This is a genomic window from Pseudomonas sp. SDO5215_S409 (assembly GCF_054071325.1).
In genome coordinates this window covers 1-45,924 of record NZ_JBSVWN010000054.1, presented here as the reverse complement: position 1 = coordinate 45,924, position 45,924 = coordinate 1, and the positions used below count along the sequence as shown (strand labels likewise).

The following is a 45,924-nucleotide window of genomic DNA, read 5'->3' as shown; positions in this document are numbered from 1 at the left end:
CCTGCCTGACGGCAGGCCGTTACCGGCCCGCACACAAAAAATCTGACAGTCCCTGGACCGGTGGGCGGGACCAATCTCCTGGTTTGTTCTGCTCTTCAGACAAAACATCCGACCCCTACTAATCACCGCCGACATTGACTAGAGCTTTTCTTCTGCCACTGCTGGTGGCTCCTGCATTAAACTAGGGCATCCTGATCCAGCTGCAATGTGGCCATCGCCACTGCCAGTAACTCTGCTGTCGCCATATGCGATACCCCCTCGCTTGAGGGCGGTCAGAGGTATCATGACCAAACTGTAGCCGGCATGAAGGCAGACGCTCTTAGTGGTCTAGCCACAACCCACAAAATTGACGGCTAAAGTCGCCGCACTCGCTCATTAGTGATCTGGACAGTGGTAAACCATGAATGCAGTAGAAATTGAGTCCGCAATATCGGAGCTGGCCCTCCAGCCCTTCGACGCGGCGGAGTTCCCGTTCGCCTTCCTGGCCGCTTTTGGCAGTAAGGATACGGCTCTCAGGCGCTTGCGAGCAGGAAACAATAACGCTTCAGATGTACCCGGTGGCGTGCTACTGCGCAGTAACATCCATATCGCCGTATGCAAAGCTGGCGCCGTAGGCGAAACCCTCAAGGCATTACGTGCCAGCCCGGCAACCGCAAAATCCAAAGCCAAGTTCATCCTCGCCACCGATGGCCAGACTCTTGAGGCCGAACAATTAGCCAGCGGCGAAACCATCACCTGTGCTTATCTGGACTTCCCCAACCGTTTCGGCTTCTTTTTGCCCTTGGCCGGTATCTCCACCGTCAAGGAGATCAAGGACAATCCCATCGATGTGCGTGCGACGGGCCGTCTGAACAAGCTGTATGTTGAGCTGCTGAGCGAAAATCCAGACTGGGCGAAGGCCGAGCGCCGCCATGATATGAACCATTTCATGGCGCGCCTGATCTTCTGTTTTTTCGCCGAAGACACCGACATCTTCGATGGCGAGGGTTTGTTCACCCAGACTGTGGAGCAAATGAGCGAGCGCGACGGCTCTAATACCCATGAGGTGTTGGAAGCGGTCTTCCGTTCTATGAACATCAAGGTTGTCGAGCGCGCCAATGCTGAACCTCGTTTGCCGAACTGGATCACGGGCTTCCCTTATGTGAATGGCGGCCTGTTCTCTGGCAGTACTGACGTGCCACGCTTCACGCGCATGGCACGCACCTACCTTATGCACGCTGGCAATTTGAACTGGAAACAGATCAACCCGGATATCTTCGGCAGCATGATTCAGGCCGTGGCCGATGATGAAGAACGCAGCGCATTGGGCATGCACTACACGAGCGTGCCCAACATCCTAAAGGTGTTGAACCCGTTGTTTCTGGATGACCTGCGTGCACAGTTGAATGAGGCAGGTGATAACGATCGCAAGTTGTTGAACCTGCGCAAGCGCATGGCGCGTATCCGTGTGTTTGACCCGGCCTGCGGCTCAGGCAATTTTCTAGTAATTGCCTACAAGCAGATGCGCGAGATTGAGGCGGAAGTTAACCGCCGTAGGGGAGAACCACATCTGGGCAGCGAGATCCCGCTGACCAACTTCCGAGGTATCGAGCTGCGCGACTTCCCAGCAGAGATTGCGCGCTTGGCGCTGATCATTGCCGAGTTCCAATGCGATGTACTGTATCGCGGACAGAAGGACGCGCTGGCCGAGTTTCTGCCATTGGATGCGCAGAACTGGATTGTTTGTCACAACGCTTTGCAATTGGATTGGCTAAGTGTGTGCCCACCCACGGGGACTGGCGTAAAGCTGGTGGCAGATGACTTGTTCGGCGCGCCGCTCAATCAGGCGGAAATCGACTTCGAGAACGAAGGTGGTGAGACCTACATCTGCGGGAATCCACCCTATGCTGGATTGAGCTCTCAAACGAACGAGCAAAAGGATGATTTGCAGAGTCTTTTTGATGGAAAGACCACATACTGGAAGTCGTTTGATTATGTGATGGCCTGGTTTTGGAAGGCAAATGAATTCATGCGTGGGCAGACGGCCAAGGCTGCATTCGTGTCAACGAATTCAATTTGCCAAGGGCAACTTGTTTCAATGTTCTGGCCCATAATTCTTAGAGATGGATTACGAATATTTTTTGCTCATACATCATTTAAATGGAATAATTTAGCCGCAAATAACGCTGGTGTTACCGTGGCAATTATTGGTTTGTCAAACTCCGAAGAAAAAATGATTCGCCTGTTTTCAACGCAAAATTCTGGAGAGGTAAGCCAAAAAGTTGTCCCTAATGTAAATGCTTATCTTGTTGCTGGTCCAGATATATACGTTGATGCTGAATCGAAACCTTTATTTGATCTTCCCGTGATGTTTTGGGGTAATAAGCCAGTTGACGGTGGCCATCTTTTGATGACCAAGGATGAAGCTCGTGATTTGATAAGGGCTGAGCCAGAAGCATTACCCTACTTACGCCCGTTTTACGGCTCGGTGGAGTTTATCAGCGGGAAGTCGCGCACGTGCCTGTGGGTTGATGATTCTGAAGTGGAGCAGGCAAATCAACTCGCGAGTCTGCGCGCTAGATTTGAGCAAGTCAGGGAATTTCGATTGTCGAGCAAGGCAAAGGAAACCCGCCCATCAAGCAAATATCCGCACAGGTTTCGGCAGATACAGGGTTCGCCTGGCAATGAGTCCATTGTTGTCCCCATTCATTCCAGCGAATCTCGCCAGTATCTTCCTGTTGGGTTGCTGCCGAAGGGGGCGATAGTCTCCAATGCTGCTTTTGCAATTTACGATGTCTCACAGGTTTGCTTGGCCCTGCTTGCCTCACGCCTACATCTTGTCTGGATAGCTACGGTCTGCGGCAAAATTAAAACGGATTACCGTTACTCTAATACGCTTGGCTGGAACACCTTTCCTGTGCCGCTGCTCACGGAGCAAAACAAGGCCGACCTGACCGCCTGCGCCGAGGGCATTCTGCTTGCGCGAGAAGCGCATTTCCCCGCCACCATTGCCGACCTATAAGACCCGGACAACATGCCGGATAACTTGCGCCGAGCCCACGAACGCAACGACGAAGTACTGGAGCGCATCTATATTGGTCGTCGCTTCAAGAACGACACCGAGCGGCTGGAAAAGCTGTTTGACCTCTACACCAAGATGGCGGCAAACGCAGCGAAGGCCGCGCCGAAAAAGTCACGAGGGATAAAGGCATGAGCGACACCCCTGTTAGCCTGGGCATGCCGCCCGAGGGCTACGGCGATTGGCTGACCGACCTCAAAGGCCGCATCCATAATGCTCAGCAGCGCGCCACGCTGGCGGTGAACCGCGAACTGGTGCTGCTCTACTGGCAGATCGGTCACGATATTTTGACCCGGCAAGCACAACAGGGCTGGGGTGCCAAGGTAATTGAGCGCTTGGCGCAGGATTTGCACGCAGCCTTTCCCGATATGAAAGGGTTTTCACCACGCAACCTCAAGTACATGCGCGCCTTTGCCGAGGCGTGGCCGGACGCGGAATTTGTGCAGCAGGCTGCTGCACAATTGCCTTGGGGTCACAATCTGGTGCTGCTGGACAAGCTGCCCGGTCCCGAAACCCGCCGCTGGTATGCCGCCAAGGCAATCGAGCACAACTGGTCGCGCAACATTCTGGTGATGCAGATCGAGACCCGTCTGTTGGAGCGCAGTGGCAAGGCAGTCAGTAACTTCGAGAGCCACCTACCCAAACCGCAGTCCGACCTGGCCCGCGAGTCGCTGAAAGATCCTTACCGCTTCGACTTCCTCGGCCTGACTTTTGATGCGCAGGAGCGTGAGATCGAAAACGCGCTGGTCAAGCATGTCACCGAGTTCCTGCTGGAACTGGGCGCAGGCTTTGCCTTCGTTGGCCAGCAAGTGCTGCTGGATGTGGGCGGTGACGAGTTCTTCATCGATCTACTGTTCTATCACCTCAAGCTGCGCTGCTATGTGGTGATCGAGCTCAAGGCCGGTAAGTTCAAGCCTGAGCACCTTGGCCAGTTGAGTTTTTACCTCACCGCAGTGGATGCCCAGCTCAAGCACCCACAGGACGGCCCCACCATTGGCCTGCTGCTGTGCAAGAGCAAGAACAAAGTAGTGGCCGAATACGCACTGCGTGATAACGCCCGCCCCATCGGTGTGGCCGAATACCAATTGGTGGAGTCCCTGCCGGCAGAGCTGCAAACCAGCCTGCCCAGCATCGAACAGATCGAGCGCGAACTGGCAAGTGATGACGCATCCATGGACGACGATTCGCAATGACCGAACAGAACCACAACCCAACCAACACTTACACGGTGCCGTCGGTATCCATCACCACAGCACACACTGGGGCTTCTAGCAAAGCCAATGAGTTGGGCATGCGTACCATGCAGGAGCGCGCCTATACCAAGCGCGGTGAACAGTACCTGCTGATCAAGTCGCCCCCTGCATCAGGTAAGTCCCGCGCCCTGATGTTTATCGCGCTGGATAAGCTGCATAACCAGGGCTTGCAACAGGCAATTGTCGTGGTGCCGGAGCGCTCCATTGGCGGCAGCTTCGCCGATGAGCCGCTGAGCAAGTTTGGTTTTTACTGGGACTGGCAAGTGGCTCCGCAGTGGAACCTATGCAATGCTCTTGGCATTGATGAGCCGGGTGTGGCCAAATCCAAGGTAGAAGCCGTATGCGCTTTCCTGAAAAGCACCGACAAGACACTGGTTTGCACCCATGCCACCTTCCGCTTTGCCGTGGAAGAGCTAGGTATCGAAGCCTTCGACAACCGTTTGATCGCCATCGACGAATTCCACCACGTTTCCGCCAACCCGGACAACAAGTTGGGCCGCCAGCTAAGCGCGTTTATCGGCCGCGATAAAGTGCATTTGGTGGCCATGACTGGCTCTTATTTCCGTGGCGACAGCGAGGCCGTGCTGGCCCCGGCGGAAGAAGCCAGGTTTGAGACGGTGACTTACACCTACTACGAGCAGCTCAACGGCTACCGCTGGCTCAAGTCGCTGGACATCGGCTACTTCTTCTATACCGGCAAGTATGTGGATGCCGTCGCCAAGGTGCTGGACCCAGCACTGAAAACCATCATCCATATCCCCAATGTGAATGCCCGCGAAAGCCTCAAAGACAAGGAGCGCGAGGTCAACGAAATCATGAGTGCGCTGGGCGATTGGCTGGGTGTCGACCCGGCCACCGGCTTCCACCTCATCAAAGCTAAGGACGGTCGCACGCTGAAAGTGGCAGACCTGGTGGATGACAGCGAAGCAACCAGACGCTCCAAAGTGCTCGGCGCGCTGAAAGACCCGGAGCAGAAGAACAACCGAGACAACGTGGATGTGATCATTGCGCTGGGCATGGCGAAGGAAGGGTTTGACTGGATCTGGTGTGAACATGCACTGACCATTGGCTATCGCAGCAGCCTGACTGAAATCGTGCAGATCATTGGCCGCGCAACGCGTGATGCCGAGGGTAAGGAGCGCTCACGCTTCACCAACCTGATCGCTGAACCCGCTGCGGATCAAGCCGCTGTTGCTGAGGCGGTGAACGATATGCTCAAGGCCATTTCTGCCAGCTTGTTGATGGAGCAGGTGCTGGCCCCGCGTTATGAGTTCACTCCGAAAGATACAGGGCCGAAAGAGGGTTTCACTTATGGGCCTGATGGTTATCAACCAGGTGGCACCAACTTGGGCGTGAATGAAACCACAGGCCAGTACCATGTCGAAATCAAGGGCCTGACCACGCCACAAAGCGCAGAAGCTACGCGTATCTGCAAGGAAGACTTGAATGAAGTGGTGACCAACTTCTTGCAGGACAAAACTGTGCTGGAGCGCGGTTTGTTCGACAAGGAAAACACTCTGCCCGAAGAGCTGACCCAGCTGCGCATGGGTAAGATCGTACGCGAGCGTTACCCAGACTTGAGCGACGTCGATCAGGAAGCCATCCGCCAGCACGCCATCGCGGCCATGAACATTACCCAACAGGCCAAGTTGGCCTTGGGGCAGCCCGATGTTAACGGTGGCGACGCAGTGCAGGGCAGTACGGCGCTGTTGGATGGTGTGCGTAAGTTCGTTAACGTGCGCGAGCTGGACATTGATTTAATCGATCGCATCAATCCCTTCGATGCCGCCTATGCCGTGCTGGCGAAAGCGATGGATGAAAGGTCCCTGCGTCAAGTCCAAGCCAGCATTTCTGCCAAGAAGGTTAGCATCCCCGAAGACGAAGCACGTGATCTGGCAAAGCGTGCGTTGCAGTTCAAGAACGAGCGTGGTCGCTTGCCAGACATTAATTCCGCTGACGGCTGGGAAAAGCGCATGGCCGAAGGTGTAGCTGCTTTTGCTCGTTATCGTGCCCAGGCATTAGCAGGTCAAAAGGGGCTACCAATACCTAAAGAAACACCACCTATGCCAAAAGTAGCAGCACCTAAAAAGGCGGAAAAATAGCCGAGCAGAAAAACTTTATTAGCGACTTGTCCAGTTTGATTGATTTGATTAATGCCGGTGTCGGGGATGTAAAGAATGGCGCAAGAGCGATTTTGGAAAGAGCTTCACGAATTGAAGTTCAATATTGGTTTCGTTCAGCGGCTCTTGCTTGAGGCTGAGGGAAAAGAGCGCGTCATTAAAGCAGTCATAGCAATAACCTCTAGCGCAAGTATCGGTGCCTGGGTTGTCTGGAAAGAGCTGGCTGTGCTCTGGGGTGCGATTATCGCAGGCTCACAGGTGCTCTCAGTCATTTACCCTCTACTCCCCTACGCGGATCGTCTAAAAACGTTTTCGTTAATGCTTAAAGATCTTGAGCTTTTGTTTATTGAGGCCGAGCATAAGTGGCAATCTGTTGCGGACGGAAGTATGTACGCTCAGAAAATAGATAGTGAGCGCACACTGCTGCACAAACAGAAGAGCAAAATTTTAAATAAGTATATGCCTACCAGCATTTTTCCGGAGAACACTAGGTTTGCTGACAGGGCTGAGCAGGATGCGGCAAACTACTTCTCTCGCTACTACCCTAAAGAGTATGAACCCTCCAAATCGTTCGGCACCAAAAAAGAAGCCGCCAAAGATGGAGCGCTAACATGAATGACGACGACCTACTGGATGCTTTAGGCGTAGAGGTTCCCTCTCTCAAGACAGTCACTCGAACCCCTCGTGAAGAACGCATCATCGCTGGCTTCGAGGATATTCTGCGCTTTTATCAGGCTCACGGTCGCACGCCATTGCATGGCGAAGACCGTGATGTTTTCGAGCGATTGTACGCCGTACGCCTGGATCAGCTGCGCAAATTGCCGGAAGCGCTAACACTACTTGCTGAGCTGGATGGCCCTGATCTGCTGTCCGGAACCGTAGCGGTGGATGTGAATGACCTAGACGAGGACGCCTTGCTGGCCGAACTGGGCGTTGGCGGTGAACCCGCAGACCAGAACGACATCACCGTGCTTCGTCATGTGCGCTCCAGCACTGAAAAACGTGCAGCTGAGGAAATAGCCGACCGTACGCCCTGTGTGGATTTTGACAGGTTCCAACCACTGTTCGAGCTGATTGAAAGGGATCTGAAGTCTGAAGCTCGCAAAACCCTGCGCTTTGGTCGCGATGCCAGCATTGAATCGGGGAACTACTTCATCGTCGGCGGGCAGTTGGCCTACGTGGCGGAAATCGGCGAAACCATCAAAGCGCCCAATGGCGAAAGCGATGCACGCCTGCGTGTCATCTACGCCAACGGAACGGAAAGTAACTTGTTGCGTCGTTCGCTCCAACGGGCGCTTTACAAAGATGAAACCGGTCGGCGAGTTACCGACCCGGACATGGGGCCGTTGTTTGGCAATGCTTCAGAGCCAGACGACATTGAAAGCGGGACAATTTATGTGCTGCGGAGCCTGTCTAGCCACCCATTCGTCGCCGAGCACCGCGAGCTGGTCCACAAGATCGGCGTGACCAACGGCAAAGTGGAGACGCGCATTGCTAACGCGGAAAAGGATGCGACCTATCTGCTGGCCGACGTGGAGGTTGTCGCCACCTACAAGCTGCATAATCTGAACCGCACTAGGCTAGAAAACATCTTCCACCGTCTGTTCGGTGGGGCTCAACTCGACTTGACCATCGAAGATCGCTTCGGCCATCTGGTCAAACCAAGGGAGTGGTTTTTAGTACCCCTCCATGTAATTGACGAAGCGGTTGAGCGCATTCGGGATGGATCGGTTACCGATGTGGTCTACGATCCTCAGTCGGCTCGTCTGGTCAGCTAAAGACACTGATGAGGTATAGCGATGACTAGATCGATGCCGCGCGCAAACGCGCGATATCGATCTAGTCTGATCCCGAAACTCCTCTGGGCGTTAGCTAAATTGTGACTCACAGCTGAAGCCCGTCACCATCGGTGAGGACGTAGTCCTTGTCTTTGGGTGTGACAGTCTTGAGCTGACGGTCCGAGAGGCGGGCGGTTTGAGCGCACATGAGAAGTGCTCCATGTCACCTTTTGGTATTCCCAAAATTAGGGCTGGGTAGCGGGGAATACCAAATCGGCTGGAACTCAAAAACGTTCTATGGAGCCCAGTAGCGCTCAATTCCTTGATTTCACTGGATTTTAGGCACAAAAAAAGACGTCCATGGACGTCTTTGATTGATCATTTGGTGGAGCCGGGGGGATTTGAACCCCCGTCCGCCAGTACTCCGCTGTCGGTACTACATGCGTAGCCGTGTCTATTAAGTTAACCCTCAGCGACCCGACGGGCAGGGTGCTTTGGGCGAGTTGTGTAAGTTTTAGCCGCTTCGTCCACAACGTACTGCACGGCGATTCTGTTCTATATGACAATCATTTTGGGTTTACAGACATCCCCTGATGATTGCTGGACCCGAAGGTACCAGGAGGGAAGAGCTAAGGCTGCTTACGCAGCGAGAGCGTATTCCCCGTAGGTTTCGTCATTGGCAACTATAAGAAGTTGCAACAGTGGATTTACGAGTTCTGTTACCAACTCGGCATGCACCTAAAGTTTCGCAACCGGCGTCGAATCCTAAACGGCCCCGAACCTGTAACTCGTTGTTTCTTGGTGAGTGACAGGCTCGTGTAGTGTACGTCAAACCGTCACTGAAGGCCAACCCGAAGGTTGGCATTGAGCCGCAGGCCGGTTATTTGCCGCCTTTGTCGAGGTCTTGCAGGTCCTGGACGGCTTTTGCGGTGATCTCGATGCATTTTTTGTCGTCACCGGCGGCGTGCGCGGCTTTGGCCTGGGAGACGGCGGTGTCGATTTCGCCGCTTTTGCCGCTGGTGTCGGTGGCGAGCAGCGCTTTCCCGTTGTTGATTTTGTCCAGGTTGATCTGGCACAGGTCCTTGTCATTGCCTGCTGCGAACACGGGGGACGCCAGCAGTGCAGCGGTAACGAACAAACCAGCAAGTGCGGAACGCTTCATGGGTATCTCCTTGTGTAAAAAAGGCTCGAAGCTGCCGGTGGGCCGTGCAGCCAGCGAGGTCACTGAAGGGCCTCGTTTGCCGGGGCCTATGCAGATGACTGCGCCAGCGCGCAGGGGTTCGGTTTTATTGTGGCAGGGGCGTGCGCGCACGGGTCACGCGGTCCACCAGGTAGACCAGGCTGTGATAGTCGATGCCACCATGCTGGCTCAGCCCGATCTCGCAGGTGCGGCTGGTGGAGAGACCTTCGCTGCAATGTTGCACGGTGTTTCTGAGGTTGCGCAGTGAGTGGGCGTTGAGTTGCGGTGTGGTGAAGCCTTTGTCGCCCGCGAACCCGCAGCAGTGAATGCCTTCGGGGACGATGACGTTGTGGCTGCAGCGCCGGGCGAGGTCGATGAGGGCCTGGCTTTCGCCCAAGTGTTGGGTGCTGCAGGTGACGTGTACGGCGATGGGTGCTTGCTGGGGCGTGAAGTCGAGGCGGTCCATTAGATGGGTGCGGATGAAGCGCACGGGGTCGTAAAGGTCCAGGCGGGTTTCGTTCAGGTCTTGTACCAGGCGCAGGGTACAGGGGCTGGTGTCGCAATAGATCGGGTCGAGTCCGCCCCGGCTGGCGTGCAGCAAGGCGCCGAGCAGTTCCTGGCGCTTGAGTTCGGCCTGTTCGGCGTAGCCTTTGGAGGCGAACGGTTGGCCGCAGCACAGGTTGTCCTGGTTGTCGGGGAAGACGACTTGGTAGCCAGCCTTTTCCAGCAGGCCGCAGGTTTTTTCGTACAGTGACATTTGCTCTTTATCACCCGCTGCCGGGCCCATTGCCCGGGAGACGCAGGCCGCCAGGTACACCACCCGAGGGCGGCCGTCGCTCACGGTGGGGTTTACGCGAATGGCTTTTTCCGGCTGTGGCAGGGCGTTTGTCCATTGGGGGATTTGCCCCTTGGACAGGCGTGTCACGCTGGCCGACAGCTTGGCCAGTCGCGGCGCACCGAGCAGCATGCGGGCGCCGTTGGCCACGTGCAGGGTGAAGCGCACGCCTTGTAATGCGCTAGAAAAATGCGTGGCCAGCCAATCGGCCGTTTTCTTACGATCAGCGTCGCGGCCGCGCAGCTTTTTCACCAGGTCGCCAGTGTTAATGCCTACAGGGCAGCGTTGCGCGCAAAGCCCGGTGGCGGCGCAGGTGTCGATGCCTTGATATTGGTAGGCGGCCTCCAGTTCGCGGGTGTCGATGCCGGCGCGTTTTCGCGCCTGGATATCGCGCCAGATCACGATGCGTTGGCGTGGGCTCAGGGTCAGTCCTTTGGACGGGCACACCGGTTCGCAAAGGCCGCATTCGATGCACTTGTCCACCAACTCGTCTGCCGCGGGCAGGGGTTTGAGGTATTTGAGGTGGATCTGCGGGTCTGCGCTGAGCACGACGTCCGGGTTGAGAATGCCGTTAGGGTCCAGCAGGCGCTTGAGCTGCCACATCAACTGGTACGCGTCGCTGCCCCATTCCAGCTCGACGAAGGGCGCCATGTTGCGACCGGTGCCGTGTTCGGCCTTTAGCGAGCCGCCAAATTCCACCGCGACCAGTTGGGCGACGTCGTCCATGAACGCTTGATAGCGTGCGACTTCTTCGGCGCTGTTGAAGCCTTGGGTGAACACGAAGTGCAGATTGCCTTCCAGGGCGTGTCCGAAAAGGATCGCTTCGTCGTAGTGATGTTTGTCGAACAGGGCGATCAGGCGGTTCACGCCGAGGGCCAATTGTTCCACCGGGAAGGTCACGTCTTCGATGATGACGGTGGTGCCGGTTTTGCGCACGGCGCCGACGGCGGGGAAGGTGTCTTTGCGGATCGCCCACAGGCGGGCGTTTTCCAGTGGGTCTTCGGTGAAGTCGACCTGTTTTTCTACAGGGAACACGACCAGGGAGGCCATGATTTGTACGATCTGCTCACGCAGTAACGGGGTCGAGGCTGCACGGGTTTCGATCAATAGCGCGCAGGCATTTTCCGATAGCTGTTGTACGAACGCGGGCATACCGGGTTTGTTCTGTACGGAGCGCATGCTGCGCCGGTCCAGCAATTCCACCGCCGAGACAGGCTGGGTGTTGAGCACGGTCACGGCGGTGCAACAGGTTTCCACGTCGGGAAATACGATCAGGGCCGAGGCTTTATGCGGGTGGTCGAGCACCGTGTTGTAGGTCACCGCGCTGATGAATCCCAACGTGCCTTCAGACCCCACCAGCAGGTGGCTGAGGATATCCAGCGGTTCGTCAAAATCCACCAGGGCGTTGAGAGACAGGCCGGTGGTGTTTTTCAGACGATATTTGTGGCGGATTTTTGCAGCCAGCTCGATGTTTGCGCGTGTATCACGCCCCAATGTGGCCAATTGTTCGAGCAAGTGGCCGTGCTGCTGACGAAACGCTGCAACGCTGTCGGCATTTTCGGTATCAAGGCAGGTGCCGTCCGCCAGCACTAGCCGGATGCCGGCCAAGGTGTGGTAGGAATTTTGTGCGGTGCCACAGCACATGCCGCTGGAATTGTTGGCGACGATCCCGCCGATCTTGCAGGCGTTGATCGAGGCCGGGTCCGGGCCGATTTTGCGGCCAAAGGGCGCGAGCCAGGCGTTGGCCTGGGCGCCGATGACGCCGGGTTGCAGGCGGATTTGTGCGCCCTGGTCGCGAATGTCGCGACCGTTCCAGTTGTCGCCCAGCACGATCAGCACCGAATCGCTGATGGCTTGCCCGGAGAGGCTGGTGCCGGCGGCTCGGAAGGTCACAGGCACATGATCACGCTGAGCGAGTTGCAGCAGGGTGATTACCTCGTCTTCTGACTCGACGCGAACCACCAGTTGTGGGATCAGTCGGTAAAAGCTGGCGTCGGTGCCGAAGGCGAGGGTGGAAAGTGGGTCGTCGAAGCGCCGATCTCTAGGGATCAGTTGTGCGACATCGGTCAAAAAGGCAGCAGGCAGACTCATGGGAGCTCCGGTATCAGGGCCCCGGGCCGTTCGGCCCGGGGCGCCAGCAAATCAGTCTCAGTGCACCAGCATACCGGTGAACCAGTAGGCCTGAGCCAGGGTAATCAACCCGACGAGGGTCGCGAAGAACAGGCTGTGCTTGAGGGTGAAGCGGAACAGGTCGGACTCTTTGCCCACCAGCCCGGTCGCCGCGCAGGCCACGGCGATCGATTGCGGGGAAATCATTTTGCCGGTAACCCCGCCGCTGGTGTTCGCCGCCACCAGCAAGGTGTCGTTGACGCCGAGTTGGTGGGCGGTGGTGGCTTGCAATGAGCTGAACAAGGCGTTGGAGGATGTGTCGGAGCCTGTCAGAAAAACACCCAGCCAACCCAGGAATGGGGAGAAAAACGGGAAGGCCGCGCCGGTGGCCGCGAGGACCAACGCCATGGTCGACGACATGCCGGAGTAGTTGGTGACGAATGCAAAGGCCAGCACCATGCCAATCGACAGGATTGGCCAGCGCAGTTCGTAAAAGGTTTCTTTTAAAGTGGTAAGACCGGTTTTAAAGTCGATTTTCAGGATCAGCATTGAGATCAGCGCCGAGAAGAAAATCGCCGTGCCGGTCGCAGAAATCGGGTCCAGCTTGAACACGGCCGGTATCGCCGTAGGGGTGGTCACGATGGGCGCGACCTTGATGACCAGTTGGTCCAGGTGCGGGATCGCAAAGTTGAAGACGGTGCTGTACATCGAGCCGCCAGCGGCGAACAGGGCTTTGAATGGCTTCAGGGTCCAGACAGTGACCAGCACGGTGAGGATCAGGAACGGCGACCAGGCCTTGAAAATTTTCCCGAGGCTGTAGGGCGAAGCCAGGTTTCTGCGCGGTTGGCCGAAACCACCGACACGGGCTGTGGCGACTGCGTCGCAGGTGACGCCCGCAATCTGCGCGCCGGCGCTGCGCTTGGGTTGCCACACGTTCAGGAACAGGGTCAGTGCAACCAGGCTTGCCAGTGCCGAGGTGATGTCCGGCAGTTCCGGCCCAATGAAGTTGGACGTGAAGTACTGGGTGACGGCGAAGCTCAGGCCTGCGACGAGCGCGGCTGGCCACGTTTCTTTGACACCGCGCAGGCCGTCCATCATGAACACCAGCCAGAACGGCACGAACAGCGACAGCAGCGGCAATTGCCGACCGGCCATGGCGCCGATCTTGAACGCATCGATCCCCGTTACTTGCCCCGCGACGATGATCGGGATGCCCAGTGCGCCAAACGCGACGGGCGCGGTGTTGGCGATCAGGCACAGGCCCGCGGCGTACAAAGGGTTGAAACCCAGCCCTACAAGCAGCGCAGCGGTAATCGCCACAGGCGCGCCGAAACCGGCTGCACCTTCCAGGAAGGCGCCAAAGCAAAAACCAATCAGCAGCACTTGCAGGCGTTGGTCGTCGGTGATCGACAGCACCGAGCTGCGGATGATTTCAAACTGCCCGCTCTTGACCGTCAATTTGTACAGAAATACGGCGGCGACGATGATCCAGGCAATCGGCCAAAGGCCGTAGGCAAAACCATAACCGGCGGCGGCGAGTGCCATGTCTGCTGGCATGTTGAAGGCAACGATCGCCACCAGAATCGACAGCGCCAGTGTGATGCTGCCAGCCACGTGGCCTTTGAGGCGAAAGACCGCCAGGGCCAGGAAGAAAAATACGATGGGAATGACGGCCGCGAGTGCGGACAAGCCAAGGCTGCCGAGCGGGCTGTAAAGCTGTTGCCAGGTGTGCATATGGGGTGGCCCCTAATTGTTGTTGGTCAGGCACTGTTTAGTTGCTTGGGTAGTTGGTAATACCAATTTACAATCGCCGTCGGCTAGGTTAAAAGCCTCGAGGGGGATGTGTCAATTTGTCGCTTGAGAAAACGTGGGGCGTGCGGCGCGAGTAAAGCGTCTGCTCGGGTAAAACCTGCGTGTTCTAGCAGGTGCTGGATACGCGCCAATGGGCCAGAATAGGGGCCCGGCGCGTGGTCGGAGTTGTGGAGAGTGAGTTATGGGGTTTGATCAGGTGCGTCAGCGCCGTTTGTCTGACGATATTGTCGAGCAGCTTGAGGGAATGATCCTTGAGGGCACGCTGAAATCAGGCGAGCGTTTGCCGGCCGAGCGCGCGTTGGCTGAACAGTTTGGGGTGTCGCGCCCGTCGTTGCGTGAGGCGATCCAGAAACTGGCAGCCAAAGGTTTATTGGTGAGCCGCCAGGGGGGCGGCAATTACGTCGCTGACTCCCTCGGCTCGACCTTTAGCGATCCGCTGCTGCACCTGCTGGAAAACAACCCCGAGGCGCAGCGCGATCTCTTGGAGTTCCGTCAGACCCTCGAGGCCTCGTGTGCCTATTACGCGGCGCAGCGGGCGACCGAGGTGGATCGCGAGCGGCTGACCGAAGCGTTTAATGCCTTGCAAGATTGCTATGCACGCACCGACGAGGTGAGCCGGATCGAGGAGGGGGCGGCAGACGCTCGCTTTCATTTGGCCATCGCCGAGGCGAGTCATAACGCGGTGTTGCTGCACACCATTCGCGGGTTGTTTGACCTGCTCAAGCGTAACGTGGTGATCAACATTGGCGGCATGTATCAGCAGCGCACGGAAACCCGCGACATGCTGATCAGTCAGCATCGAGACTTGTACTTGGCGATCATCGAAGGGCGAGCCGAGCGGGCGCGGGAGGTTTCAACACGCCATCTGCTGTATGTGCAGGAGGTGTTGGAGGAAGTGCGTCAAGAGGTTCAGCGGGTGGCTCGGGCAGAGCGACGCAAGGGGCTTTAGCCTCTTATGTGAAACAGGGGTGGCCCTGTTTCACATCGGGTCACAAGAGCGTCAGTCTTCCTTGCCCTTGTTACGCACGGCGCGTTGCAATTCGCGGTTCGAGTCGCGCTCGCGCTCGGTGTCGCGCTTGTCGTATTCCTTTTTGCCCTTGCCCAGCGCGATCTCGCACTTGACCATGTGCTTGCTCCAATACCATGACAGGCAAACGCAGGCGTAGCCCTTCTGCTGCACGGACGCGGCGAGCTTTTCCAGTTCGCGGGCGTTGAGCAGCAGCTTACGCGTGCGCACCGGGTCGGCAATCACGTGGGTGCTCGCGGTCATCAGCGGGGTGATATGGCTGCCCAGCAGCCACGCCTCGCCATCCTTGAGCAGCACATAACTGTCGACCAACTGCAGCTTGTTGGCTCGCAGACTTTTTACTTCCCAACCGGCCAGGACCAGACCAGCCTCGAAACGGTGTTCGATGAAGTAATCGTGACGCGCCTTTTTATTCTGCGCGATGGTCCCTGTGGGGTGTTTCTTTTGTTTAGCCATAGGGGCGGCATTATAGGCAGTTGCGAGCGTGTCGGCTACGGTCATCCTGCGTGCTTGAGCGTGTTGAATGAATCCCGGACAATGTAGGCTGTTTTCTGGTTTCTTTCTGTCGCGAATCTGTTTACTCGTTCGCGATGTTTGCTGCTCAGCTGTGGAAATAACGCTCACATGACGACGCATATTCAACGTTCGGCCCTCCTGCCTTATCCGGCGCAGGCGCTTTATGACCTGGTCAACGACGTGGCGCGTTACCCGGAGTTTCTGCCGTGGTGCTCGTCTGCCGAGATTCTGGAGAGCAGTGACGTGAACATGCGGGCCCGTCTAGGGGTGGCCAAGGGTGGGCTTAGTCAGCATTTTGTGACGAGTAATACGTTGGTGCCGGGGCAGTCCATCGAGATGAATCTTGAGGAAGGGCCCTTCACTCAGTTGCACGGCGTTTGGGTATTCAAGGTGTTGAATGACAAGGCCTGCAAGATCAGCCTGGACCTGTCGTTCGATTACGCGGGCCCTATCGTGCGGGCCACATTGGGCCCTTTGTTCAATCAGGCGGCCAATACCTTGGTGGATGCATTTTGCCAACGGGCCAAGCAGTTGCATGGTTGAGGTCGAGGTGGTGTACGCCGCCGTTGATCGCCAGGTCTTGAGGGTCGTGGCGGTTGAGCCTGGCTCCAGCGTAAGGGCGGCGGTGTTGAGTTCGGGGATTGCGCTGCAATTTGCGCAGTTGGACCTGGCGAGTTGCCCCCTGGGGATTTTTGGCAAGGTGGTGCCAGACACTCGCGTCGTACAGGCTGGCGATCGAATCGAGATTTATCGACCGCTGTTGGCCGACCCCATGGAAATACGACGCCTGCGCGCAGCGAAGGCTGCGAAGACTCGTGCGCAGTCTTCATAGATGGAGATAACAGGCAACAAAAAGCCCGGCATGCCGGGCTTTTTGTTGGGTGCTGTCAAACGATTACTGCTGGGTGTCCAGCGGTTCTGGAGCGGGCACCGGGACCGTTTGAACGCCGTCGACGCCTTTCTGGATCTGGTCCAGCAAGGAGCCTGGTTTGGCCGGTACGTCAGACTTGGGTTGCTCGGTATTCTGCGCAGGGGCGGTCACGTTGGTGCCGGTGTCTTTGCCCAGCAGTGCGTCGTCACGGCTTACGCCGGGTTTGAAGTCGCCCGACAGGCTGACGAGTTGGTCATTGCCATTGAAGATGACGCTGACGCGTTCCTGCTGGCGCTCACCGCCGCCTGGCTGGATGCTATAGAGATAATCCCAGCGATCGGCATGGAACGTGTCGGTCAGCAGAGGGTTGCCCATGATAAACCGCACTTGTCGTCGGGTCATTCCCGGGCGCAACTGGTCTATCATGTCCTGCGTCACGACATTGCCCTGCTGGATGTCGATTTTGTAAACCCCGGGGAATGAACAACCGGCGAGTGCGAGCAGTCCCACAAAGGTGAAACTGGTTAGCAAGAGCTTGGTGTTTTGCATCGGTGGGCGACTTCCACTATCTTGGCTGGGACAACGTAAACGCCGATCATACCCGTATTAAGAGAAGCTGCGAAGCAGCATCCGCGAGAAAGCTAACCATGGTTGAAAATAGCGAACTGCGTAAAGCTGGCCTTAAGGTGACTCTGCCACGGGTCAAAATTCTACAAATGCTCGATTCCGCCGAGCAACGCCACATGAGTGCCGAGGATGTTTACAAGGCACTCATGGAGTCTAACGAGGACGTCGGCCTGGCCACGGTTTACCGTGTACTGACCCAGTTTGAAGCCGCAGGGCTGGTGGCTCGTCATAATTTCGACGGCGGTCATGCTGTGTTCGAATTGGCTGACAGCGGCCACCACGACCACATGGTCGATGTGGAAACTGGCGAGGTGGTTGAGTTCGTCAGCCCGGAAATCGAGAAGCTCCAGAAGGCGATCGCCGAGGAGCACGGCGTCGAATTGGTGGATCACAATTTGGTGCTGTATATCCGTAAGAAAAAGTAAAAATCCACGCAGATCCGTTCTGCGAAACGATCGAAGGCGACCTCAGGGTCGCCTTCGTGCTTTCTAGAATGGAGAAAACGTCCTCTACGTCAACGCTCACGCTTTTGCCGCGACGACCATTTTCTTCGCGTGGGCCAACGACTCTTTTGTCAGGTCGATACCGCCCAGCATCCTCGCCACTTCCTCGACTCTTTCGGTCTTGTTCAGCTTGGCGACGGCAGTGTGGGTTGCATCGCTGCCGCGCACTTTATGGACGAACAAATGCTGATGCCCCTGGGCCGCCACTTGCGGCAAGTGAGTGACCGTCAGTACCTGGCCCCGATCTCCCAGGCGGCGCAGCAGTTGGCCGACAATTTCTGCGGTCGGGCCGCCGATGCCAACGTCCACTTCGTCGAATACCAGTGTTGGGACTCGAGAGGTTTGGGCCGTAATGACCTGAATCGCCAGGCTGATCCGCGATAGCTCACCGCCAGAGGCAACTTTGGCCAGCGCCTTGAGGGGTTGCCCGGGGTTGGCGCTGACCAGCAGTTCGACTTGCTCAAGGCCATGGGGTTGCAGTTCGTTGTTGGTGTTGGAGCGCAGCTCAATGGTGAAGCGCCCGCCGGGCATGCCCAACCGCTGGATTTCTTGCTCCACTGCGCAGGCCAGGCCGGTGGCTGCCTGATGGCGCAGGTCGCTCAGCTCGCGGGCTTTTTCATGGTAATGGCGGGCAAAAGAAGCCAGTTCTTCTCCCAGTCGTTCAATGGATTCGTCATTGGCGTTCAGCGTTTCAATTTCATCCAGCAGCTTTTGTTGCATCGTAGCCACTTCGGTTGGCTGGATCCGATGCTTGCGCGCCAGGGTGTAAATGGTGTCCAGGCGTTCTTCTATTTCTTGCAGGCGCGCAGGGTCGGCGTCGAAGTGGTCGAGAAAGCGATTCAATTCCCCTACGGCTTCCTCGACCTGGATTTGTGCGCTGGTCAGCAGGGTGGTGGCTTCACTCAGTGAGCCTGCGGCATTGTTGACGCTGGACAGGCGGTTGAGGCTGGCGGTGAGGGCGTTGAGTACGTTGCCCGAATCGCTCTCGCTGCATTGCTCCACCACTTGGCGGCAGATGCCCAATAGGGTTTCGGCGTTGGTCAGGTTCTTGTGCTCCTGCTCCAGTTGCTCAAGTTCTGTCTCGCCAAGCCCCAGGCTTTCGAGTTCTTCCAGTTGATAGCTGAGCAATTGGTGGCGGGCGCGTTGCTCGTCGCCGGAATTGGACAGGCGCTCCAGTTCCTGGCGAGTCTGGCGCCAGCGCTGCGCGGCCAATTGCACTTGGCGTGCAAGGTCGGTAGCCCCGGCGTATTCATCGAGCAGGCGGCGGTGGGTGTCGGTTTTCAGCAGGGATTGGTGTTCGTGCTGGCTGTGGATGTCAATCAGCAGTTCGCCCAGCGCCTTCAGGTCGCCCAAGGGGCAGGGCGTGCCGTTGATGTAGCCGCGCGAACGCCCTTCGGCAGTAATGATGCGGCGCAGGATGCACGGCCCTTCATTATTCAGGTCGCGCTCGGCAAGCCAGGCTTCGGCTTCGGGGATGTCTGCCAGGTCGAAGGTGGCGAGGATATCGGCTTTGTCCGCACCGGGGCGGACCACGCCGCTGTCGGCGCGGTCGCCCAGGGTCAGGCCCAGGGCGTCGAGCATGATCGACTTGCCGGCGCCGGTTTCGCCTGTGATTACGCTCATCCCGCGATCCAGTTCAAGATCCAGGTGTTCAACGATGGCGTAGTTGTGTACAGACAGGTGCACCAGCATGACGGCAGCTCCCAAGCTTAATGTCTGGTTATTTATACAGTGTTTTGTTCAAGGCTGACAATCCTGGCGCTTAGCTCTATTTGCTTGAAGCAGGCATGTTCATAGTGCCAGGAGGAATGAAAGCCTTGGCGTTGAGCGAACGCAATTGAAAGACTTTTGGTAACGCCTGCGCCCTTGAACCTGAAAATTGTGGCCCCATATACCGGTGCAGAAGCGCGAGTCGAGTTCGCGCATGATTTTGAAAGGAGAGAACAATGGCTGACGAACAGACTCAGGATACGCAAAATCCAGAAGCCAACCAGGCGGCCGGCGAAGACCTGGCAGCTCGCGTACAGGTGCTTGAAGAGCAACTGGCGGCTGCACAGGATCAATCTTTGCGTGTGGCTGCTGATCTGCAGAACGTCCGCCGTCGTGCCGAGCAGGATGTCGAGAAAGCCCACAAGTTCGCGCTGGAAAAATTTGCCGGTGATCTGTTGCCGATCATCGACAGCCTGGAGCGTGGCCTGGATTTGTCCAACCCGGACGATGAAAACATCCGCGCGATGCGTGAAGGGATCGAGCTGACCCTGAAAATGTTCCAGGACACCCTCAAGCGCTATCAGCTGGAAGCCATCGATCCGCACGGCGGTGAGCCGTTCAACGCCGAGCATCACCAGGCAATGGCGATGCAGGAAAGTGCTGATCTTGAGCCGAACAGCGTGTTGAAGACATTCCAGAAGGGCTACCTGCTCAACGGCCGCCTGTTGCGCCCTGCGATGGTGGTGGTGAGCAAGGCTCCGGCACCGGTTGCACCTTCTATTGATGAGCAGGCTTGAAATAAGTCGTAACGGCCCCATCTATAAGTCAAGCGTTTAAGTGCTACCGCAGTTGGCCCCAACCGCTGCGGCAACCAAATCCAAAGTTTCGGGAGAGTCAAAATGGGCAAAATTATCGGTATCGACCTGGGGACCACCAACTCCTGCGTCTCCGTGCTGGAAAACGGCGTAGCCAAGGTTATCGAGAACGCCGAAGGCGCGCGTACCACCCCTTCGATCATTGCGTATGCCAATGATGGCGAAATCCTGGTGGGCCAGTCCGCCAAGCGTCAGGCCGTCACCAACCCGCACAACACGTTGTACGCGGTAAAGCGTCTGATCGGTCGTAAGTTCGACGAAGAAGTCGTGCAAAAAGACATCAAGATGGTGCCGTACAAAATCGCCAAGGCTGACAACGGTGACGCCTGGGTTGAAGTGAACGGCAAGTCGATGTCTGCACCGCAGATTTCTGCTGAAGTCTTGAAAAAGATGAAGAAAACCGCTGAGGACTACCTCGGCGAAGCGGTGACCGAGGCGGTCATCACGGTTCCTGCCTACTTCAACGACAGCCAGCGCCAGGCGACCAAAGACGCCGGCCGCATTGCGGGCCTGGACGTAAAACGCATCATCAACGAGCCGACTGCAGCCGCTCTGGCCTACGGTATGGACAAGGCGCGCGGCGACCACACCGTCATCGTTTATGACCTGGGTGGTGGTACTTTCGACGTTTCCGTCATCGAAATCGCTGAAGTTGACGGCGAGCACCAGTTTGAAGTGTTGGCCACCAACGGTGACACCTTCCTGGGCGGTGAAGACTTCGACATCCGCTTGATCGACTACCTCGTTGACGAGTTCAAGAAAGACAGCGGCATGAACCTCAAGGGCGACCCGCTGGCGATGCAGCGCCTGAAAGAAGCCGCTGAAAAAGCCAAGATCGAGCTGTCTTCGAGCAATTCGACCGAAGTGAACCTGCCGTACATCACCGCAGACGCAACAGGTCCGAAGCACCTGAACGTGAAAATTTCCCGCGCCAAGCTTGAAGCGCTGGTTGAAGACCTGGTTCAGCGCACTATCGAGCCTTGCCGTATTGCCCTTAAAGATGCCGGTATTGACGTTGGTTCCATCAACGACGTGATCCTGGTGGGCGGCCAGACCCGTATGCCGCTGGTGCAGCAGAAAGTGACCGAGTTCTTCGGTAAAGAAGCCCGTAAGGACGTTAACCCGGACGAAGCCGTTGCAATGGGTGCTGCCATCCAGGGTGCGGTACTGGCCGGTGACGTGAAAGACGTGCTGCTGCTGGACGTCAGCCCGCTGACCCTGGGTATCGAAACCATGGGCGGTGTGATGACTGCGCTGATCGAGAAAAACACCACGATTCCTACCAAGAAATCCCAAGTGTTCTCGACTGCCGACGACAACCAGGGCGCGGTGACCATTCACGTGCTGCAAGGTGAGCGTAAGCAGGCGACTCAGAACAAGTCCCTGGGCAAGTTCGACCTGTCCGAGATCCCACCTGCGCCGCGCGGTGTGCCGCAAATCGAAGTGACCTTCGACATCGATGCCAACGGCATCCTGCACGTTGGCGCGAAAGACAAGGCGACCGGCAAAGAGCAGAAGATCACCATCAAGGCCAACTCCGGTCTGTCTGATGAAGAAATTCAACAGATGATTCGTGATGCTGAAGCCAACGCTGATGCCGACAAGCGTTTTGAAGAGCTGGCCGCTGCCCGTAACCAGGGTGATGCACTGGTTCACTCGACTCGCAAGATGATCGCTGACGCGGGCGACAAAGTGACTGCGGAAGAGAAGACCGCAATCGAAGCTGCCGTGGTTGCCCTGGAAGCTGCCGTCAAGGGTGACGACAAGGCTGCCATCGACGCCAAGGTTGAAGAACTGTCGAAAGTTTCCGCGCCAGTCGCTCAGAAAATGTACGCCGAACAAGGCCAGCCGGCTGACGGTGCTGCGCATCAGGCCGAGCCTGAAGCCAAGCACGATGACGTGGTTGATGCCGAGTTCGAAGAAGTCAAAGACCAGAAGTAAGTGGGTTTGCCGGTTGACCGCTAACAAGCGGTGACTGGTAGGATGTCGCCGCGCGGGAGCTTGCTCCCGCGTTGGCGTGTCTGGGGTATACGAATTTTTACAGCATGCGACAACGCTCGGGTGCTGGCGGTGTGATCGGAAATGCTCCTGCTTTTCGAGCCATGAACACCGCAGTTTTGATGCAGTAACGACCAGGATCGTTGAATTGACGTGAGTTGGGTCCGGGCCTGTATTGGGGCTCAGCGAGTTTGGCAAGGCTCAGGAGGGTTTTGCCGGACGTCCTTAAGAGTGCAAAGACTTATGGCAAAGCGTGACTATTACGAAGTGTTGGGTGTGGAGCGCGGCTCCAGCGAGGCGGACCTGAAAAAGGCCTACCGCCGCCTGGCAATGAAGCACCACCCGGACCGTAATCCGGACAGCAAAGAATCCGAAGACTTGTTCAAAGAGGCCAACGAGGCCTATGAATGCCTGAGCGATCCAAACAAGCGCGCGGCCTATGACCAATATGGTCATGCCGGCGTCGACCCGAGCATGGGTGGCGGTGGCGCAGGTTTTGGCGGGCAGAACTTCTCCGATATTTTCGGCGACGTGTTCAGTGACTTCTTTGGCGGCGGCCGCGGTGGTCAGCGTGGCGGTGCCCAGCGTGGCAGCGACTTGCGTTACACCTTGGAGCTGAACCTGGAAGAGGCGGTGCGTGGCACCACCGTCAATATTCGTGTGCCGACACTGGTCAATTGCAAGCCGTGCGACGGTTCGGGCGCCAAGAAAGGCTCCTCGCCGATTACCTGCCCGACCTGCGGCGGTATTGGCCAGGTCCGTATGCAGCAAGGCTTCTTCTCGGTGCAGCAAACCTGCCCGCGCTGCCATGGCCAGGGCAAGATCATTTCCGATCCGTGCGACTCCTGCCATGGCGAAGGCCGCGTCGAAGAGTACAAGACCCTGTCGGTGAAAGTGCCGGCGGGTGTGGATACGGGCGACCGCATCCGTCTTTCCGGCGAAGGCGAGGCGGGGGCTCAGGGTGGCCCGACAGGCGACCTGTACGTGGTGATCAATGTGCGCGAGCACTCGATTTTCCAGCGTGACGGCAAGCACCTGTTCTGCGAAGTGCCGATCAGCTTTGTCGATGCGGCCCTGGGTGGCGAGCTTGAAATCCCGACGCTGGACGGTCGAGTCAAGCTGAAGATCCCTGAAGGTACGCAGACCGGCAAGCAGTTCCGCATTCGTGGCAAGGGCGTGGCGCCGGTGCGCGGTGGCGGAGCGGGTGACCTGATGTGCCGGGTGGCGGTAGAAACCCCGGTCAACCTGGGTCGTCGTCAGCGCGAGCTGCTTGAAGAGTTGCGCGGCTCCTTGGGCGTTGACGGTTCCCATTCGCCCAAGACCACTGGCTGGTTCGAAGGCGTGAAGCGCTTCTTCGGCGACCTGTAAGGACGTGAATATGCGACGTATCGCGGTGATGGGCGCTGCCGGGCGCATGGGCAAGAACCTGGTGGAGGCGGTGCAGCAGCGCTCGCCGGCCTCCGGGCTGACGGCGGCAATTGTGCGGCCGGGCAGCACGTTGATCGGCGCGGACGCCGGTGAACTGGCCTCTATCGGGCGCATCGGTGTTTCGTTGTCCGGCAGCCTGGATCAAGTGGCTGACGAGTTCGATGTATTGATCGACTTCACCTTGCCGGAAGTGATGCTGAAAAACCTGGCGTTCTGTCGTAAGGCGGGCAAGGCCATGGTCATCGGCACGACCGGTTTGAACGCCGAGCAAAAGCAGCTGCTGGTGGAGGCGGGCAAGGATATCCCTATCGTGTTTGCCGCCAACTTCAGCGTGGGTGTGAACCTGTCGCTGAAATTGCTGGACATGGCCGCGCGCGTGCTAGGGGATGAGGCGGACATCGAGATCATCGAAACGCATCACCGGCACAAGATCGATGCACCTTCGGGTACGGCGTTGCGCATGGGTGAGGCGGTGGCCGAGGCGCTCGGGCGTGACCTGTCAAAAGTGGCCGTGTATGGGCGCGAAGGTCATACCGGCGCTCGCGCTCGCGACACCATCGGCTTTGCGACGGTTCGTGGTGGGGATGTAGTGGGTGATCATACGGTGCTGTTCGCCACCGAAGGTGAGCGCCTGGAAATTACCCATAAAGCCTCCAGCCGCATGACGTTCGCCAAGGGCGCCGTGCGTGCGGCGCTGTGGCTGGATGGCCGTGACGCCGGCCTGTACGACATGCGTGACGTGCTGGATCTGCATTAAAGAGTAGATAAAACGGGGTCTAAACCTTAAGATTAGGCCCCGTTTTTACCCGCTAAGCGATGTTCTGTCGCATTCTCCTGCCTTTAAGGCTCTTTAGCGGTGGACCAAAAAAGCCTTTTTCTGTAAGCTACAGCTTTAGTGTGTCCACTAAAAGCGCGCAGAATAATTCGGTGAAGAAGCGGGGTGACGTGTCCATACGTCACTCCGCTTTTTTACAACCTGCGATCGCCCTTTCAGGCTTTATTTACGGGAGGTCTTCTTGACTAAGCCAGCCATACTCGCCCTTGCTGATGGCAGCATTTTTCGCGGCGAAGCCATTGGAGCCGACGGTCAAACCGTTGGAGAGGTGGTGTTTAACACCGCAATGACCGGCTATCAGGAAATCCTTACCGATCCTTCCTACGCCCAACAGATCGTTACCCTGACCTACCCGCACATCGGCAACACCGGCACCACGCAGCAAGACGCCGAGTCCGACCGTGTCTGGTCCGCTGGCCTGGTGATTCGTGACCTGCCACTGGTTGCGAGCAACTGGCGCAACACGATGTCCCTGTCCGATTACCTGAAAGCCAACAACGTTGTGGCAATCGCCGGTATCGACACGCGCCGCCTGACCCGCATCCTGCGCGAAAAAGGCTCGCAAAACGGCTGCATCCTGGCCGGTGACAACATCACTGAAGAAGCCGCCATTGCCGCGGCCCAAGGGTTCCCTGGCCTCAAGGGCATGGACCTGGCCAAAGTCGTCAGCACCCAGGAAAAGTACGAATGGCGCTCCACTGTCTGGGACTTGAAAACCGACAGCCACGCGACTCTCGAGGCCTCTGAACTGCCTTATCACGTTGTTGCGTTTGACTACGGCATCAAGCACAACATCCTGCGCATGCTGGTCGAGCGCGGCTGCCGCGTGACCGTGGTGCCTGCGCAAACCCCGGCCAGTGACGTGTTGGCCTTGCAGCCGGACGGCGTGTTCCTGTCCAACGGCCCGGGTGACCCCGAGCCTTGCGACTACGCAATCCAGGCTATTAAAGACGTGCTGGAAACCGAGATTCCGGTCTTCGGTATTTGCCTGGGCCACCAGCTGTTGGCCCTGGCCTCCGGCGCCAAGACCCTGAAAATGGGCCACGGCCACCACGGTGCCAACCACCCGGTGCAAGACCTGGATACCGGCGTTGTGATGATCACCAGCCAGAACCACGGTTTTGCGGTGGATGAAGCCACCTTGCCGAGCAACGTGCGCGCCATTCACAAATCGCTGTTCGACGGTTCCCTGCAGGGTATCGAGCGTACCGACAAGAGCGCGTTCAGCTTCCAGGGCCACCCTGAAGCCAGCCCGGGCCCGAACGACGTCGCGCCGCTGTTCGACCGTTTCATCAATGAGATGGCCAAGCGCCGCTAAGCGAGTGGCCTGAGGGCGGCCCCGCACGGCGGCGGCCCCTTCAGGCGCTTCAACGATTGTTCAAGACGGCTTGCCGACTGACCTGCGGATTTGAGTGACAAACCCATGCCAAAACGTACAGACATAAAAAGCATCCTGATTCTCGGCGCTGGCCCGATCGTGATCGGCCAGGCCTGCGAATTCGACTACTCCGGCGCCCAGGCCTGCAAAGCCCTGCGCGAAGAGGGCTACCGCGTCATCCTGGTGAACTCCAACCCAGCCACCATCATGACCGACCCGGCCATGGCCGACGCGACCTACATCGAGCCGATCAAGTGGCAGACCGTTGCCAAGATCATCGAAAAAGAGCGCCCGGACGCGCTGCTGCCAACCATGGGCGGCCAGACTGCACTGAACTGCGCCCTGGACCTGGAGCGTGAAGGCGTTCTGGAAAAATTCGGCGTAGAGATGATCGGTGCAAATGCTGACACCATCGACAAGGCCGAAGACCGTTCGCGTTTCGACAAAGCCATGAAGTCCATCGGCCTTGCCTGCCCGCGTTCCGGTATCGCCCACAGCATGGAAGAGGCCAATGCGGTCCTTGAGACGCTAGGCTTTCCGTGCATCATCCGTCCGTCCTTCACCATGGGCGGCACGGGCGGCGGTATCGCGTACAACCGTGAAGAATTCGAAGAAATCTGCGCCCGCGGTCTGGACCTGTCGCCGACCAAAGAGCTGCTGATCGACGAGTCCCTGATCGGCTGGAAAGAATATGAGATGGAAGTTGTCCGTGACAAAAAGGACAACTGCATCATTGTTTGCTCCATCGAAAACTTCGACCCGATGGGCGTGCACACCGGCGACTCGATCACCGTTGCGCCTGCACAAACCCTGACCGACAAGGAATACCAGATCCTGCGCAACGCCTCCCTGGCGGTACTGCGCGAGATCGGCGTGGAAACCGGCGGTTCCAACGTTCAGTTCGGTATCTGCCCGGACACCGGCCGTATGGTCGTGATCGAAATGAACCCGCGTGTTTCGCGCTCCTCGGCGCTGGCGTCCAAGGCCACCGGTTTCCCGATCGCCAAGGTCGCGGCCAAGCTGGCGGTGGGTTACACCCTGGACGAGCTGTCGAACGACATCACCGGCGGCAAGACCCCGGCGTCTTTCGAGCCGTCCATCGACTACGTCGTGACCAAGCTGCCACGGTTTGCCTTCGAGAAATTCGCTCAGGCCGATGCACGCTTGACCACCCAGATGAAGTCGGTCGGTGAAGTCATGGCCATTGGCCGGACCTTCCAGGAGTCCCTGCAGAAAGCCCTGCGCGGCCTGGAAGTGGGCGTGTGCGGCCTGGACGAGAAGCTCGACCTGAGCAACCCGGACAGCATGAGCGTGCTCAAGCGCGAATTGACCGTGCCGGGCGCCGAGCGTATCTGGTACGTGGCGGACGCGTTCCGCGCGGGCCTGAGCGTCGAAGACATCTTTGGCATGAACATGATCGATCCGTGGTTCCTGGTGCAGATCGAAGACCTGATCAAGGACGAAGAGAAGGTCAAGACCCTGGGTCTGGCCAGCATCGACCGCGACATGATGTTCCGCCTCAAGCGCAAAGGCTTCTCCGACCAGCGCCTGGCCAAGCTGCTGGGTGTGACCGAGAAAAACCTTCGGACTCATCGCCACAAGCTGGAAGTTTTCCCGGTCTACAAGCGCGTGGACACCTGCGCGGCCGAGTTCGCTACCGACACGGCCTACCTGTACTCCACCTATGAGGAGGAGTGCGAGGCGGCGCCGTCGGGTCGCGACAAAATCATCATTCTGGGTGGTGGCCCGAACCGTATCGGCCAAGGTATCGAGTTCGACTACTGCTGCGTGCACGCGGCTCTCGCCCTGCGCGACGACGGGTACGAGACCATCATGGTCAACTGCAACCCGGAAACCGTTTCCACCGACTACGACACCTCTGATCGCCTGTACTTCGAGCCAGTGACCCTGGAAGACGTGCTGGAAATCGTGCGCGTCGAGAAGCCAAAAGGCGTGATCGTCCAGTACGGCGGCCAGACGCCGCTGAAACTGGCCCGTGCGCTTGAAGCGGCTGGCGTGCCGATCATCGGCACCAGCCCGGACGCGATCGACCGCGCTGAAGACCGTGAGCGCTTCCAGCAAATGGTTGAGCGCCTGAACCTGCGTCAACCGCCAAACGCCACCGTGCGCAGCGAAGACGAAGCCATCCGCGCGGCCAGCAAAATCGGCTACCCGCTGGTGGTGCGCCCGTCCTACGTGCTGGGCGGCCGGGCGATGGAAATCGTCTACCAGGAAGAAGAGCTCAAGCGCTACCTGCGTGATGCGGTGAAGGTGTCCAACGACAGCCCGGTGCTGCTGGACCACTTCCTGAACTGCGCCATCGAAATGGACGTGGATGCAGTGTGCGACGGCACCGATGTGGTGATCGGCGCGATCATGCAGCACATCGAGCAGGCCGGCGTTCACTCCGGCGACTCCGCTTGCTCGCTGCCGCCTTACTCGCTGCCCGCCCACATCCAGGACGAAATGCGCGAGCAGGTCAAGAAAATGGCCCTGGAACTGGGCGTGATTGGCCTGATGAACGTGCAGTTGGCGCTGCAAGGCGAAGACATTTATGTCATCGAAGTCAACCCGCGCGCGTCGCGTACCGTGCCATTTGTTTCCAAGTGCATCGGTGTCTCCCTGGCGATGATCGCTGCGCGTGTGATGGCCGGTAAGACCTTGAAGGAAATCGGCTTCACCAAGGAAATCATTCCGAACTTCTACAGCGTGAAAGAGGCGGTGTTCCCCTTCGCCAAATTCCCGGGTGTAGACCCGATCCTCGGCCCAGAGATGAAGTCGACCGGCGAAGTGATGGGCGTGGGCGACACCTTCGGTGAGGCCTTTGCCAAGGCGCAGATGGGTGCCAGCGAAGTGTTGCCAACCGGCGGTACTGCGTTTATCAGCGTGCGTGATGACGACAAGCCACTGGTTGCGGGCGTGGCCCGTGATCTGATCAACTTGGGCTTTGAAGTCGTGGCCACCGCCGGGACCGCCAAGCTGATCGAGGCTGCCGGCCTGAAAGTGCGTCGCGTAAACAAGGTGACGGAAGGCCGTCCACACGTGGTCGACATGATCAAGAATGACGAAGTCACCCTGATCATCAACACCACCGAAGGTCGCCAGTCGATCGCGGACTCCTACTCCATTCGTCGTAACGCCTTGCAGCACAAGATCTACTGCACCACCACCATTGCTGCTGGCGAAGCCATCTGTGAAGCGCTCAAGTTCGGTCCGGAAAAGACCGTGCGTCGCTTGCAGGATCTACACGCAGGATTGAAGGCATGACCAAATACCCAATGACCGTCCAGGGCTTCAAGGCCCTGGAAGAGGAGCACGCCCATCTGACTAAGGTCGTCCGTCCGAAGCTGAGCCAGGATATCGGCACGGCCCGGGAGTTGGGCGACCTGAAGGAAAACGCCGAATACCACGCTGCCCGTGAGCAGCAGGGTATGGTCGAGGCCCGTATTCGTGACATCGAAGGCCGCCTGCAGAACTCGGTGGTCATCGACGTGACGACCATTGCGAAGACCGGCAAGGTGATTTTCGGTACGACGGTGGAAATCGCCAACGTCGAAACGGATGAAAGCGTGACTTACCACATCGTGGGTGAAGACGAAGCTGACATCAAACAAGGCAAGATCTCTGTAGGTTCTCCCATTGCTCGCGCCTTGATCGCCAAGGAAGAGGGTGATGTGGTTGCTGTGAAGACGCCAAGTGGCGTGATCGAGTACGAGATTGTCGAAGTTCGTCACATCTGAAAAATGGCGCCCGTTGCAGGCGGGCGCCATGCTTTGGCAGTTTGTCCAGATGCTTTGGGTGGGCGGCCTATGGCTGTTGCATATTGGCGTATTACCGGCGTTGGGCCTGATTGGCCTGGCGCCGTTGCTGATCGATGAGGTTGGCGGATTATTGAGTGCGTTGCTGGTGGGATTTGCGGCGGCGTGTGTGACGATTCAGGTGCTGGTGCTGATCAAGGCGCAGGGCCTGGAGAGTGTGTGGCGGGATATCCGCGGGCAACTGCTGCTGATGGCGTTGTATGCGTGCGCGATGTATTGCGCGGTGCGTATCTGTTTGCCGCAAGCCTTGCGCTGGCAGCTGTTCAGCTATCTGGTGCTGGGGCTTTCCGGGTTGGTGCTGGTGTTGCAACCTGCGCCGGGATGGAGTGGCAGGGCGCGCGAAGCACGCCCGTGACCCTTGTTATCACTTGAAGCGATGAACGTTCGACAGTTGCTTGTTAACGTCGAAATTGCGGCGATACAGCAGTGCCATCTTGCCGATGATCTGAACCAGGTCGGCCTTGCCAACCTTGCCCAGTTGCGCAATGGCGGCCAGGCGAGCTTCACGGTCAAGGATGTTGACCTTGATCTTGATCAGTTCATGATCATTCAGCGCGCGTTCAAATTCGGCTAAAACACCTTCAGTCAGACCATTATCAGCCACAATCAGAACTGGTTTCAGATGGTGGCCAATGGATTTGTACTGTTTCTTCTGCTCTTGAGTGAGCGGCATAATCTGACCCCTGCGTCTGATCTTGTAAAAAGCGGCGGCCAGTTTACCCGAGCGAGTCCGGGACCGCCCACTTAATCACGACAGGTTTTATTTTCGAGGTGGCCCGTGGCCCGTTCCAAAACCAGCCTTAATTGGCTCAAAGAACATTTCAACGACCCTTATGTCAAAAAGGCGCAAAAGGACGGCTATCGTTCTCGCGCCAGCTACAAGCTGCTTGAACTGCAGGAAAAGGACAAATTGTTCCGTCCAGGCATGAGTGTAATCGACCTGGGCGCCGCGCCGGGCGGTTGGTCGCAGGTTGCCAGCCGCCTGATCGGCGGGCAGGGCCGGTTGATCGCGTCTGACATTCTGGAAATGGACAGCATCCCCGATGTGACCTTTGTTCATGGCGACTTTACCGAAGACGCTGTCTTGGCCCAGATCCTGGAGGCTGTCGGAAATTCTCAGGTAGACCTTGTGATTTCCGATATGGCCCCCAATATGAGTGGATTACCGGCCGTTGATATGCCACGAGCGATGTTCCTCTGCGAACTGGCACTGGATCTGGCGGGTAGGGTCTTGCGGCCCGGTGGTGATTTTCTGGTCAAGGTCTTCCAGGGGGAAGGCTTCGACGAGTACCACAAAAACATTCGCAAGCTGTTCGACAAGGTGCAGATGCGCAAGCCGGATTCTTCCCGGGACAGGTCCCGCGAGCAGTATTTGCTGGCGCGAGGCTTTCGCGGGGTTGAAGGCGCGGCCAGTGAGGAGCGTCTTTGAACGTTTTGAGTGAGTCGATAGGTTTTTTTATATCGCTTTCGTCATGAAGCTTTACGAATATTGTGTAGTCAAAGTTTCACAAAGGGTTACAGACGGCGCCTGCCAGCGGTGTAGGTAATGTAGTAAGTTAGGCCGGTGAATATCATGCGAAGCGCGCGCCAGCAGCGGAGCTTGCTTCAGAGGGTAGTTAATTGAACGATATGGCAAAGAATCTTATCCTGTGGTTGATCATCGCGGCGGTCCTGGTGACGGTGATGAACAACTTCTCCAGCCCTAACGAGCCGCAGACCCTCAACTATTCCGACTTCATCCAGCAAGTTAAGGATGGCAAGGTCGAGCGCGTAGCGGTAGACGGCTACGTGATTACCGGTAAGCGTAACGACGGCGACAGCTTCAAGACCATTCGTCCTGCGATTCAGGACAACGGCCTGATCGGCGATCTGGTGGACAACCATGTGGTCGTCGAAGGCAAACAGCCTGAGCAGCAGAGCATCTGGACCCAGCTTCTGGTGGCCAGCTTCCCGATCCTGGTGATTATCGCCGTGTTCATGTTCTTCATGCGCCAGATGCAAGGTGGCGCAGGGGGCAAGGGCGGGCCGATGAGCTTTGGCAAGAGCAAGGCGCGCCTGCTCTCCGAAGATCAGGTAAAAACCACCTTGGCTGACGTCGCAGGTTGTGATGAAGCCAAGGAAGAAGTCGGTGAGCTGGTCGAGTTCCTGCGTGATCCCGGCAAATTCCAGCGCCTGGGTGGTCGCATTCCTCGTGGCGTGCTGATGGTAGGCCCGCCCGGTACAGGTAAAACCTTGTTGGCCAAGGCCATCGCTGGTGAAGCCAAGGTTCCGTTCTTCACCATTTCCGGCTCTGACTTCGTCGAAATGTTCGTGGGTGTCGGCGCCAGCCGTGTTCGCGACATGTTCGAGCAGGCCAAGAAACACGCGCCGTGCATCATCTTCATCGACGAAATCGACGCCGTGGGTCGCCATCGTGGCGCCGGCATGGGCGGCGGTCATGACGAGCGTGAGCAGACCCTCAACCAGTTACTGGTCGAGATGGACGGCTTCGAAATGAACGACGGCATTATCGTGATTGCCGCCACCAACCGCCCTGATGTACTGGACCCGGCGCTGTTGCGTCCAGGTCGTTTTGACCGTCAGGTGGTGGTCGGGTTGCCGGATATTCGTGGTCGCGAGCAGATCCTGAAAGTACACATGCGTAAAGTGCCGATGGGTGACGATGTGGCTCCGGCCGTTATTGCCCGTGGTACACCTGGCTTCTCCGGTGCTGACCTGGCCAACCTGGTGAACGAGGCATCATTGTTCGCCGCACGCGTGGGCAAGCGCATCGTCGAGATGAAAGAGTTCGAACTGGCTAAAGACAAGATCATGATGGGCGCCGAGCGCAAATCCATGGTCATGTCCGAGAAAGAGAAGCAGAACACCGCTTATCACGAAGCCGGTCACGCTATCGTGGGGCGCGTGGTGCCTGAGCATGACCCTGTGTACAAAGTGTCGATCATTCCGCGTGGCCGAGCCTTGGGTGTGACCATGTTCCTGCCGGAAGAGGACCGCTACAGCCTCTCCAAGCGCGCGCTGATCAGTCAGATCTGCTCGCTGTATGGCGGCCGGATCGCTGAAGAGATGACGTTGGGTTTTGACGGCGTTACCACGGGTGCATCCAACGACATCATGCGTGCGAGCCAGATTGCACGGAACATGGTGACCAAGTGGGGCCTTTCGGAAAAACTCGGTCCTTTGATGTATGCCGAGGAAGAGGGTGAAGTGTTCCTGGGGCGTGGCGGCGGCGGTCAGAACGCAAGCTTCTCCGGCGAGACAGCCAAGCTGATCGACTCCGAAGTGCGCAGTATCATTGATCAGTGCTACGGCACGGCCAAGCAAATCCTCACGGACAACCGTGACAAGCTTGATGCCATGGCAGATGCCTTGATGAAGTATGAAACCATTGATGCCGAGCAAATTGACGACATCATGGCGGGCCGACCTCCTCGCGAGCCGCGGGATTGGGAAGGTGGTTCGGGCACATCCGGCACCACGCCGCCCGTGGTGCAGAACGAGCGCCCTGAAACCCCGATCGGCGGCCCGGCTGCCGACCATTAAGGTTTGAAATGACTTCTGCGCTGTCCTCAGCCCGGTTGCCTTGCGGCAGCCGGGTTCTTGATTTGGCCCATACGCATGTTATGGGCATTCTTAACGTAACCCCTGATTCCTTCTCCGACGGCGGCAAATTCAGCCAGCTCGATACGGCGTTGCGTCATGCCGAGGCAATGGTGGCTGCTGGCGCTACGTTGATTGATGTCGGCGGTGAGTCCACGCGTCCGGGTGCCCGTGCTGTTTCTCCGCTGGAGGAGCTTGAGCGGGTTGCGCCTATCGTGGAGCGTATCCACCGTGAGCTGGACGTGATCATTTCTGTTGATACGTCCACGCCAGCGGTCATGCGCGAAACGGCACGCCTGGGGGCCGGGTTGATCAACGATGTGCGCTCACTCCGGCGCGATGGCGCCCTGGATGCCGCCGCTGCAACCGGCTTGCCGGTTTGCCTGATGCACATGCTTGGCGAGCCTGGGAACATGCAGGACAGCCCGCATTACGACAATCTCGTCGATGAGGTGAGCGCATTTCTTGCGCAGCGCATTGCTGACTGTGTGGCGGCCGGAATTCCCTCCGAGCGGATTATTCTTGACCCAGGGTTTGGTTTTGCCAAAACCTTGCAACACAATTTGAGTCTGTTTAGGCAGATGGAGACTTTGCATGCCCTTGGTCGTCCTTTGTTGGTCGGCGTTTCACGCAAGAGCATGATAGGGCAGGCACTCAATCGCCCCGTGGGCGAGCGGTTGTATGGGGGGCTTGCCCTGGCGGCGCTTGCTGTAAGCAAAGGTGCGCGTATTTTGCGGGTGCATGACGTTGCCGAGACGGTGGATGTGATGCGGATGATCGAAGCGGTTGAGTCCGCCGAATAAGAATGACGGAGCACTTATGACTAAAAAATATTTTGGCACTGACGGTATTCGCGGTCGGGTCGGCGAATTTCCGATCACGCCAGACTTTATGCTCAAGCTGGGCTGGGCTGCCGGCATGGCATTTCGCAGCATGGGCGCCTGCCGAATCCTGGTCGGCAAGGACACCCGCATTTCGGGTTATATGTTCGAGTCCGCTCTGGAGGCCGGCCTGTCTGCCGCTGGCGCTGATGTCATGCTGCTGGGGCCAATGCCTACGCCTGCGATCGCTTACCTGACGCGTACTTTTCACGCTGAGGCCGGTATTGTGATCAGTGCTTCGCACAACCCCCATGACGACAATGGCATCAAGTTTTTCTCGGGGCAGGGCACCAAGCTGCCTGACGAAATCGAGCACATGATCGAAGAGTTGCTGGATGCGCCGATGACGGTCGTCGAATCGAGCAAGTTGGGCAAGGTATCGCGAATCAACGACGCCTCGGGGCGGTATATCGAGTTTTGCAAAAGCAGCGTGCCGACCAGCACCAATTTTGCCGGCCTTAAAGTCGTTATCGACTGCGCTCATGGTGCAACCTATAAAGTGGCGCCCAGCGTTTTCAAGGAGCTGGGGGCGCAGGTTACTGTCCTGTGCGCTCAACCAAACGGCCTGAATATCAATGAAAACTGCGGTTCGACCCATATGGGGCAACTGCAGGCGGCCGTATTGGCCGAGCAGGCTGATTTGGGTATTGCTTTTGACGGTGACGGTGACCGTGTATTGATGGTCGATCACACCGGGGCGATTGTGGATGGCGACGATCTGCTGTTCATCATTGCGCGCGACCTGCACGAGCGTGGCAAGCTGCAGGGCGGTGTTGTGGGGACGCTGATGAGTAACCTGGGGTTGGAGCTGGCACTGGCGGACCTGGGTATCCCGTTTGTGCGGGCCAACGTCGGTGACCGTTATGTGATTGCCGAGCTGCTTGAGCGTGAGTGGCAGGTCGGTGGTGAGAACTCCGGGCATGTCGTCTGCTTCCAGCACACGACGACCGGCGACGCGATCATTGCGGCGTTACAAGTGCTGCTGGCGCTGCGTCGTAGTGGAGAAAGCCTTGGCCAAGCTCGCCTCGCCTTGCGTAAATGCCCCCAGGTGCTGTTGAACGTGCGCTTCGTCGGTGGCGAAAATCCGATCGAGCACCCTGCCGTGAAAGAAGCCAGTGCGCGCGTGACTGCTGCTATGGCGGGCCGTGGGCGGGTGTTGTTGCGCAAGTCTGGCACTGAGCCTTTGGTGCGTGTGATGGTTGAAGGCGAAGATGAAGTTCAGGTTCGCGGCTATGCCGAAGAGCTGGCAAAACTGGTAACTGAAGTTTGCGCCTGAATTCGGCTTGCCAGTGTTGAAAGGGTTGGGTAACATCTGCGCCCACTTTGACCGACGAGGTACAGCATGCGTCGCACTATGGTAGCTGGTAACTGGAAGATGCACGGTACCCGCGCCAGTGTCGCCGAGCTGATCAATGGCCTTCGTCACTTGGCATTGCCGAGCAGTGTTGATGTCGCGGTATTCCCGCCTAGCTTGTATATCAATCAAGTGATTGATGGCTTGAAAGGCAAGTCGATCCAGGTCGGCGCGCAGAACTCTGCGGTGGAAGCCATGCAGGGTGCGTTGACCGGAGAGATTGCGCCGAGTCAGCTGGTTGATGCGGGTTGTTCCCTGGTGCTTGTCGGGCACTCCGAGCGCCGTCAGATGATGGGCGAGCGTGATGGGACGCTTAATCGCAAGTTCGCAGCGGCACAGGCTTGTGGCTTAATTCCGGTGTTGTGCGTAGGGGAAACCCTCGAGCAGCGCGAGTCCGGGAAAACGCTTGAGGTTGTCGGGCGTCAGCTGGGCAGCATCATCGAGGAGCTGGGAGTCGGTGCTTTTGCAAAGGCAGTTATTGCCTACGAGCCGGTCTGGGCCATTGGTACCGGGCTGACGGCTTCGCCGCAACAGGCGCAGGATGTGCACGCCGCCATCCGTGCTCAGTTGGCGGCAGAAAATTCTGAAGTTGCACAAGGTGTGCGTCTTCTATACGGCGGCAGCGTGAAGGCGGCCAATGCGGTCGAACTGTTCGGCATGCCGGATATCGATGGGGGGCTCATTGGTGGAGCTTCCCTGAATGCAGATGAGTTCGGTGCGATCTGTCGCGCCGCGGGAAACTGAGAAAATGCTGGAAACAGTCGTAGTCGTTTTTCATCTGTTGGGCGCGTTGGGCGTAGTTGCCCTGGTATTGCTGCAGCAGGGCAAGGGTGCGGACGCTGGTGCGTCTTTCGGGGCAGGTGCTTCAAATACTGTGTTCGGAAGCCAAGGTTCCTCTACCTTTCTTAGTAAGTTTACTGCTATACTTGCCGCAGCTTTTTTCATAACCAGCTTGGGGTTAGGTTACTTTGCTAAAGAGAAGGCTCATGTGCTGACTCAAGTAGGTTTGCCAAACCCAGCGGTGTTGGAAGTTCCAAAAGCAAAACCGGCTTCTGATGATGTCCCGGTGCTTCAAGAGCAAAAGTCGGCTACTCCAGCGACTGACGTACCTCCAGCTCAAGAGCAGAAGTAAGAAGGGTTTTATGTTGTAAACGCTGTTTTGCCGAGGTGGTGGAATTGGTAGACACGCAACCTTGAGGTGGTTGTGCCCATAGGGTGTAGGGGTTCGAGTCCCCTTCTCGGTACCAATTATCAGGAGAGCCCGCGATTGCGGGCTTTCTTGTAGGTGGAAGGTTACATTGACCCTGTAAGGGATCAGCCGTATACTTCTGCCCCAGCTTTGTCGCGGGGTGGAGCAGCCTGGTAGCTCGTCGGGCTCATAACCCGAAGGTCGTCGGTTCAAATCCGGCCCCCGCAACCAGTTTTAGCGGAGCCCCTTTTAAGGGGCTTTTTGTTAGCTGGACACTTTCAACGCCGCTGTTCGACGGCGTTTCAAGGATGGGCGTTTCGCCCATTTTTTATTTTGCACAGCATGCACATACATGCACGAGGGGGTTCAGGTGTCGAGCAAGCTAGAAGAGTTGCAGGCCTTGTTGGCCCCGGTGGTCGTGGCCCTAGGCTATGAATGCTGGGGTATCGAGTATTCGGCTCAAGGCCGTCACTCCGTGTTGCGCGTTTATATCGATAAAGAGGGCGGCGTGCTGGTGGACGATTGTGCCATTGTCAGCCGTCAGGTCAGTGGTGTGCTGGATGTTGAAGATCCCATCACCAATGAATACACCCTTGAAGTTTCCTCGCCAGGCATGGAACGCCCACTGTTCACTATTGAGCAGTTTGCACAATTTGCCGGTGAACAAGTGAAGATCAGGCTGCGTTCCCCTTTTGAAGGGCGACGCAACTTTCAGGGCCTTCTGCGCGGTGTAGAAGAACAGGATGTCGTGGTGCAGGTAGACGACCATGAGTTCCTGTTGCCGATCGATTTGATCGACAAGGCCAACATTATTCCCAGTTTTGACTGAGACGCGGATCCCGCGGATCCAATGGCTTGCGAAAGGCGAGGCGTACGATGAGCAAAGAAGTACTGCTGGTTGTTGAGTCGGTATCCAATGAAAAGGGTGTACCGGCAGGCGTGATTTTTGAAGCACTGGAGCTGGCCCTGGCCACCGCTACCAAAAAGCGCTTTGAAGACGAAGTTGATCTGCGTGTGGAAATCAATCGCCACACCGGTGCCTATGAGACGTTCCGTCGTTGGACGGTAGTCGAAGAAGACGATCTTGATGATCCGGCTATCGAAACCTGGCCGAGCAAGGTTGCGCAAACGCACCCGGGCGCCAAGGTCGGTGATGTCGTCGAGGAAAAGATCGAGTCGATCGAATTCGGTCGTATTGCTGCGCAGACGGCCAAGCAAGTCATCGTGCAGAAAGTTCGCGAAGCCGAGCGCGCCCAAGTGGTTGACGCCTATCGCGAGCGCCTGGGGGAAATCATCTCCGGCACCGTGAAAAAAGTAACCCGCGACAACGTGATCGTTGACCTGGGCAACAACGCCGAAGCGTTGCTGGCCCGTGAAGACATCATTTCCCGCGAAACTTTCCGTGTGGGCGTGCGCTTGCGCGCGCTGCTCAAGGAAATCCGCACCGAGAACCGCGGTCCTCAGCTGATCCTGTCGCGTACTGCGCCGGAAATGCTGATCGAACTGTTCCGCATCGAAGTGCCGGAAATTGCTGAAGGCCTGATCGAAGTCATGGCCGCGTCCCGCGATCCGGGTTCGCGTGCCAAGATCGCGGTCCGCTCCAAGGACAAACGCATCGACCCGCAGGGCGCTTGCATTGGTATGCGCGGTTCGCGCGTGCAGGCAGTGTCGGGCGAACTGGGCGGCGAGCGTGTGGACATCGTGCTGTGGGACGATAACCCGGCACAATTCGTGATCAATGCCATGTCGCCAGCAGAAGTGGCGGCAATTATCGTCGACGAAGATGCCCATGCAATGGACATCGCCGTTGGCGCAGACAATCTGGCTCAGGCCATCGGTCGCGGTGGTCAGAACGTACGTCTGGCCAGCCAACTGACCGGTTGGACCCTGAACGTGATGACCGAATCGGACATCCAGGCTAAGCAGCAAGCTGAAACCGGTGACATCCTGCGCAACTTCATCGACGAGCTGGAAGTCGACGAAGAGCTGGCACAGGTGCTGGTAGATGAAGGCTTCACCAGCCTGGAAGAGATTGCCTACGTACCGCTGGAAGAAATGCTCAACATCGACGGCTTTGACGAAGACATCGTCAACGAGCTTCGCGCTCGTGCCAAGGATCGTTTGTTGACTAAAGCCATCGCTACTGAGGAAAAGCTGGCAGACGCCCATCCGGCCGAAGACCTGCTCTCGCTTGAGGGTATGGACAAGGATTTGGCGATGGAACTGGCGGTGCGCGGCGTAATTACCCGCGAAGACCTGGCCGAGCAGTCTATTGACGACCTGCTCGACATCGACGGCATCGACGACGATCGTGCCGGCAAGTTGATCATGGCCGCCCGAGCCCACTGGTTCGAGTAATTAGGCGCGGCCTGAGGAGAGAAGTGCATGACGCAAGTCACGGTGAAACAACTGGCCGATGAGGTCAAAACACCGGTAGAGCGCCTGTTGCAGCAGATGCGTGAGGCAGGTCTGCCGCACACCGCCGCCGATGAAGGTGTGAGCGACAGTGAGAAGCAGTCTTTGCTGACTCACTTGAAGAGCAGCCACAAGGCGAAAGTGGAAGAACCGCGCAAGATTACATTGCAGCGCAAAACGACCAGCACCCTGCGTGTTGCCGGTAGCAAAAGCATCAGTGTTGAAGTGCGTAAGAAGAAAGTCTTCGTACAACGCAGCGCTGAAGAAATCGAAGCCGAGCGCAAGCGCGAGCTGGAAGAGCGTCGTGCGGTAGAAAATGCTGCCCGTCAAAAGGCTGAAGAAGAAGCCAAGCGCCGCGCCGAAGAAGACGCGCGTCGCCAGCCTGCTGCTCCAGTTGAAGCGGTTGCTGCTCCGGTTGCGCCCTCTGCACCTGTAGAGACTGTGCAAGAGGCGGCTCCGGCTGCTCCGGCACCGGCTCCAGCGGCAGATGCCCGCAAGCGCGAAGAGCCTCGTCGTCCAGACAAGCCTCGTGCCGACGACAGCAGTCGTCGTGGCGGCGGTGGTGGCGATGGCGAGCGTAAAAACGCGCCTCATCGTGCATCGGTCAAGGAAAAAGCCCCGGCGCCACGTGTGGCTCCACGGACCACCGACGAAGAAAGCGATGGCTTCCGTCGCGGCGGTCGCGGCAAGGCCAAGCTGAAAAAGCGCAACGCCCACGGTTTCCAGAGCCCAACCGGCCCTGTCGTGCGCGAAGTGAAGATCGGCGAAACCATCACTGTAGGCGACCTCGCCCAGCAGATGTCGGTCAAGGCTGCCGAAATCATCAAGTTCATGTTCAAGCTGGGCACTCCGGCCACCATCAACCAGGTACTGGACCAGGAAACTGCCCAACTGGTTGCTGAAGAGCTGGGCCACAAAGTGACCCTGGTCAGCGACACTGCCCTGGAAGATTCCCTGGCCGAGTCCCTGAAGTTTGAAGGTGAAGCGGTTTCCCGTGCGCCGGTTGTGACCGTAATGGGCCACGTTGACCACGGTAAAACCTCCCTGCTCGACTACATCCGTCGTGCCAAGGTGGCTGCGGGCGAAGCCGGCGGCATCACCCAGCACATCGGCGCTTACCACGTTGAAACCGACCGTGGCATGGTGACGTTCCTCGATACCCCGGGTCACGCTGCGTTTACCGCCATGCGTGCCCGTGGTGCCAAGGCGACCGACATCGTGATTCTGGTGGTTGCAGCGGACGACGGCGTGATGCCACAAACCATCGAGGCTATCCAGCACGCCACGGCGGCAGGTGTTCCTCTGGTGGTCGCGGTGAACAAGATCGACAAGCCGGGTGCAGACCTGGATCGCATCCGCAGCGAACTGTCGGTTCACGGCGTAACGTCCGAAGAGTGGGGTGGCGACACACCATTCGTACCGGTTTCCGCGAAGATGGGTACGGGCGTCGACGAACTGCTCGAAGCCGTCCTGTTGCAAGCCGAAGTCCTGGAACTGACCGCTACGCCTTCGGCACCTGGCCGTGGTGTGGTTGTCGAGTCCCGCCTGGACAAGGGCCGTGGCCCGGTGGCGACCGTGCTGGTTCAAGACGGTACTCTGCGCCAAGGCGACATGATCCTGGTCGGTTCGAACTACGGCCGTGTACGGGCCATGCTCGACGAGAACGGCAAGCCAATCAAGGAAGCAGGTCCTGCCATTCCGGTCGAGATCCTGGGTCTTGACGGTACGCCGGATGCTGGCGACGAGATGAGCGTGGTTGCCGATGAGAAGAAAGCCCGTGAAGTGGCTCTGTTCCGTCAAGGCAAGTTCCGCGAAGTCAAGTTGGCCCGCGCTCACGCTGGCAAGCTGGAAAACATCTTCGAGAACATGGGCCAGGAAGAGAAGAAGACGCTTAACATCGTCCTCAAGTCTGACGTCCGTGGTTCGCTGGAAGCCCTGCAAGGTGCTCTGAACGGCCTGGGTAACGACGAAGTGCAAGTGCGTGTCGTCGGTGGCGGTGTCGGTGGTATCACCGAATCCGACGCCAACCTGGCACTGGCTTCCAACGCTGTACTGTTCGGCTTCAACGTGCGTGCCGATGCCGGCGCTCGCAAGATCGTCGAGCAGGAAGGCCTGGACATGCGTTACTACAACGTCATCTACGACATCATCGAAGACGTCAAGAAAGCCCTCACCGGCATGCTTGGCAGCGACGTCCGGGAGAACATCCTGGGTATCGCCGAGGTTCGTGACGTGTTCCGCTCGCCGAAATTCGGCGCCATCGCAGGTTGCATGGTTACCGAAGGTACTGTGTACCGTAACCGTCCGATCCGTGTACTGCGTGAAGACATCGTTATCTTCGAAGGCGAGCTGGAATCCCTGCGCCGCTTCAAGGATGACGCTTCCGAAGTGCGTAACGGCATGGAATGCGGCATCGGCGTCAAGAGCTACAACGACGTCAAGGTCGGCGACAAGATCGAAGTCTTCGAGAAGGTTCAGGTTGCTCGCAGCCTCTGACTCGCGCACTTCAAGGGCCACACAGCGTGTGGGCATGCAAATGCCGCGCGCTGTGTCCGGACTCTAAACGCAACGCCCGGTCTGGCTTTTGTCAGGCCGGGCGTTTGCCGCTTTCAGACCCCACGGCTTTCGCCGTGTGGCAGTAACAGGTAACAAGACATGGCAAAAGAATACAGCCGCACCCAACGTATCGGCGATCAGATGCAGCGCGAGCTGGCACAGTTGATCCGTCGTGAAGTCAAAGACCCGCGTGTAGGCCTGGTCACCATTACCGCCGTTGACGTGAGTCGCGACGTGGGCCACGCCAAGATCTTCATCACCGTGATGGGCCAGGACAACGGCGAAGACATCGCCCAGACCATCAAGGTGCTCAACTCGGCCGCAGGCTTTTTGCGCATGCAACTGGCCCGTGAAATGAAGCTGCGCAGCGTTCCGCAACTGCACTTCCATTACGACGAAAGCGTGGCGCGTGGCGCACACCTCTCGGCACTGATCGAGCGGGCGGTGGCAGAAGACAGCCAGCACGCGCCGGCACCTGAAGACGCCAAGGAGTAAATGGTGGCTCAGGTCAAACGTATCCGTCGTAACGTCAGCGGCATCATCCTGCTGGACAAGCCCTTGGGCTTTACCTCCAATGCCGCCTTGCAGAAGGTCCGTTGGCTGCTCAACGCCGAGAAGGCCGGTCACACCGGCAGCCTCGATCCGTTGGCTACCGGCGTCTTGCCGTTGTGCTTTGGCGAGGCCACCAAGTTCTCCCAATACCTGCTCGATTCCGACAAGGGTTACGAAACCCTGATGCAACTGGGCAAGACCACCACCACGGCAGACGCTGAAGGTGATGTTTTGCAGGTGCGTGAGGTGACCGTTGGTCGTGCGGATATTGAAGCGGCTTTACCCGCTTTTCGTGGGCAAATCAGCCAGATACCGCCCATGTACTCGGCGCTCAAGCGTGACGGGCAGCCGCTTTACAAGCTGGCACGCGCAGGTGAAGTAGTGGAGCGCGAACCGCGTTCTGTTACTATTGCGCGCCTGGAATTGCTCGCCAGTGAGGGCGACACCGCCCGATTGGCGGTGGACTGCAGCAAAGGCACCTATATTCGTACATTGGTTGAGGATATTGGTGAGCAACTGGGTTGTGGCGCCTACGTCGCAGAATTGCGGCGTACCCAGGCCGGCCCTTTCACCCTGGCCCAGACGGTCACGCTGGAGGAGCTTGAAGCGGTACATGCCGAGGGCGGCCATGAAGCAGTCGATCGCTTCCTGATGCCTTCGGACAGCGGTTTGCTGGATTGGCCATTGCTGCACTTTTCGGAACACAGCGCGTTCTACTGGCTCAATGGCCAACCGGTACGCGCCCCGGATGCGCCGAAGTTCGGCATGGTGCGGGTACAGGATCACAACGGTCGCTTTATCGGTATCGGTGAAGTGAGCGAAGACGGGCGGATCGCGCCGCGTCGACTGATTCGGTCAGAATGACCGAACGAGGGTGGCTGTTAACAGGCACGGTCACTACTCATTTTTAGATACAGGGATTTGTCCCTGGCCTGTTGAAATCGCCCTTTGGGTGGTTTCCTGATAAAAGGATTGCCTCATGGCTCTCGACGTTCAAGAAAAGGCTCAAATCGTAGCTGACTACCAGCAAGCTGTTGGTGACACTGGTTCGCCAGAAGTGCAAGTTGCACTGCTGACCCACAACATCAACAAGCTGCAAGGTCACTTCAAGGCCAACGGTAAAGACCACCACTCCCGTCGTGGTCTGATCCGCATGGTAAACCAGCGTCGCAAGCTGCTGGACTACCTGAAAGGCAAGGATCTGGGTCGTTATCAGACTCTGATCGGTCGCCTGGGTCTGCGTCGCTAATCAGCGGTTGCGCTAGAGGTTGGTTGTCTGCCGTGTGTCAGTGGGATTCCCGCTGGCCCATGGCAGGCTCCCAGCCTCAAGTTTTATCTGGATACACGTTTTACCCCTGGACAGGCGTTGGGCCGATTCCCGACATTGCCCAAGAATTTCGCAAGAAGACACGTTCCCCCAAGAGCCACAAAGAAGGTAGGACACCGTGAACCCGGTCATCAAAAAATTCCAGTTCGGTCAATCGACCGTTACCCTCGAGACAGGCCGTATCGCCCGTCAAGCCTCCGGCGCAGTGCTGGTCACCGTTGACGATGACGTCACCGTACTGGTGACCGTGGTTGGCGCCAAGACCGCTGACCCGAGCAAAGGCTTTTTCCCGCTGTCTGTTCACTACCAGGAAAAAACCTACGCTGCCGGCAAGATCCCTGGCGGTTTCTTCAAGCGTGAAGGCCGTCCTTCCGAAAAAGAAACCCTGACTTCCCGACTGATCGACCGTCCGATCCGTCCGCTGTTCCCGGAAGGTTTCATGAACGAAGTGCAGGTTGTCTGCACCGTCGTTTCCACCAGCAAGAAGACCGATCCGGACATCGCTGCGATGATCGGCACCTCGGCTGCCCTGGCCATCTCCGGTATTCCTTTCGACGGCCCGATCGGCGCCGCTCGTGTTGCTTTCCACGAAAGCACCGGCTACCTGCTGAACCCGACCTACGAGCAACTGAAAGCATCGAGCCTGGACATGGTCGTTGCCGGTACGTCCGAAGCCGTACTGATGGTTGAGTCGGAAGCCAAAGAGCTGACCGAAGACCAGATGTTGGGCGCCGTGCTGTTCGCCCACGACGAGTTCCAATCGGTCATCCAGGCTGTGAAAGAGCTGGCTGCCGAAGCGGCCAAGCCAACCTGGAGCTGGACCCCGCAAGCCGAAGCCACCGCGCTGTTGGGTGCGATCCGTGCCGAGTTCGGCGAAGCGATCTCCCAGGCTTACACCATCACCGTCAAGGCCGACCGTTACGCGCGCCTGGGCGAGCTGAAGGATCAGGTGGTTGCCAAGCTGTCCGGTGAAGAAGGCCAGCCTTCGTCCAGCGAAGTCAAAGCTGCTTTCGGCGAGATCGAATACCGCACCGTTCGCGAAAACATCGTCAACGGCAAGCCACGTATCGACGGCCGCGACACCCGCACCGTACGTCCTCTGAACATCGAAGTCGGCGTTCTGCCAAAAACCCACGGTTCGGCCCTGTTCACCCGTGGTGAAACCCAGGCCCTGGTCGTTGCAACCCTGGGCACCGCCCGTGACGCGCAACTGCTGGACACCCTGGAAGGCGAGAAAAAAGACCCCTTCATGCTGCACTACAACTTCCCACCGTTCTCGGTGGGCGAGTGTGGCCGCATGGGTGGTGCTGGCCGCCGCGAAATCGGTCACGGCCGTCTGGCCCGTCGTTCGGTCCAGGCCATGCTGCCGGCGGTTGACGTATTCCCGTACACCATCCGTGTGGTTTCGGAAATCACCGAGTCCAACGGTTCCAGCTCCATGGCTTCCGTGTGCGGCGCTTCCCTGGCCCTGATGGACGCCGGTGTGCCGATGAAGGCGCCGGTTGCCGGTATCGCCATGGGCCTGGTTAAAGAAGGCGAGAAGTTCGCCATCCTGACCGACATCCTGGGCGACGAAGACCACCTGGGTGACATGGACTTCAAAGTAGCCGGTACCGCCAAAGGCGTGACCGCGCTGCAGATGGACATCAAGATCAAAGGCATCACCGAAGAAATCATGGAGATCGCCCTGGGCCAAGCCCTGGAAGCTCGCCTGAACATCCTCGGCCAGATGAACCAGATCATTGGCCAGTCGCGTACCGAACTGTCGGCCAACGCGCCAACCATGATCGCGATGAAAATCGACACCGACAAAATCCGTGACGTTATCGGTAAAGGCGGCGCGACCATTCGTGCGATCTGCGAAGAAACCAAGGCTTCGATCGACATCGAAGACGACGGCTCGATCAAGATCTTCGGCGAAACCAAGGAAGCCGCAGAGGCCGCGCGTCAGCGCGTTCTGGGCATCACTGCAGAAGCCGAGATCGGCAAGATCTACGTCGGCAAGGTTGAGCGCATCGTCGACTTCGGCGCATTCGTCAACATCCTGCCGGGCAAGGACGGTCTGGTTCACATCTCCATGCTGAGCGATGCTCGCGTCGAGAAAGTGACCGACATCCTCAAGGAAGGCCAGGAAGTGGAAGTGCTGGTACTGGACGTGGACAACCGCGGCCGTATCAAGCTGTCCATCAAGGACGTCGCAGCAGCCAAGGCTTCGGGCGTTTAATCACCGCGGCGCGTCAAGCTGAAAAAGGACTCTTCGGAGTCCTTTTTTTATGTGCGCCAGGCATGGCGCGTTGCGCGAAGCGCAACCAGCTTGGC

36 protein-coding genes, 2 tRNA genes, 1 other RNA gene and 1 pseudogene are annotated in these 45,924 nt (G+C 57.9%); 32 read left to right on the top strand and 8 right to left on the bottom strand.

All coding sequences use genetic code 11. The features are described from left to right. Window positions 1-400 precede the first annotated feature (400 nt). The 5 genes and pseudogenes from ACW9H9_RS23100 (at window position 401) to ACW9H9_RS23080 (ending at window position 8,209) form a co-directional block, all read left to right on the top strand. Window positions 401-3,193, top strand: a pseudogene (locus ACW9H9_RS23100) (class I SAM-dependent DNA methyltransferase). After that, entirely contained in the window at window positions 3,190-4,251 is a 1,062-nt protein-coding gene (locus ACW9H9_RS23095) for a PDDEXK nuclease domain-containing protein (RefSeq protein ID WP_457345472.1), read from the top strand. The pseudogene ACW9H9_RS23100 and the gene ACW9H9_RS23095 overlap by 4 nt, the downstream one beginning before the upstream one ends. Continuing rightward, window positions 4,248-6,413, top strand: a complete 2,166-nt coding sequence (locus ACW9H9_RS23090) for a DEAD/DEAH box helicase (protein WP_457345474.1) — start codon at window positions 4,248-4,250, stop codon at window positions 6,411-6,413. The genes ACW9H9_RS23095 and ACW9H9_RS23090 overlap by 4 nt, the downstream gene beginning before the upstream one ends. 75 nt (window positions 6,414-6,488) lie before the next feature. Further along, window positions 6,489-7,046, top strand: coding sequence for a hypothetical protein (locus ACW9H9_RS23085; protein ID WP_457345476.1), 558 nt, complete (start codon window positions 6,489-6,491; stop codon window positions 7,044-7,046). Further along, window positions 7,043-8,209 (top strand): GIY-YIG nuclease family protein, encoded by a 1,167-nt coding sequence (locus tag ACW9H9_RS23080; protein ID WP_457345478.1) that lies wholly within the window; start codon window positions 7,043-7,045, stop codon window positions 8,207-8,209. The genes ACW9H9_RS23085 and ACW9H9_RS23080 overlap by 4 nt, the downstream gene beginning before the upstream one ends. A gap of 383 nt (window positions 8,210-8,592) precedes the next feature. Here the strand turns inward: ACW9H9_RS23080 and ssrA are convergent. From ssrA to ACW9H9_RS23060, 4 genes are all read right to left on the bottom strand, one after another. Further along, window positions 8,593-8,986, bottom strand: a transfer-messenger RNA (tmRNA) gene (gene ssrA / locus ACW9H9_RS23075). A 103-nt stretch (window positions 8,987-9,089) separates the two neighbouring features. Beyond that, on the bottom strand, window positions 9,090-9,371 hold the full coding sequence (locus ACW9H9_RS23070; protein WP_457345480.1) for a hypothetical protein: 282 nt from the start codon (window positions 9,369-9,371) through the stop codon (window positions 9,090-9,092). A 124-nt stretch (window positions 9,372-9,495) separates the two neighbouring features. Next, window positions 9,496-12,315 carry an FAD-binding and (Fe-S)-binding domain-containing protein gene (locus ACW9H9_RS23065; protein WP_457345482.1) on the bottom strand — a complete coding sequence of 940 codons (2,820 nt, stop codon included), beginning with the start codon at window positions 12,313-12,315 and terminating at the stop codon, window positions 9,496-9,498. Between the two features lie 57 nt (window positions 12,316-12,372). Further along, window positions 12,373-14,067 carry a lactate permease LctP family transporter gene (locus ACW9H9_RS23060; RefSeq protein WP_457345483.1) on the bottom strand — a complete coding sequence of 565 codons (1,695 nt, stop codon included), beginning with the start codon at window positions 14,065-14,067 and terminating at the stop codon, window positions 12,373-12,375. A 259-nt stretch (window positions 14,068-14,326) separates the two neighbouring features. Between ACW9H9_RS23060 and ACW9H9_RS23055 the strand changes: the two genes are divergently transcribed. After that, entirely contained in the window at window positions 14,327-15,094 is a 768-nt protein-coding gene (locus tag ACW9H9_RS23055; protein ID WP_457345484.1) for an FCD domain-containing protein, read from the top strand. A gap of 51 nt (window positions 15,095-15,145) precedes the next feature. Here ACW9H9_RS23055 and smpB read toward each other — a convergent pair whose 3' ends face one another. Beyond that, entirely contained in the window at window positions 15,146-15,628 is a 483-nt protein-coding gene (gene smpB, locus ACW9H9_RS23050; RefSeq protein ID WP_457345485.1) for an SsrA-binding protein SmpB, read from the bottom strand. Between the two features lie 168 nt (window positions 15,629-15,796). On the opposite strand from smpB, the gene ACW9H9_RS23045 reads away from it, so the two are divergent. Beyond that, window positions 15,797-16,231, top strand: coding sequence for a type II toxin-antitoxin system RatA family toxin (locus tag ACW9H9_RS23045; RefSeq protein ID WP_457345487.1), 435 nt, complete (start codon window positions 15,797-15,799; stop codon window positions 16,229-16,231). Beyond that, window positions 16,224-16,520: an RnfH family protein gene (locus ACW9H9_RS23040; RefSeq protein ID WP_457345489.1), complete on the top strand. Its 297-nt coding sequence runs from the start codon at window positions 16,224-16,226 to the stop codon at window positions 16,518-16,520. The genes ACW9H9_RS23045 and ACW9H9_RS23040 overlap by 8 nt, the downstream gene beginning before the upstream one ends. Before the next feature lie 63 nt (window positions 16,521-16,583). Here the strand turns inward: ACW9H9_RS23040 and ACW9H9_RS23035 are convergent, their stop codons facing one another. Next, window positions 16,584-17,108: an outer membrane protein assembly factor BamE gene (locus ACW9H9_RS23035; protein ID WP_457345491.1), complete on the bottom strand. Its 525-nt coding sequence runs from the start codon at window positions 17,106-17,108 to the stop codon at window positions 16,584-16,586. 98 nt (window positions 17,109-17,206) lie between these two features. On the opposite strand from ACW9H9_RS23035, the gene fur reads away from it, so the two are divergent. Further along, complete coding sequence (gene fur / locus ACW9H9_RS23030) at window positions 17,207-17,611, top strand: ferric iron uptake transcriptional regulator (RefSeq protein ID WP_457345492.1); 405 nt, start codon at window positions 17,207-17,209, stop codon at window positions 17,609-17,611. A 96-nt stretch (window positions 17,612-17,707) separates the two neighbouring features. On the opposite strand, the gene recN is transcribed toward fur, so the two are convergent. Then, a complete protein-coding gene (gene recN / locus ACW9H9_RS23025) occupies window positions 17,708-19,381 on the bottom strand; it encodes a DNA repair protein RecN (RefSeq protein ID WP_457345493.1) in 1,674 nt (557 codons plus the stop codon). 254 nt (window positions 19,382-19,635) lie between these two features. Between recN and grpE the strand changes: the two genes are divergently transcribed. The 8 genes from grpE to ACW9H9_RS22985 all read left to right on the top strand — a co-directional run bounded on the left by grpE (window position 19,636) and on the right by ACW9H9_RS22985 (window position 30,086). Continuing rightward, a complete protein-coding gene (gene grpE / locus ACW9H9_RS23020) occupies window positions 19,636-20,196 on the top strand; it encodes a nucleotide exchange factor GrpE (RefSeq protein ID WP_457345494.1) in 561 nt (186 codons plus the stop codon). 102 nt (window positions 20,197-20,298) lie between these two features. Further along, on the top strand, window positions 20,299-22,215 hold the full coding sequence (dnaK, locus tag ACW9H9_RS23015) for a molecular chaperone DnaK (protein ID WP_457345495.1): 1,917 nt from the start codon (window positions 20,299-20,301) through the stop codon (window positions 22,213-22,215). Between the two features lie 300 nt (window positions 22,216-22,515). Further along, a complete protein-coding gene (dnaJ, locus tag ACW9H9_RS23010; RefSeq protein WP_457345497.1) occupies window positions 22,516-23,640 on the top strand; it encodes a molecular chaperone DnaJ in 1,125 nt (374 codons plus the stop codon). A 10-nt stretch (window positions 23,641-23,650) separates the two neighbouring features. After that, window positions 23,651-24,457: a 4-hydroxy-tetrahydrodipicolinate reductase gene (dapB, locus tag ACW9H9_RS23005; RefSeq protein WP_457345498.1), complete on the top strand. Its 807-nt coding sequence runs from the start codon at window positions 23,651-23,653 to the stop codon at window positions 24,455-24,457. Window positions 24,458-24,716: 259 nt separating this feature from the next. Beyond that, window positions 24,717-25,853 (top strand): glutamine-hydrolyzing carbamoyl-phosphate synthase small subunit, encoded by a 1,137-nt coding sequence (gene carA, locus ACW9H9_RS23000; RefSeq protein WP_457345499.1) that lies wholly within the window; start codon window positions 24,717-24,719, stop codon window positions 25,851-25,853. A gap of 105 nt (window positions 25,854-25,958) precedes the next feature. Next, window positions 25,959-29,180 carry a carbamoyl-phosphate synthase large subunit gene (gene carB, locus ACW9H9_RS22995; protein WP_457345500.1) on the top strand — a complete coding sequence of 1,074 codons (3,222 nt, stop codon included), beginning with the start codon at window positions 25,959-25,961 and terminating at the stop codon, window positions 29,178-29,180. Next, the gene (gene greA, locus ACW9H9_RS22990; RefSeq protein ID WP_457345501.1) at window positions 29,177-29,653 is read left to right on the top strand and encodes a transcription elongation factor GreA; all 477 of its coding nucleotides are present in this window, start codon (window positions 29,177-29,179) and stop codon (window positions 29,651-29,653) included. Before carB ends, greA begins: the two co-directional genes overlap by 4 nt. 28 nt (window positions 29,654-29,681) lie before the next feature. Further along, the gene (locus tag ACW9H9_RS22985) at window positions 29,682-30,086 is read left to right on the top strand and encodes an MFS transporter (protein WP_457345502.1); all 405 of its coding nucleotides are present in this window, start codon (window positions 29,682-29,684) and stop codon (window positions 30,084-30,086) included. Window positions 30,087-30,095: 9 nt separating this feature from the next. Here the strand turns inward: ACW9H9_RS22985 and ACW9H9_RS22980 are convergent, their stop codons facing one another. Further along, entirely contained in the window at window positions 30,096-30,404 is a 309-nt protein-coding gene (locus ACW9H9_RS22980; protein ID WP_457345503.1) for a YhbY family RNA-binding protein, read from the bottom strand. Between the two features lie 105 nt (window positions 30,405-30,509). Between ACW9H9_RS22980 and rlmE the strand changes: the two genes are divergently transcribed. From rlmE to pnp, 15 genes are all read left to right on the top strand, one after another. After that, entirely contained in the window at window positions 30,510-31,160 is a 651-nt protein-coding gene (gene rlmE, locus ACW9H9_RS22975; protein ID WP_457345505.1) for a 23S rRNA (uridine(2552)-2'-O)-methyltransferase RlmE, read from the top strand. Between the two features lie 200 nt (window positions 31,161-31,360). Beyond that, on the top strand, window positions 31,361-33,274 hold the full coding sequence (gene ftsH, locus ACW9H9_RS22970) for an ATP-dependent zinc metalloprotease FtsH (RefSeq protein ID WP_457345506.1): 1,914 nt from the start codon (window positions 31,361-31,363) through the stop codon (window positions 33,272-33,274). Window positions 33,275-33,282: 8 nt separating this feature from the next. Beyond that, the gene (gene folP / locus ACW9H9_RS22965; RefSeq protein ID WP_457345507.1) at window positions 33,283-34,134 is read left to right on the top strand and encodes a dihydropteroate synthase; all 852 of its coding nucleotides are present in this window, start codon (window positions 33,283-33,285) and stop codon (window positions 34,132-34,134) included. A gap of 16 nt (window positions 34,135-34,150) precedes the next feature. Further along, window positions 34,151-35,488 (top strand): phosphoglucosamine mutase, encoded by a 1,338-nt coding sequence (gene glmM, locus ACW9H9_RS22960; RefSeq protein ID WP_457345508.1) that lies wholly within the window; start codon window positions 34,151-34,153, stop codon window positions 35,486-35,488. A 66-nt stretch (window positions 35,489-35,554) separates the two neighbouring features. Next, window positions 35,555-36,310 (top strand): triose-phosphate isomerase, encoded by a 756-nt coding sequence (gene tpiA / locus ACW9H9_RS22955; RefSeq protein ID WP_457345509.1) that lies wholly within the window; start codon window positions 35,555-35,557, stop codon window positions 36,308-36,310. 4 nt (window positions 36,311-36,314) lie between these two features. Beyond that, window positions 36,315-36,698 carry a preprotein translocase subunit SecG gene (secG, locus tag ACW9H9_RS22950; RefSeq protein WP_457345510.1) on the top strand — a complete coding sequence of 128 codons (384 nt, stop codon included), beginning with the start codon at window positions 36,315-36,317 and terminating at the stop codon, window positions 36,696-36,698. A gap of 29 nt (window positions 36,699-36,727) precedes the next feature. Next, a tRNA-Leu gene (locus tag ACW9H9_RS22945) sits at window positions 36,728-36,813 on the top strand. Between the two features lie 96 nt (window positions 36,814-36,909). Next, window positions 36,910-36,986: transfer RNA gene (locus ACW9H9_RS22940), tRNA-Met, on the top strand. A gap of 139 nt (window positions 36,987-37,125) precedes the next feature. Next, on the top strand, window positions 37,126-37,584 hold the full coding sequence (gene rimP, locus ACW9H9_RS22935; RefSeq protein WP_457345511.1) for a ribosome maturation factor RimP: 459 nt from the start codon (window positions 37,126-37,128) through the stop codon (window positions 37,582-37,584). A gap of 47 nt (window positions 37,585-37,631) precedes the next feature. Next, the gene (gene nusA / locus ACW9H9_RS22930; protein WP_457345512.1) at window positions 37,632-39,113 is read left to right on the top strand and encodes a transcription termination factor NusA; all 1,482 of its coding nucleotides are present in this window, start codon (window positions 37,632-37,634) and stop codon (window positions 39,111-39,113) included. Window positions 39,114-39,140: 27 nt separating this feature from the next. Further along, window positions 39,141-41,666: a translation initiation factor IF-2 gene (gene infB, locus ACW9H9_RS22925; RefSeq protein WP_457345514.1), complete on the top strand. Its 2,526-nt coding sequence runs from the start codon at window positions 39,141-39,143 to the stop codon at window positions 41,664-41,666. Between the two features lie 159 nt (window positions 41,667-41,825). Further along, window positions 41,826-42,221, top strand: coding sequence for a 30S ribosome-binding factor RbfA (gene rbfA, locus ACW9H9_RS22920; RefSeq protein ID WP_457345515.1), 396 nt, complete (start codon window positions 41,826-41,828; stop codon window positions 42,219-42,221). Between the two features lie 3 nt (window positions 42,222-42,224). Continuing rightward, window positions 42,225-43,142, top strand: coding sequence for a tRNA pseudouridine(55) synthase TruB (truB, locus tag ACW9H9_RS22915; RefSeq protein ID WP_457345516.1), 918 nt, complete (start codon window positions 42,225-42,227; stop codon window positions 43,140-43,142). A 115-nt stretch (window positions 43,143-43,257) separates the two neighbouring features. After that, window positions 43,258-43,527, top strand: a complete 270-nt coding sequence (gene rpsO / locus ACW9H9_RS22910; RefSeq protein ID WP_003177875.1) for a 30S ribosomal protein S15 — start codon at window positions 43,258-43,260, stop codon at window positions 43,525-43,527. Window positions 43,528-43,723: 196 nt separating this feature from the next. Further along, on the top strand, window positions 43,724-45,829 hold the full coding sequence (gene pnp / locus ACW9H9_RS22905; protein WP_457345517.1) for a polyribonucleotide nucleotidyltransferase: 2,106 nt from the start codon (window positions 43,724-43,726) through the stop codon (window positions 45,827-45,829). The last annotated feature ends 95 nt before the right edge of the window (window positions 45,830-45,924 follow it).

What these genes read in the sequence shown, in the direction of transcription:
- infB (WP_457345514.1), top strand. Translation starts at nt 39,141, where the DNA reads ATGACGCAAGTCACGGTGAAACAACTGGCCGATGAGGTCAAAACACCG.
- rbfA (WP_457345515.1), top strand. Translation starts at nt 41,826, where the DNA reads ATGGCAAAAGAATACAGCCGCACCCAACGTATCGGCGATCAGATGCAG.
- grpE (WP_457345494.1), top strand. Translation starts at nt 19,636, where the DNA reads ATGGCTGACGAACAGACTCAGGATACGCAAAATCCAGAAGCCAACCAG.
- ACW9H9_RS23070 (WP_457345480.1), bottom strand. Translation starts at nt 9,371, where the DNA reads ATGAAGCGTTCCGCACTTGCTGGTTTGTTCGTTACCGCTGCACTGCTG.
- ACW9H9_RS22980 (WP_457345503.1), bottom strand. Translation starts at nt 30,404, where the DNA reads ATGCCGCTCACTCAAGAGCAGAAGAAACAGTACAAATCCATTGGCCAC.
- ACW9H9_RS23090 (WP_457345474.1), top strand. Translation starts at nt 4,248, where the DNA reads ATGACCGAACAGAACCACAACCCAACCAACACTTACACGGTGCCGTCG.
- dnaK (WP_457345495.1), top strand. Translation starts at nt 20,299, where the DNA reads ATGGGCAAAATTATCGGTATCGACCTGGGGACCACCAACTCCTGCGTC.
- ftsH (WP_457345506.1), top strand. Translation starts at nt 31,361, where the DNA reads ATGGCAAAGAATCTTATCCTGTGGTTGATCATCGCGGCGGTCCTGGTG.
- tpiA (WP_457345509.1), top strand. Translation starts at nt 35,555, where the DNA reads ATGCGTCGCACTATGGTAGCTGGTAACTGGAAGATGCACGGTACCCGC.
- glmM (WP_457345508.1), top strand. Translation starts at nt 34,151, where the DNA reads ATGACTAAAAAATATTTTGGCACTGACGGTATTCGCGGTCGGGTCGGC.
- secG (WP_457345510.1), top strand. Translation starts at nt 36,315, where the DNA reads ATGCTGGAAACAGTCGTAGTCGTTTTTCATCTGTTGGGCGCGTTGGGC.
- ACW9H9_RS22985 (WP_457345502.1), top strand. Translation starts at nt 29,682, where the DNA reads ATGCTTTGGCAGTTTGTCCAGATGCTTTGGGTGGGCGGCCTATGGCTG.
- nusA (WP_457345512.1), top strand. Translation starts at nt 37,632, where the DNA reads ATGAGCAAAGAAGTACTGCTGGTTGTTGAGTCGGTATCCAATGAAAAG.
- ACW9H9_RS23085 (WP_457345476.1), top strand. Translation starts at nt 6,489, where the DNA reads ATGGCGCAAGAGCGATTTTGGAAAGAGCTTCACGAATTGAAGTTCAAT.
- carB (WP_457345500.1), top strand. Translation starts at nt 25,959, where the DNA reads ATGCCAAAACGTACAGACATAAAAAGCATCCTGATTCTCGGCGCTGGC.
- dapB (WP_457345498.1), top strand. Translation starts at nt 23,651, where the DNA reads ATGCGACGTATCGCGGTGATGGGCGCTGCCGGGCGCATGGGCAAGAAC.
- greA (WP_457345501.1), top strand. Translation starts at nt 29,177, where the DNA reads ATGACCAAATACCCAATGACCGTCCAGGGCTTCAAGGCCCTGGAAGAG.
- ACW9H9_RS23045 (WP_457345487.1), top strand. Translation starts at nt 15,797, where the DNA reads ATGACGACGCATATTCAACGTTCGGCCCTCCTGCCTTATCCGGCGCAG.
- recN (WP_457345493.1), bottom strand. Translation starts at nt 19,381, where the DNA reads ATGCTGGTGCACCTGTCTGTACACAACTACGCCATCGTTGAACACCTG.
- ACW9H9_RS23095 (WP_457345472.1), top strand. Translation starts at nt 3,190, where the DNA reads ATGAGCGACACCCCTGTTAGCCTGGGCATGCCGCCCGAGGGCTACGGC.
- rpsO (WP_003177875.1), top strand. Translation starts at nt 43,258, where the DNA reads ATGGCTCTCGACGTTCAAGAAAAGGCTCAAATCGTAGCTGACTACCAG.
- fur (WP_457345492.1), top strand. Translation starts at nt 17,207, where the DNA reads ATGGTTGAAAATAGCGAACTGCGTAAAGCTGGCCTTAAGGTGACTCTG.
- ACW9H9_RS23040 (WP_457345489.1), top strand. Translation starts at nt 16,224, where the DNA reads ATGGTTGAGGTCGAGGTGGTGTACGCCGCCGTTGATCGCCAGGTCTTG.
- folP (WP_457345507.1), top strand. Translation starts at nt 33,283, where the DNA reads ATGACTTCTGCGCTGTCCTCAGCCCGGTTGCCTTGCGGCAGCCGGGTT.
- dnaJ (WP_457345497.1), top strand. Translation starts at nt 22,516, where the DNA reads ATGGCAAAGCGTGACTATTACGAAGTGTTGGGTGTGGAGCGCGGCTCC.
- ACW9H9_RS23035 (WP_457345491.1), bottom strand. Translation starts at nt 17,108, where the DNA reads ATGCAAAACACCAAGCTCTTGCTAACCAGTTTCACCTTTGTGGGACTG.
- smpB (WP_457345485.1), bottom strand. Translation starts at nt 15,628, where the DNA reads ATGGCTAAACAAAAGAAACACCCCACAGGGACCATCGCGCAGAATAAA.
- ACW9H9_RS23065 (WP_457345482.1), bottom strand. Translation starts at nt 12,315, where the DNA reads ATGAGTCTGCCTGCTGCCTTTTTGACCGATGTCGCACAACTGATCCCT.
- ACW9H9_RS23060 (WP_457345483.1), bottom strand. Translation starts at nt 14,067, where the DNA reads ATGCACACCTGGCAACAGCTTTACAGCCCGCTCGGCAGCCTTGGCTTG.
- ACW9H9_RS23055 (WP_457345484.1), top strand. Translation starts at nt 14,327, where the DNA reads ATGGGGTTTGATCAGGTGCGTCAGCGCCGTTTGTCTGACGATATTGTC.
- ACW9H9_RS23080 (WP_457345478.1), top strand. Translation starts at nt 7,043, where the DNA reads ATGAATGACGACGACCTACTGGATGCTTTAGGCGTAGAGGTTCCCTCT.